Genomic DNA, 51,482 nt, shown 5'->3' on the forward strand with positions numbered 1-51,482 from the left:
TGGATGACCACGATCCTGTTCGCGTTGATCAGCACGACGCTGCTCGGACTGTGGGCGGCCCGCGCGCTGACGTCGCCGCTGTCGAGCTTCGCCAAGGCGGCGGAGAATTTCAGCCTCGACGGCGAGGGGCCGGCGCTGCCCGAGCGCGGCCCGGAGGAGATCCGGTCGCTGGCGCGCGCGCTGAACCGGATGCGCCAACGTATCACCGCGCTGATGAACGACCGGACCAAGATGCTGGCGGCGATCAGCCATGACCTGCGAACACCGCTGACGCGCATGCGGCTGCGCTGCGAATTCGTCGAGGACGAGTTGCAGCGTAGCCGCATGCTCGCCGACCTCGATCAGATGCATGCGATGCTGGGCTCGGTGCTCTCGTTCCTCCGCAATGGCCGCAAGCTGGAGCCGATGACCTTGGTGGACATTGCGAGCATCCTTCAGCTCGTCGCCGATCAGTTCGCGGATGTCGGGCACAATGTCAGCTATGTCGGTCCGGCCCACGCCATGGCCACCGTGCGGCCCGACGATCTGATGCGCTCGGTCACCAACCTGGTGGAGAATGCCGTCAAATACGGGACCGAGACCAGCATCCGCCTGACCGTCCAAGGCCATCGGCTCACCATCGACGTCGAGGACAACGGACCCGGCATCAGCGACGCGCGCAAGCCCGACATGCTGGAGCCGTTCGTGCGGGGAGACGATGCCCGCAACATGGACGAGGCCACCGGCTTCGGCCTCGGCCTGTCGATTGCAAAGGCGATCGTGCAGGCCCATGGCGGCGAGTTGTCGCTGCACGACCGCAAGCCGAGCGGACTGATTGCGCGCATCGAGCTGCCGCTGAGCGAAACCCATCTTCGCCCTGCGGCATGACGCACGAACGCGCCCGGATGAAGCCGGGCGCGCCGTGATTGCGATACAGAGTGGCCGAGAGGCTGATTACTCCGAGTACTTGAACTCGGGCATCGACTTCAGCTGGTCCTTGGTCGCGTTTATCATCGCGTGGTCGGGATACCAGCGGCTCTTTGACGAGCTCATGGAGGACGACGACGAGGTGCCGGTGGCGGCGCCGGTCGTCGTGGTGGAGGCCGGCGGGTTGGTCGACGACGTCGTGCCCGAAGCCGGGGCGTTTGAGGCGGTGTTCGACTGGACCGGCTGATCCGAGAACTTCACCTGGTCGAACGACACGGCGACGAGGTGCTCGCCCATGCCGAGGAAGCCGCCGACGCCGATCACGACGCCCTTGACGTTGCCGGTCTTGTCGACCAGCAGGTCGTCGATCGAGCCGACATTCTCGTTGTTGTTGTTGTAGACCTTCACGCCGACCAGCTTCGAGCTGCGCCAGTCGCCCTGATAGGACGCCGCAGTGGTGTCGCTCTTGATGGTGGTGCTGGTCGTGGTGGTGGTGCTCTCGGCAGCGAAAGCCGCAGTCGCGAGCAGCAGGGAACCGGCGAGGCCGGCCGCAACAGTCTTCATCACCATGTGGTGTCTCCTCTCAGTGAATGGTGACGAGAGAACTGCAACGGCCATTCGGCGTTCCGCCGGAACCACGATTTCGTCACGCTGCGCGACAAGCGGTCTCAGTGCAGCGCGGCAGTGTTACTTTGTGACGTTTGAGGTGGATGTGTTGACGGAGCACGCAATCTGCTAACCGCGAGGACGGTTGGCTCCCTCTCCCCGTTCTTACGGGGTGAGGGGCAGCTGCACGGGAAGATTTTGTAGAGACACCTGTCCCGAAGCGCTCCAGCCTCACCAAAGGCGTTGAGATATCACCTCGAGACCAAGCATCAACCTAAAACCCCGCAGGAGGCGAACGTCCAGACGAACACGGCAGTAGCCCCGCCGTTGCAAGCGACCTGTGATGTCAATTCATGCTTGCGGACGATTTCGGATTTATTGAAGAGGCAAATCGCGCCCAGTGAAGGACCGGCGCTTCTGCTCAACAAGCAATTCCCGTGCAGCTGCCCCTCACCCCAGCCCTCTCCCCGTGAAGAACGGGGAGAGGGAGCCGACCGTCCGAGTGGCAAAGACCTCGCGGTCACCTACGCCGCCAGCGCGCCGTCCTCGTCGACGGCCTCCGCGTAGAACGCGATCGTCTCATAGCGGTAGTCGCAGAGCCGGCAGTGCCACAGATAGGCAGTGCGGCGGCCGTCCTTCTCGACCCATGAGGGCAGCGCGATCGGCTCGCTGCATTGGGCGCAGGGATTGTTGCGCGGCAGGTCCAGGACGCGCACGGCCGGTGGCGTGCTGTCGGGCCCGCGGAAGTGAATCTCGGTTGCCTTGATGTCGGTTGCCTTGATGTCGGTTACTTTGATGTCCGTCGTCGTCACGGCCATGACGCGCTCCCTCTCTGTTCAGGCTTCTTGAATGAGTCAGGCTTGCTGTCGAACTAACGAGATCGATGATAGCTGCGCGCCGACTGATTTGCACGGGCCCGGATGCCGCGCGACATCCGACCTCACGGAGTTGAGATCGGAGGCGTTTAAGTCGATTGCCGCTGATGACGAGAACCGGCGCAGCAACATGCCTCGCAGTGGTGAAGGCAGCAGTTGTCGCCGGCATGGATCCGGGACCGCCCGGAGCATTCTGCCTGATTTTTGCCACATTATCGCCCGGCGTTCGTACCAATTACGGTGTGCAAAGTGTCAACGCGTGTTTGGGGGGCTGCTCGGCACGCGCACGGTTCCCGGGGGATCCTGACACATGAAACGTCTCGTGCTGACGGCCTGCCTGGCAGGCTTTGCGATGGCTGGCCACCTGCCGTCCGTCATGGCGGCCGAAGATGCGAACACCGCTTCGGACAGCGCCAAATCGGACGGTACCAAGGCGCGGTCCGGCAAGGTCAAGCTGGCCCACGTCCGCGCCGACAGCATCAAGGAGCTGGCCGCGCGCGGCGCCGTCACCAGGACCGCGCGCGAGGTCGAGGCGATCGAGGCCGTCAGCAGCGCCGATACCGGCCAGCCGATGGATGCCAATGCCGCCGCGCCGGCCGACGATGCCATGCCGGCCGACACCGCCGCTCCGGAGCCGCGCGAGGGCGACCGCAAGGCCGCCGATGCCAAGCCCAAGCACATGAGCACCGGCCACCCGCATATCGATGCGCTGGTCGCCGTGCACGCCGCCGCCAACAACATTCCGGAAGCGCTGATCCACCGCGTGATCGTGCGCGAGAGCAAGTATCAGCCGAACCTGGTCGGCCGCTGCGGCTGCATCGGCCTGATGCAGATCAAGCTCGGCACCGCCCGCGGCCTCGGCTACACCGGCGATGCGGCCGGCCTGCACGATCCCAACACCAATCTCACCTATGGCGTGCGCTACCTCGCCGGCGCCTACCGCGCCGCCCGCGGCGATCACGACCGCGCCGTGGCCTATTTCGCCAAGGGCTATTACGAGGAGGCCAAGCGGCAGCGCGTCGCGGATGCCCGTCCCGCCGGCCGGCCGGACCGCGTGAGCGCGCCGCTCGACATCACGCCGAAGATCGCAACCTCGCGCCACGTCCGCGCGCACTGAGGCCGGTTGGTTCCTAAGCCGTCCCCGATGTCTTTCCGTGACACTCCGTTGACACCGGGGCGTATCGGTCTATTTTAAGCGCGTTCCGAGGGGAGCTCCGAGGGGGAGCTGAGATACCGCAGCGTGAATGCGGTGACCCTTTGAACCTGATCCGGGTCATGCCGGCGAAGGGACAGGGATGCAGCAGACAACGACCCGCGGGGATCGTCCCGTATCCATCATCGGCGCCGGTATTGCGGGCGCCTGGCAGGCCTTGCTGTTCGCGCGCGCCGGCCATGACGTGACGCTGCACGAGCGCAGCGACGCGGCGCTGATGCTCTCCACCAGCCATTGGGCCGGCGGCATGCTGGCGCCGTATTGCGAGAGCGAGATTTCCGAGCCCGTCATCAGCCGCCTCGGCCTCGCTTCGCTCGACATCTGGCGGCGCGAGATGCCGGAGACGCCGTTCAACGGCTCGCTGGTGATCGCGCATGCCCGCGACCGCGCCGATTACGACCGGTTCGCCCGCCGCACCTCCGGCTATCAGCGGCTCGATGCGGCCGGTCTCGCCGAGCTCGAGCCGTCGCTCGAGGGCCGCTTCCGCGAAGGCTTGTTCTATCCGACCGAAGGCCATGTCGAGCCGCGCCGCGTGCTGCCGAAGCTGCATCAGCGCATCATCGAAGCCGGCGGCCGCGTGCTGTTCGACAGCGACGTGAAGGCCGGTGATCTCGACGGCCTCGTGATCGACTGCCGCGGCCTGGAGGCGCGCGACGCCGAACCCGAGCTGCGCGGCGTCAAAGGCGAGATGATCCTGATCGAGACATCAGAGGTGCAGCTCGCGCGCCCCGTGCGGCTGATGCATCCGCGTTTCCCGCTGTATCTGATCCCGCGCGAGGACAATCTGTTCATGCTCGGCGCCACCTCGCTCGAGGCCGAGGACACCGGCGTCTCCTTGCGCTCGGCGCTGGAGCTGCTGGGCGCCGCCTACTCCGTGCATCCGGCATTTGGCGAAGCACGCATCCTCGAATTCGGCTCGGGCCTGCGGCCGGCCTATCCCGACAACCTGCCGCGCATCACGGTCAAGGGCGAGCGCGAGATCCGCGTCAACGGCCTCTACCGCCACGGCTTCCTGATTGCGCCGGCCCTGGCGCAGGCGACGCTCAACTACGTCGCGCATGGCCAGATCGACAATGAGGTGATGCGATGCGCGTGACCGTCAACGGCGAAGCGCGCGACATCAGCGCCACCGACGTCGCCGCGCTGCTCTCCGAGCTCGATTATGAAGGCACCCATTTCGCGATCGCGCTGAACTACGACGTGGTGCCGAAAAGCCGCTGGGCCGAGACGGCGCTCAAGACCGGCGACGAGATCGAGATCATCACGCCCCGGCAGGGAGGGTGATGATGCCGATGGAGCACTCGCTCTCACGACCCGCACAGCCGTCGTCCCTGCGAAAGCAGGGACCCATAACCACCGGCCGCGGTGATGGCGCTCGATCTCTCCAACCGTGCCTCAAGCGACATCACGCGGTATGGGTCCCGGCGTTCGCCGGGACGACAGCTGTATTCGTGGCGACCACCGTCCGACATGACGGAGACAATCGATGCTGAAATTCTACGACAAGACCTTCGCCTCGCGCCTGCTGATCGGCTCCGCCCTCTATCCCTCGCCCGCCATCATGCAGGACGCGATCCGCGCCTCGGGCGCCGAGATCGTCACCGTATCGCTGCGGCGCGAGGCCGCCGGCGGCAAGACCGGCGATGCGTTCTGGAAGCTGATCAACGAGCTCAATGTCACGGTGCTGCCGAACACGGCCGGCTGCCGCAGCGTGCGCGAGGCCGTCACCACGGCCAAGCTCGCACGCGAATTGTTCGGCACATCCTGGATCAAGCTCGAAGTCATCGGCGACAACGACACCTTGCAGCCTGACGTCGTAGGTCTGGTCGAGGCCGCCACCATCTTGGTCAAGGATGGCTTCGAGGTCTTCCCCTATTGCACCGAGGATCTCACCGTCGCGACGCGCCTGGTCGATGCCGGCTGCAAGGTGGTGATGCCCTGGGCCGCGCCGATCGGCAGCGCCAAAGGCATCATCAACCGCGACGCGCTGAAGCTCTTGCGCGACCGCCTGCCCGACATCACCCTCGTCGTCGACGCCGGTCTCGGCGCGCCCTCGCATGCCGCCGAAGCGCTCGAGCTCGGCTACGACGCCGTGCTGCTCAACACCGCGATCGCGAAAGCTGCGGACCCGATCGCGATGGCGCGCGCTTTCAAGCTCGGCGTCGAGTCCGGCCGCACCGCCTACGAGGCCGGGCTGATGGACGCCCGCGATTTCGCCTCGCCCTCCACCCCTGTCGTTGGGACCCCGTTCTGGCATGCCGTATCCTGATCGCTTCTATCCCGTCGTCGACAGCCTCGCCTGGGTCGAGCGCCTGACAAAACTCGGCGTCGGCACCGTGCAACTGCGCGCGAAGAATCTCGACGACGGCCAGGCGCTGCAGATCGTCACCGACGCGCTTGAAATCACCAAGGGCACAGCGACGAAGCTGATCGTCAACGACTACTGGCGCGCCGCTGTCGTCGCGGGCGCCGAGCATGTCCATCTCGGCCAGGAGGACTTTGCGGAGGCCGACGTCAAGGCGATCAAGGACGCCGGCCTGACGCTCGGCCTCTCCACCCATGACGATGCCGAGTTGGAGAATGCGCTCGCCGCCGAGCCCGACTACATCGCGCTCGGCCCGATCTTCCCGACCACCCTGAAGGCGATGCGCTTCGCGCCGCAGGGCATCCCGAAGATCACCGTGTGGAAGCAACGCATCGGCGATATCCCGCTGGTCGCGATCGGCGGCATCAAGCTCGAACAGGCTGCGGAGATCTTCGCCGCCGGCGCCGACTCCATTGCCGTGGTCAGCGATGTCACCCAGAATGCCGACCCGGACGCGCGCGTCCGCGCCTGGCTCGATGCGGCCAAGGAGCCGGCCTGATGCGCCCGCATTTTGCGAATGCGTCTGAGAGTCGTTGCACGAGCTCGCAGCTCCGAGCGCGGTGCGCTCCCCTCCCCCCTGCGGGGAGGGGTCGGGGGTGGGGGTCCACACGCGCGGCTGTCGGTGAGAGGTCAAATCCACTTTACAGCACAAACAAGCGCTCACTCATCAGCATCGAATTCCGGGCACCCCCACCCCCGACCCCGCCCCGCAAGGGGGGAGGGGAGCGCACTGAGATCGCCGCAACATCTCGCTTCAACACGTACATTCGCAACACCGGCCGCTTCGACAAATCCCGCTTCGCCCCCTCGCCTCTGAACTCCGCGCTCGCGTTCGGCCCGGCCGACAACAATTGACCAGGAGGATCCCATGAACATCCGCTCCAATCCCGACACCACCCTGCCCGCCGTCACGACCGGCCCGCTGCCGTCCTCGCGCAAGATCTATGCTGTGCCTGACTCCGCGCCCGACCTGCGCGTGCCGTTGCGCGAGATCATCCTGTCGGAAGCGGCCTCCGAGCCGAACCTGCCGGTCTACGACACCTCCGGCCCGTACACCGATTCGTCCGTCACGATCGACGTCAATGCCGGCCTGTCGCGCGCCCGCACCGCCTGGGTGCACGAGCGCGGCGGCGTCGAGGAATACGAAGGCCGCGTCATCAAGCCGGAGGACAACGGCAATGTCGGCGCCGACAAGGCGGCGAAGGCGTTCACCGCGCATCACAAGCCGCTGCGCGGCCTCGACGGCCACAAGATCACCCAGTTCGAATTCGCCCGCGCCGGCATCGTCACCAAAGAGATGATCTACGTCGCCGAGCGTGAGAATCTCGGCCGCAAGACCCAGCTGGAGCGCGCCGAAGCCGCGCTCGCCGACGGCGAAAGTTTTGGCGCCGCCGTCCCCGCCTTCATCACCCCGGAGTTCGTCCGTGACGAGATCGCGCGCGGCCGCGCCATCATCCCCTGCAACATCAACCACGCCGAGTTGGAGCCGATGATCATCGGCCGCAACTTCCTCACCAAGATCAACGCCAATATCGGCAACTCGGCGGTGACCTCGTCGGTCGAGGAGGAAGTGGACAAGATGGTGTGGGCGATCCGCTGGGGCGCCGACACCGTGATGGACCTCTCGACCGGCCGCAACATCCACACCACCCGCGAATGGATCCTACGCAACTCGCCGGTGCCGATCGGCACCGTGCCGATCTACCAGGCGCTGGAGAAGTGCAACGGCGATCCGGTCGCACTGACCTGGGAGCTCTACAAGGACACCCTGATCGAGCAGTGCGAGCAGGGCGTCGACTACTTCACCATCCACGCCGGTGTGCGGCTGCAATACATCCACCTCACCGCGTCCCGCGTCACCGGCATCGTTTCGCGCGGCGGCTCGATCATGGCCAAGTGGTGCCTCGCGCATCACAAGGAGAGCTTCCTCTACACGCATTTCGATGAGATCTGCGACATCATGCGCAAGTATGACGTCTCGTTCTCGCTCGGCGACGGCCTGCGCCCCGGCTCGATCGCCGACGCCAACGACCGCGCACAGTTTGCCGAGTTGGAAACCCTGGGCGAGCTCACCAAGATCGCCTGGGACAAGGGCTGCCAGGTCATGATCGAGGGCCCCGGCCACGTGCCGATGCACAAGATCAAGATCAACATGGACAAGCAGCTCAAGGAGTGCGGCGAGGCGCCGTTCTACACGCTGGGACCGCTGACCACCGACATCGCGCCGGGCTACGACCACATCACCTCGGGGATTGGCGCAGCCATGATCGGCTGGTTCGGCTGCGCCATGCTCTGCTACGTGACGCCGAAAGAGCATCTGGGTCTTCCGGATCGCAACGACGTCAAGACCGGCGTCATCACCTACAAGATCGCCGCCCACGCCGCCGACCTCGCCAAGGGCCACCCGGCCGCGCAGCTGCGCGACGACGCCCTGTCGCGCGCCCGCTTCGAGTTCCGCTGGACCGACCAGTTCAACCTCGGCCTCGACCCGGACACCGCAAAGAGCTTCCACGACGAGACCCTGCCGAAGGAAGCCCACAAGGTCGCGCATTTCTGCTCGATGTGCGGCCCCAAATTCTGCTCGATGAAGATCACCCAGGACGTCCGCGACTACGCCGCCACGCTGAATGACCCGACCACGGTCGGCATGACCATCAGCGGCACCATCGAAGACGGCATGGCCCAGATGAGCGCCAAGTTCAAGGAAATGGGCGGGAGTGTGTATCTCAATGCGGAGAAGGTGAAGGAGAGCAATAGGGCGTTGTCCTGACGCGGCGCGCGTCTCCCTCGATCGTCATGGCCGGGCTTACCCCGGCCATCCATCAAAGCCGGGCGCAAGCCCGGCTTTGATTCCAATGTTCGACTCACATCAGCACGCATTTCGCTTCCAGCGACCACTCCGCTCAGTCACGACCCGACTTAGATGACCTACTCGTCTTCCGCTTCAATGCAACCGAACCTTTTGTCGCTTCCGTACGTCTCGATCTTCTTCTGGTAGCGACACTATAGCAGCAAGCGCCTTTGGCGTACTGAACTAAAGCGGCTATGTGTTGTAGTTCGTCGGAACCGCCGTCGTATGAAATGATCATCACGGGTCTCGGGAACACTAAACTAGGCTCTCTACGTTTTGCGAAAGCCTCAAAAACCTCTTTGCCGTAAAACACTGCATGAACGCCAGTATTCCGATCTTTACCCAGTATGACGTCACAGCCCGCCAAGAGCTCTCTCACTCCGCTTTGCGACAATTCACTCACATCAATACGAACTGCGCTATTGACTGCGATGAGCGTCTTTAACTCGTCAATACGTAACCGTTCTACGGTATCTTGCCGAACCACATCAGCTACCAAATTCTCTGGGCTGGACAATTCGCGATCATCCGGATCAAAGAGTTCTGTTGGATATCTCTCAACTTCGCTGCTCTCGATCGGGCGATCAATCGAAGAACGGTGAATAATCTCGTCCGAAACACCTTGTTCGATCCCCAATCCAATTGAACCGAAGACTTCTTCAAAAATTTTCTGCCGCTCAGCCGGCGCCCTCAAGTATGCACATTCGAGATATGTGGAAGCTATTCGCTCCCATATTGCGATCTCCCGATCAGGATTTGTGTCGCGCCTAAATCCATCAATCCAAGCCTCCATTGATAGCGGGTGAACCTCAAGGAGAGCAGCTCTTATTAGCCGCACACGGGACAACAATTCACTTGATAGACGAAGATGCCGAAAAGGAGATGGTTTCAGTTTTTTTGGATCAACCCTCTCCTTTCTCGCGATAGTCAGCAAGTTTGCCTCGGCCAAACGCCGATGTATCCTCTCGGAAAGATCTGGTCTAATTACCTGCAATAGCTTGTCCCCGACCGTTTCTATCGACAGACCCGTGGCAGCGATTGCAAGTTTATCTGCAAGCGGCGGACTAAAGGCTAGGATATCTGCCTTTGATACCCCCAACCAGACTGGTAGAATGACCTTATCGGCCTCCATCTCTTTAGCAACCAATCCGCGCAACTCATATTCTGGCCAACGTTTACCTAGAAATGCCTCCGAAAGAACGACTACACCGAATCGACTTTTGGCGAGACCTCTATCTATCGATCTTGAGAGACTATCTCCAACGCTCAATGTGAATTCATCATACCAGACAGCAACTCCCACTTCTTTGAGGAAGTCCGCAAGAGGCTTTACAAAAGCAGTTTTGTCCTCACTCGCATGACTAATGAACACGTCATAAGATTCAATATCCTTAATGGCCACAGCGCTCCCCCGCTAACAGCTATTCACGACTAACATTACGAATCCCCCTATTAACGCAATATAACTACGTCAACCTTAAATCGCCACTCAAACCTGGCTACTCTGTCACTGCGTCGGGGAGAATCTGCACTCTACCCATCACCTCAAAGGGTTCGCTACTCTCCTTCGGCACCCGCGTCGGCGATCTGCTCTTCATCTCCGGCATTCCCGGCTTCGACTCCCAGGGCAATTTGCCCGATGAGTTCGAGGCGCGGTTCGCCAATGTCGTGACCAACTTCACGCGCGTGCTGACCGAGGGCAGCGTGACCTTGCGCGATCTCGTTAAGGTCAACGTGCTGCTGACGCGCGCGGACGATGTGGCTGTCATGAACCGGCTCTACGCGGCGGCGTTCGGGCCGGCGCCGTATCCGGCGCGGACGACGTGCGTGGTGGTGGCGTTGCCGGATCCGAAGATGTTGATCGAGATCGAGGGGGTTGCGGCGGTGGGGAAGGCCTAACGCCGTAGCTGGCGTCGGCAAGGGCCTCCAGCTACTTGCGCGGTGCGCGTGACTGTGCCCTCTCCCCTTGTGGGAGAGGGCATGTAGGACAGTAAGGCAAGCTCGGTTGGGTGAGGGGTATGCTTCCGCGAGCGTTGCTCGTGGAGAAATACCCCTCACCCGACCGCGGGCGTTGAGAGGCCGTGCATGCCCTCTCCCGCAAGGGGCGAGGGCACTGTATCGCACGGCGCGGTGCTGGGCCGCGTTACGCACAATGGCTGTAGAACCAGTGACGCCCGTACCCGACCGCCCACCGACCTATGGCACGTTGATCTGCTTCCTGCTCGTGGCACCGATCACTTCGATTCCCTTTGTGCCGCGCACGTGGGTAATGTCGAGAACAACATGATACGGCGCCGTCTGCGGCAGGCCCGCGCCGCTTTGGCAACCGACCACCTCGATGCCCCAATATTCCGGTTGGCGGATGTAGATCAGCGGGTGCAATTCGACCTTCATCGTCACCCAGGGCTTGGTACCGGTGACGATCAGGAAGTAGGTGTTCGACACGATGCCCGGCACCACGGTCGCGCTGTCGAACGTGATGATCCTGCACGAGGTCGACTGAGGTAGAGCCTCAAATGCCTTGAGATGCGCCTCTTCCATGACAAGCTCCCTTGAAATGACACTCAAAAATTGACGGAATGAAACAGCCGCCGATCCTAAGCTCCAGACGACATGATTTACAACCATTGATTGCTCTATTATGTTGACGAGATCGATATCATCATTGTCGGAGGCCCCAATGACGACGCGTCGTGTCACGTGGATGCTGTGCACCCTGATAGGCTTTCCGGCGGTTACGCTTGCCGGTGAGGCGCCTCGATCGGCCGTCGACATGAGAGTGGCCCAGTCCACGTGCGAGCAGGTCATTTCCTGCGGCCTCAAAGACGGCAAGTGGAAGGAATATCCGACGCCTTGCGCGGCGAGAGATGACGGCGCAACCAATGTGAGGCCGAGGACAGGCCAGACCTGCGAGGCAGCAACGAAGTAGTCGCTTGAGTAGAACGAGGGGTAGCGAGTTTCAGTGCAGCGCAGCAGTGCTGACTGAGACTAACCCGCACGGCAGTCGCACAGATCATCTTTCGATTTAAAGATTGGAAGGTCTACTTGGAGGCGCATGGATGCGCCATCATCGCAGAGCGAAGCAGGGCCCTCGCAAGATGAAAGAGGGCATGTAGGACAGTGCGGCGGGCTCGGGTTGGGGGTATGCCTCCGCGAGTAGAGCTCGCGGAGGCATACCCCTCACCCAACCGTGCGCGTTGATAGGCCGTACATGCCCTCTCCCGCAGGGGGCGAGGGCGCTGTATCGGGCAGCGCCGTGCTCGGCGACAGCACCCATCAGGGAACGGTGGAGACGGCGGGCTGCCGCCGGCGGCCAGCAAATTGCACACCGAGGCCGATCAGCACCGAGCGCAGCTCAGATCACCAAGACCGACCCACCCCTGCTCATTCCCGTTGCAACCCTGCATCGTCCCGGTCCGCGCGGCTCTATTTCTCCTCTTGCGCCACATTTAATTTTTAAATATTATAAAATAACCCGAAACATTATATCCGAAAATCTCCCGATTAATGTTTTATCCTTGGCCGATCCATGCCCTGCCCGGCCTGCTCCGCGATGCCGCCGTGGCGTTGCGTGACGACGTCCGTGACGCGTTCCGGGCGCAGGTCTATCCGCTCGGCTACGTGCCCTCGCATGACGGCATGCGCGGGCTGATGACCCTGGGCGTGGTGACGGCGCATGTGTCGCACACGCTGGTGCCGGGCGCGGTGCTCTATATCGACCTGTTCTTCGTCGCCAGCGCCTATTACATCACCGGCCTGCTGCTGCGTGACATCGACAAGCACGGCCGCATCCGGTTCCGCGAATTCTACGCACGGCGCTTCGCACGGATCGTGCCACCGCTGCTCTTGATGCTCGCGGCTTATGTGTTGGTCACCTGGCTGCTGCGGCCACCGGTCCTGCCGGCGCTGGAGCGCGCCGCGATCGCGCTCGGCTACGTCGCCAACTATTGGTACGTGTTCGATCCCAAGACGATCGAAGACATCGGCCACACCTGGACCTTGTCGACCGAGGAGCAGTTCTATCTGCTGTGGCCGCTGACCTTCGCGCTACTGGTGAAGCGCTTCGGCGTAACGTGGCGGCTGGTCGGGGCCATCTGCGCCATCGCGGCCGCAATCTGGGCCTGGCGCGTGGCGCTGGTGCTCGATGGCGCGGAGTGGCGGCGGCTCTATACCGCGTTCGACACCCGCGCCGACGCGCTGATGGCGGGCTGCGCGATGGCGGTCGTGCTGCGGCTGGTGCCGCACGGCGCCTACCCCGCGCTCGACCGGCTCTGGCCGAATCTGGCGTGGCCGCTGCTGCTCTATTGGGGCACGGTCACCTTCCTATTCTGGCCGGCGGACGGGCCGAGCATGAACTATTATCTGTTCGGCAGCATGGTGTGCGGCGTGCTGCCCGGCATCCTCGTGCTGACCATGCTGGCGCGCAGCAGCGGCACTGTGCTCCACCGCGTCTTTGAATGGCCGGTCGCGATCCTGCTCGGCCGGATCTTCTACGGCATCTATCTCTGGCACCTGCCGATCCTGAACTTCCTCGACAGCTACGGCGTCTGGTGGCCGCTGCGGCTCGCGATCGGCCTGCCGCTGTCGATCATCGCCGCGACCTTGTCCTACGCCCTGCTGGAGCGGCACTTCCTGCGGCGGCGGTCACCGGCCGTGCAGCCGCAGGCGGCGCAGCCGAATGGCAATGCCGCGCAGATCCAGGTCGCGGCGCCGCGGTTCAGGCCCGAGCCGGCCGCCAAGCCGGACCTCGGCTTCGCTTCGCGCCAGGCAGCGCCACTCGACGCGGTCAACGGACCCGCGCGTCAGCGGTCCATGATCGGGCGCTGAGCGGGTTCCTCTGCCACACGTCGCGGCTGTCGCGTCGTCCGGCCTCCTTCGACGCGATCCCGATTGCGCCGCTCATCGCGCGGATTTGACGCATGATGCGGCCATGGTTGCCTTCAAAACGAACGACACCGCCGCGACAAGGCGCCCGCTGGCTGGGGCCTGTTTGTTGCCGGAGTTTTCCTGATGTCTCGTTTCACCACAATCGGTCTTGCGGGAGCCTGCGCCGTCGTGGCGCTCGTCGTCGCCGCCCCGGCGCAGGCCGGCTATTACATCCTGCGCTGGGAGAACACCGGCATCTGCCAGGTCTGGAGCGAGGCCCTCACCTTCAGGCCGCTGCAATGGCCCTCCCGCTACCAGGTCATCAGCCGTCCCGTGCCGACCTTCAACGATGCCGTCACCCTGCAGGTGAAGCTGCGCCGCCAGGGCCGCTGCACGCTATGACCGCCGAAGGGCACTGCGCCTCGCGCGATGGCCCGACACGTCCTCAACCACTGACATCGCTGTGAACGACAGCGCTCAGCGCCTTGCCTTGCGGGCGCTTTTGTCGCACCACTTCGGCCCGGCGGCTGCGCGTCCACCGCGCGTGCCGCCGCAGGTGATTTGGTTGGTTCGTTTCAGGAGATTGACGATGCGTCGCTTGACCTCTCTCGCCGCTGCCGCCGCGTTCGCCGCCGCCTCGGTCGCCGCCCCCGCTCTGGCCGCACCGGCGCCCAAAAGCGGCTACTACGTGATCCGCTGGGACAACACCGGCATCTGCCAGATCTGGAACACCGAGTTGCAGTCCAAGCCGGTGGAATGGCCGTCGACCTACAAGGTCGTCTCCAAGCCCGTGCCGACCTTCGTCGAAGCCACCAACATCCAGCTCAAGCTGCGCGACGAGCGCCGCTGCTTCCTGTAAGTCGCACCGGATGTGCCCGGCCTATGATCGAGGCCTCATGGTTCGAGACGCGCCGCGCGCGGCGCTCCTCACCATGAGGAGCAGGATGATCGATCTGAACGAGACCTCGTCCTGAGGAGCTCGCCGGAGGCGTGCGTCTCGAAGGACGGCAGCAATGCGTCGCCCTTGCCTGCGCTCCTCGCAATGCGCGGGTCAGGCCGCGCCGGCGACCGGGCTCGCCGGCATCGGCACGAAGCCGGGCAGCGCGGCGATCCGGGCCAGCCACGCGACGACATTGGGATAGGGCGCGAGCGACACGCCGCCTTCCGGCGCGTGCGCGGTGTAGCTGTACAGCGCGATGTCGGCGATGGTCGGCGTCTCGCCGGCGAGGAACGGCCGGGTCTCGAGCTCGCGCTCCATCACCGCGAACAGATTGTTGGCGATCTGATGCGCTTTGGCCATGTCGAGCGGGCCGCCGAACAGGGTCGCAATCCGCGCCGCCGCGGGGCCGAAGGCCAGCGGACCGGCCGCCGCCGACAACCAGCGCTGCACCTGCGCCTGGCCCGCGGGGTCGCGCGGCCACCATCTGCCGGAGCCGTCATAGCGACCGGCGAGATAGACCAGGATCGCATTGGAGTCGGGGATCACGGCGTCGCCGTCGACCAGCACCGGCACCTGGCCGAACGGATTGAGCGCGAGGAAATCCGGCCGCTTCTGCGCGCCGCCCTTGAGGTCGACGTCGATGAGCTCGCACGGCAGACCGAGCAGGCTCAGCATCAGCCGCGCGCGGTGCGCGTGGCCCGACAAGGCGAAATGATAGAGGCGTCGTTGCGACATCGGGTGCTCCCATTGCTGTGCCGCATGGTCTAGTTCGAGGCCACCCGATCAACAACGCCGCCCGGCATCAATGGCTTGTTGCAGACAATGCAACAATGCGACAAACGCGCATGGACCGCCTGCCCGATCAGCTCCAGCCCGGCCTGCGCCTCGTCTTCGTCGGCACCGCCGCCAGCGAGCGCTCGGCCGCGACCGGACACTACTACGCGCATCCCGGCAACCGCTTCTGGCGCACACTGCATGAGGTGGGCCTGACGCCGCGGCTGTATCTGCCGGAGCAGTTTCCGGCGCTGCTGTCGCTCGGCATCGGCTTCACCGACCTGTGCAAGCTGGGCGCGGGGATGGATCACGTCGCGTTGAAGGCGGGCGTCGACGTCGCGGGCTTCGTTGCCAAGATCCGGCAGCATCGCCCCGCGACGATCGCCTTCACCAGCAAGAAGGCCGCAAGCCTGTTCTACGGCCGGCCGACCAGCGCGATCGCGCTAGGGCGGCAGCCGCAGAAGGATGATTTTCCGATCGCGTTCGTGCTCGCCTCGCCGTCCGGCGCGGCCTCGGGTGCGTGGACCGTGCAGCCGTGGCGGGAGCTGGCGGAGCATGTCGCAGGGACGGTCTGATACATCGGATGTCGATGATGAGCGGTAGGGTGGGCAAAGCGGCCGCCCGCAGGGCGGTCGCGTGCCGACCATGCATTCCAGCACTCAGCAGCAAGGTGGTGGACACGGCGCGGGATGCCGCGCATCAAGCCACGCGCACGCGGGCGCGCCTTTGCCCACCCTACGGGCCTGACGCCCACAGCTGATTAGTAGAAAGCGTCATGATCATGGCGGCAGGCAATGATCTGAATATGATGCGAGCAATGCCAGTGACTGCGCCATCTCCCCCAAGGCGAAGCAAAGCTTCGCCAGGACGGGAGAGGGCATGTAGGACAGCGCGGCAAGCTCGCTTGGGTGAGGGGTATGGCTCGGCAAGCACAACTCGCGGAGAGATACCCCTCACCCAAGCGAGTACGTTGATAGGCCGGTGATGCCCTCTCCCGCCCTGGCGAAGCTTTGCTTCGCCTTGGGGGAGAGGGCACGATATCTGACAGCGCGATGCTCGGCGACAGGCGCTCACGCAACGTCAAACGAGGGGCCAGACGTAACTATCAATATCGGCCAGCCCGATGAGCCCCACCCGACGGGCAATCCCCGCATACATCCCATGCGCAAACTGCCCGTCGTGTTGGTTTGCCGCAGGCATCAGCGCTTGCCATGTCGGGCAAATCAGCACGATGCTCTCGCTCAACCCGCCTCATGCAGAGGGACGTACGCGTCGTCACGATACGTGGAGGTGGGCCGCGGTGGACGTGATCGCTGCGCCGGACGAGCGCAACGCGGTCACGTACGGCGAAGTCGTGATGTCCTGATACCCCGAAGCTGGTATCACGCGCGCGGGGATGCAGATTGCGTCCCGTGCGTCATGGTGGCCAACACGCCGGCGCACCAGGGAGACCACGTATAAGCCGTCAGACCATGCGCGCAGGGAAGGCCGGGATGTCCTAGCCGAGCCTGTGGTTCTGCCGCGTGCTTTCTTGTTGCACGCGGACCATGGGAGCGGCGAGCTCCCGGTCTTCCCTGCCCCTCTCGGTTGTCGATGGGGCGAAAACGAAGCATCCCTCGCGCACGATGTGCGGCGAGAACGCGGAGTCGTGAGCAGACAGTGGAGTGGCCGCGAACAAGATGCACGACGTTGGCCGGACGCCCGCGACAATCACAACTGTCATCGCCCGGCTTGACCGGGCGATCCGGTATTCCAGAGACAGTCGTGATTGAGCCGATAGGCCGCGGCGTACTGGATCGCCCGGTCAAGCCGGGCGATGACACCTGTTATGAGTTGAAGCGCCGTTGCTCGTTGTCAGGCGCCCCAACCATGCTGCAACTACCTGATCGTGATCGCCAGGCCCGACAGATCGACATTGGCCAGCAAGCCGATCTGCTCGCCCGACAACTCCAGCACCGCGCCCTTCTGGTTGGTCAGCACGATGCCGCGCACGCCGCGGCCCACCGCGAGGCCGGCGCCGGCGGCGCCGTAGACGCCCTCGACGTCGGACGGACGCCAGATGTTGCTGACCCGGCCGCGCAGCACCGTGCGCGAGCCGCCGAACACGAGACCCCAATCGAGCCCGCCGGTCGACAGCGGATAGGCGCGGCCGTGGAAGTTCAGCACGCCGCTGCCGCCGGAGCCGCCGATGATCCATCCGGCCTTGTAGATGGTCAGCGTGATGAAGCCGCCGTCCGCGCGCGCGGCGCCGGGCAGGACGGCGAAGGCTGCGGCCGTCAGCGCCACCGCGAGACCACGGACGAAGGATGCAATTTTCATGGATGAAGTCTCCAGCGAAGTGAACTTGAGGTAATTCGATGGCCACGTGTGACGATCGCGGCCCATCAAGCGAATCGATCCGGCCGAATTTAGCCCTTCGCGCGGCAGCGCGCATGCCGCGCCGCGACTGTGTTCGAAATGCCGCCCTCGCCGGACAGCGACGATCGCCCGCCGGCGTCCATCGTGGTCGCGCCGCCTCGCGCCGGCATGCGTGGCAAAAGGGCGGCAACGCCGGCGAAATGGGCCAAGACCTCAGCGAAAGCAAGGCCATTTCGGGGTATTCGCCCCTGTCCGGACGGCCGGAAGCGGATGTTAAGGCGCCGTTAACCTTGTCCGACCACGGTGATTTACGGGCTGGATGTTCAGTTGGTCTCGATGTTTTCGCGTCGTTTTCGGTTTCGGCGCGGGCGTTGATCGGGAGGAGTTATGTCACAAGAGTTGTCAGCCGATGCCGCAAGTCCTTCACTCGTACCCCTCGTCATGCCATCGCCGCCGTCCGCGGCGGAGGTTCTGCCGCTGTTGATCGGCACGCCCTTGTCCGAGATCGAGCGCGAGCTCATCGTTCAGACATTGGTCCGCTGCAACGGCAATCGCACCCACGCTGCACGGCTGCTCGGCATGCCCGTGCGCACCTTGCGGAACAAGATCCGCAGCTACACGGCCGACGGCATCGCGGTGCCGGCCTATTCGGCCTGAGAATGAGGGCGGCCACGCGGTATCCCATCGCGTGGAACTATCAGGATGCGGCGCCGATTGATGTTGATCAGTCGGCCTCGCAGCCTCCCTGCAATTGCTGCGATCATCACGGCTCTGTTAGGCTTTGCCGCGAATCAGGGATGTGGTGTGGAGTTGCGGTAGTGGCAAAGAATCCGGCCGGACGCGGCCTGCAGGGCCCCGTGGGTCCACGTGGCCCGCAGGGGCAGCCCGGACGGCGCGGGCCGGATGGTCAGCGTGGCAAGCCCGGTCCCGACGGCAAGGCAGGTCCGCAAGGCAAGCCCGGTCCGCAGGGGCCGCGCGGCGAGCAAGGCCCGCCCGGCAAGCCGGGCCCCGAGGGATCGCAGGGCCCGCGTGGCGAACAGGGACCGCCCGGCACGCTGCCGACCATCGATCAGCTGATGCCCTGGCTGGAGCAGATCTTCGCCGCCTATGACGACTACAAGCGCAACCGGGATCGCGAAGCGCATGAGCGCGACGCGCAGCTGATCGCGGTGCGCGACATCTTCGCCGCCACCGAGCATGACGAGGCGCTCGAAGAGGCGTTCGAGGACGACGATCCGCACGAGATCGAGGTCCCGAAGAAGAAAAAGAAGAAGCACAAGAAAAAGAAGAAGAAACACGGCAAGCATGCCGCCGCGGACCGTGGCGAAGATCACGGCGACGACGACGGGTTTTGAGCGTCTCCGTGCTGCGGAGCCGCGGCGGCTTCAGCCCTTGCCGAACCTGATCGCCGAGCGCTCGCGCGCCTTGGCCGCCTCGATCTCGCGGTCGCGTGGCGGCGCCTGGGTGTGCAGCGAGGTCAACAGCCGGCGCGCGGCGTCGGCGACCTCCGCGACCGCATGTGCGAAGGCGGCCTCGTTGGCCTGTGAGGGCGTGTTGAAGCCGGAGAGCTTGCGCACGAATTGCAGCGCGGAGGCCTGAATCTCGGCCTCGGTCGCCGGTGGCTCGAAGTTGAACAGCGTCTTGATGTTGCGGCACATGACGGGATCAATCCGGTGCTGAACCAGGTCTGGGATCGTGCTATCATGCCCCCGATGCGGCCGCAAAGAGCCGCGCTCTTGCAGGGGGATCCGATGCTTCGACCGTTTGCCGCCATCTTCGCCGCCGTCGTTATTCTTTGCTCAGCTCTTGGCACACCCACTGCTGCCGCCGACTACCCCGCCCCCAAGCAGGGCGACGTGATCGTCAAGGATTTCAAGTTTCACACCGGCGAGACGCTGCCCGAGCTGAAGCTGCACTACACCACCGTGGGCGAGCCGACCGGACAACCCGTTCTCGTCCTGCACGGCACCGGCGGCTCCGGCGCGAGCATGCTGGTGCCGACCTTCGCCGGCGAATTGTTCGGCAAGGACCAGCCGCTCGACGCGACCAAGTACTACATCATCATCCCCGACAGCATCGGGCACGGCAAATCCTCAAAACCGTCCGATGGGCTGAAGGCCAAGTTTCCGGCCTATGACTATGCCGACATGGTCGATGCGCAGCACCGGCTGCTGACCGAGGGCCTCGGCATCAAGCATGTGCGCTTGATCATCGGCAATTCGATGGGCGGCATGCACAGCTGGGTGTGGGCGACGCGCTATCCGGAGTTCATGGACATCGCGGTGCCGATGGCCTCGCAGCCGACCGAGATGGCCGCTCGCAACTGGATGCTTCGCCGGATCATGCTGGAGACGATCCGCAACGACCCCGACTACAATGGCGGCAACTACACCTCCCAGCCGCGGATGATGAAGTACGCCGTCACCGCCTATGGCACGGCGACCGCGGGCGGCACCCTCGCCTATCAGATCGCAGCCCCGACGGCCGCCAAGGCCGACAAGATGGTCGAGGAGCGGCTGGGCCAATCGGTCCCCACCGATGCGAACGACTTCATCTATCAGTGGGAGTCTTCGCACGACTACAATCCCTCCGCCGACCTCGAGAAGATCAAGGCCACGGTGATGCTGATCAACTCGGCCGACGACGAGCGCAATCCGCCGGAGACGGGCATCACCGCCGATGCGATGAAGCGCGTCGCGAACGGCAAGGTGCTGCTGATCCCCGCCTCCGCCGAGACGCGCGGTCACCTGACCACGGGCAATGCGAAGTTCTATCTTGAGCCGCTGCGCGAGCTGCTCGCCACGGCGCCGCAGCGGGGGATGTAGTCCGGGATGGAGCTTCGCATGCGCGCAATGATCCTGGCCGCTCTGGCGCTCGGTTCGCTGGCCTGCGCGCGCATCGCGCTGGCGGTCGACAACGGCCAGTTCGACAACGTTCCGCCTGACGTGCGTGCCTGGTTCAAGAGCGTGATCGCCCCCAACGGCGTGCCCTGCTGCGATATCTCAGACGGCCACCGCACCACCTACGACGTCCGCGACGGCATTTATTGGGTGCCGATCGAGGGACGCTGGATGGCGGTGCCGGAGCGCGCCATCATCCGCGACCGCGGCAACCCGATCGGCGAGGCCGTGGTCTGGTATGTCCATCATCGCGGCGACATCGTCATCAGCTGTTTCGTTCCCGCCGATGCCGTGTGACCCGAGCCCCACGAACTCGGCGCTCGGGACCGGCGCATCGCGCGACGATAGGGCACGCGCGGTCATGCGCTGGGTGATGGCGGCGTTCTACATGGCGGCTGGGATCGCGCATCTCGCGATCCCCGAACCGTTCCTGCGCATCACGCCCGCGATCGTTCCGTTTGCTCCGGAGGTCATCATGCTCACCGGGCTGTGCGAGATCGCCGGCGCGGTGGCGCTGGTCACGAGGCCGATGCGGCGTTGGGCCGGGATCGGGCTCGCGGCGTACGCCGTTTGCGTCTGGCCCGCGAATTTCAAGCATGCGCTCGACGGCATCGACCTGCCTGTTCTCGGCAGCAGCTGGCTCTACCATGGCCCGCGGCTGGCGTTTCAGCCGGTGCTGGTGTGGTGGGCGCTGTACAGCGCAACGCTGATCGATTGGCCATGGCGTCGCAAGGCCGAGCAGCAATAGGAGCACCGCCGTGAGCAACCCAGCCAATGCCGATCTCGCCGCGATCTATCCGAAGCCACAGGAGCGCGTGATCGCCAAGGTGCGTCCTGCGCTGGACGCTCACAGCCGGAGGTTCATTTCGCTCTCGCCGTTCTGCGTGATGGCGACGTCGGGCACGGACGGCAGCGTCGACGCCTCGCCGCGCGGTGGCCATCCGGGGTTCGTCCACATCGACGGCGACCATCGGCTGCTGCTGCCCGACCGGCCAGGCAACAACAGGCTCGACAGCCTGAGGAACGTCTCGGAGGGGTCGGGCCAGGTGCAACTGATCTTCTTCGTGCCGGGACTCAACGAGACGCTGCGGGTCGGCGGCACGGCCTCGGTGTCCGCCGATCCCGACCTGCTCGCCAAGCTCGAGGAGTTCGGCAAGCCGCCGCGAAGCGTCGTCAGCATCGACGTGCAGGAGGTGTACTTCCATTGCGGCAAGGCGATCATGCGCTCCAAGCTGTGGGCGCAGGACGCGCAGGTGCCGCGCTCGGCGATGCCGAGCATCAGCGAGATCATTCACGATCAGACCAGCCTCGGCGCGCCGGAGCCTCAGGAGATCACCGACGCGCGGTGGCGCGAGCAGCTTTGAGAATGCCATCCATTCGCAAACTCGCGTCAGCTTCGAGTCATCTTTCCTAGTCCATCAGTGGCGCGCCCGCAGTCGCGAGCCCACATGTTGATGCAGCTCAGCAGCCGCCCAAGCAGGCCGGCTAGTTCATGACGTGTCGTTTGAAAGCTGGAAACGAGCTCAGTCGATGCCCGCCCCCCGTGCTGCCCATCTTGCGCGACCTTGCCGTCTGGCAGGCGCGCTGCTCCTGATCGCCTCTTACGCGACGCCCTCGGCGGCGTCGGCCGAGGATGTGAAGCTTACGCCGGCGCAGGCGCAGAACCTCGGCATCCGCGTCACGCATCCGATATCGAGCCGGAGCGACAAGACGTTGCCCTACCCCGCGCAGATCGTGATACCGACCCCGCAATTGTGGGTCGTCAGCGCTCCGGTCGCCGGCATGGTCACCAACCTGGCGGTCGCGCGCGGCGATCGCGTCAGTGTCGGACAGCCGCTGCTGACGCTCGAGAGCCCGAGCTTCGTATCGCTGCAGCGCGAATATCTGCATGCTCTCGCGCAGGAGGTTCTCGCCGTCCAGCAGTTGAAGCGCAACGCCGACCTGTTCGAGGGCAAGGCAGTCCCGCAGCGTGTGCTGGAGTCCAGCCAGACTGAAGCCCGCCAGGCGAGCATCGTGGTCGCCGAGCGACGGCAGATGCTCCACCTCAGCGGCTTGTCGGATGATGCCATCGCGCGCCTGACCAATGAGGCCGCCATCAGCGCGACGCTGACCGTCAACGCGCCGCAGGTCGCGTCCGTCGTCGACATCGTGGTCTCGCCGGGCCAGCGGATGGAGCAGGCTGCACCGTTGGTGAAGCTCGCGCGCCTGTCGCCGCTCTGGGCCGAGATCGCCATACCTGCCACCAACATCGGCGCCATCAAGACCGGCGCACGCGTCGACATCGACGGCTACGCGACGCCGGGTCGCGTCATCCTGGTCTCCGAAACCACCGATGCCGCAACGCAGACCATCCTCGTCCGCGCCGAGATTCCGAACAACGGCGAACTGCACTCCGGCCAGACCGCCGCCGCGCGAATCGGCTTCATCTCCGCCGGCGAAAGCGCCTGGGAGATTCCCTACAGCGGCCTCGTCCGGCGCGGTGAGCAGACCTCGATCTTCGTGGCCACCGAAGGCGGCTTCCGCCAAGTTGCGGTGACACTGCTCGCCGAAGATCAGGATCACGTCGTCGTCGCCGGCCCGATCACCGATAAGGATGAGGTCGCCATCGGTGGCATCTCGGCCTTGCGCGGCATTCTCTCACGGCTCGGACAATGATGCTGCAGCGGCTGGTCGCCTTCGCGCTGTCGCAGCGGCTGTTCGTCATGCTGAGCGTGCTGCTGGTGCTCGGCGCGGCCGCCGTGTTCCTGCCGACCCTGCCCATCGATGCGTTTCCGGACGTCTCGCCCGTTCAGGTCAAGGTCATCATGAAGGCACCGGGCCTCACGCCCGAGGAGGTCGAGCAGCGCATCACCGTGCCGATCGAGCTCGAGCTGCTCGGCCTGCCCAACAAGAAGATCCTGCGCTCCACCACCAAATACGCGCTGGCCGACATCACCGTCGATTTCGAGGACGGCACCGACATCTATTGGGCGCGCAACCAGGTGTCCGAGCGGCTGTCGAACATCTCCCGCGACTTTCCCGAGGGCGTGAGCGGCGGCCTTGCGCCGATCACGTCTCCGCTCGGCGAGATGTTCATGTTCACGATCGAGAGCCCCGAGCTGTCGCTCGCCGAGCGGCGCAGCCTGCTCGACTGGGTGATCCGCCCGGCGCTGCGCACCGTGCCCGGTGTCGCCGACGTCAACGCGCTCGGCGGCTACGTCCGCGCCTTCGAGATCGTGCCGCGCAACGACGCGCTGGCGGCCCGCGGCATCTCCTCCGAGCTATTCCGCAAGGCGATCGAGGCCAACAGCCGCAATGACGGTGCCGGTCGCGTCAACCAGGGCGAGGATAGCGCGCTGGTGCGGATCGAGGGCAGCATTCGCGGCATCGACGACATCAAAGCCATCGTCATCGACACCCGCGACGGCGTTCCCATCCGGGTCAGCGACGTCGCGCGAGTCAAGATCGGCGCGCTCACGCGCTATGGCGCGGTGACCACCGACGGCAAGGGCGAGACGGTCGAGGGCCTCGTGCTCGGGCTGCGTGGCGCCAATGCCGGACAACTGGTGCGCGACGTGCGCGCGCGGCTGGAGGAGTTGAAGCCGTCGCTGCCCGCCAGCGTCAGCATCAACGTGTTCTATGACCGCAGCAGGCTGGTCAACCGCGCCGTCGGAACGGTGGTGCGGGCGCTCGGCGAGGCCACGGTGCTCGTCGTCGTGCTGCTGCTGCTGTTCCTCGGCAATTGGCGCGCCTCGCTGGTCATTGCGCTCAGCCTTCCCTTGGCGATCGTGATCGCACTGCTGGTCATGCGCGCGGTCGGCATGTCGGCCAACCTGATGAGTCTCGGCGGGCTGGCGATCGCCATCGGCATGCTGATCGATGCGCTCGTGGTCGTGGTCGAGAACATCGTCGGCAATCTCGGGAAGCACGATCCGGGGAGAACGACGCCCCTGATCCACATCGTCTACCGCTCGGTCTGCGAGGTGCTACAGCCGGTCGCCTCCGGCGTGCTGATCATCATCATCGTGTTCGTACCGCTGCTCACTTTGCAGGGCCTGGAGGGCAAGCTCTTCATCCCGGTGGCGCTCGCCATCATCTTCGCGCTGGCGGCCTCGCTGCTGCTCGCGCTGACGGTGATCCCGGTGGCAACCTCGTTCGCGCTCAAATCGGCTTCTCATGAAGATCCGCTGCTGATCCGCGCCGCCCAGCGTATCTATGGACCGGCGCTCGCATGGGCGCTCGACAATGAGCGCAAAGTCATCATCGCGGCCCTGCTCAGCCTCGTGGCGGCCGGCTTCGGCTACAGCCAGCTCGGCAAGACCTTCATGCCGACGATGGATGAAGGCGACGTCATCGTCAGCGTGGAAACTCTCCCGTCGGTCAATCTCGATGAATCCTTGGCTATCAACGCCCGGCTGCAGACGGCCTTGATGAAGGTCCCCGATATCGCAGGGATCATCGCGCGCACCGGCTCGGACGAGCTCGGTCTCGATCCGATGGGCCTCAATCAGACCGACACGTTCCTCGTGCTCAAGCCTGCCGACCAGCGCGAGAACGATAGCCGCGAAGCCTTGCTCCTGAAGCTCCGCGACGTGCTGGCGGACTTTCCCGGCATCTCGCTGAGCTTTACGCAACCGATCGACATGCGCGTGCAGGAGATGATCAGCGGCGTGCGCGGCGACGTCGCCGTGAAGATCTTCGGCCCCGATATCGCGAAGCTCAACGAGATCGCGGCCAAGCTGTCGGCGATCGTGTCGAGCGTCGATGGCGCGGAGGACGTCTACACCACGCTGAACGAAGGCGCGCAGTACTACACCGTGACCGTCAATCGCCTGGAAGCCGGCCGTCTCGGCCTTTCGGTGGATTCGATCGCCAACTCATTGCGCACCCAGATCGAGGGGCGAACCATCGGCACCGCGCTCGAAAGCGGACGACGGACGCCGATCCTGGTCCGCGGCAGCGAGACCACGCGCGAGGCGCCGACGCTGCTTTCGATGCTGCCGCTGACTTTGGCGGCCGGACAACACGTGGCGCTGTCGCAGGTCGCGCGAATTCAGCGGGTCGACGGCCCGGTCAAGATCGACCGCGAGGACGGCAACCGCATGAGCGTGGTGCGCAGCAATGTGCGTGGCCGCGACATGGTCGGCTTCGTTCAGGCCGCACAGCAGAAGGTGGCGGCCGAGCTGCCGCTCCCGGCCGGCTATCGGCTGACCTGGGGCGGGCAATTCGAGAACCAGCAACGGGCTGCGGCGCGGCTCTCCGTCGTGGTGCCCGTAGCGATCGGCCTGATCTTCGTGCTGCTGTTCACGACGTTCGGCTCGGTGCGTCAGGCCCTGCTGGTGCTGGTGAACATTCCCTTCGCGCTGATCGGCGGCGTGTTCGCGCTGGTCTCGACCGGAGAATACCTCTCCGTCCCCGCCTCCGTCGGCTTCATCGCCCTGCTCGGAATCGCCGTCCTGAACGGCGTGGTGCTTGTATCCTACTTCAACCAGCTCCGCGCGCACGGCGTGTCGGAGCAGCGCATCGTCGTCGAAGGCGCCAGGCGCCGGCTGCGTCCGGTGCTGATGACCGCCAGCATCACCGCGCTGGGCTTGATCCCGCTGCTGTTTGCCACCGGGCCGGGATCGGAGGTCCAGCGTCCGCTGGCGATCGTCGTGATCGGCGGCTTGTTGTCGTCGACCTTGCTGACCTTGATCCTGCTGCCGATCCTGTATCGCCGCTATGGCGCGGCGAAGAAGGAGGCGATGTGACGAGCCAAGCCTTGTGCCTGACGCTGATTGCGCCGCGCGAGCTGCGCGACGAGCTGTTCGACTTCATCAGTGAGCAGACGGATCTGGTTTCCGGATTCACGGCCTCCGATGCAGCCGGTCACGGCGCCCGCGTCCGGCTGCGCACGACGGCGGAGCGGGTCAAGGGCCATGCCGATGAGATCGTGGTGAGGATCGTGCTGCAGGAAACGGATAGCGAGCGGCTGCTGGAGCGGCTCAGGAGTGCGTTCGCGGGCACCAAGCTGGTCTATTGGGCGATGCCCGTGACGTCCTTCGGGGTCATCGACTGAACTTGTGCGATTCAGCCGATTGTCTCGCCTGGTCGATTCAAGGCCTGAAGATCCGCCTCGAATCGACCTGTTGCAGAGAGGAGTGCCGCAAGGCGGCGGGCATCAATGCTCGCTCTCGAGTCCGCCGACGTGCTTCTGGGTATAGAGTTCGAGTCCGATACGGCCGATCAGGTCGAGCTGCGTCTCGAGGAAGTCGATGTGATGCTCCTCGTCCTTCATCAGCTGCTCGAACAGATCGCGCGACACGTAGTCCTTCACGCCGTGGCAATAAGTGGCAGCTTCCTGATAGAGCGTCCGCGCGCCGATCTCCGCCGCGAGATCGCACTCGATGATCTCCCTAACGTTCTGGCCGATGCGCAACGGATCCAGCACCTGCATGTTCGGGAAGCCGTCGAGGAACAGGATCCGATCGGTGAACTTGTCGGCGTGCTCCATCTCCTCGATGGATTCCTTGCGCCAGACCTTGGCCATCTCCAGAAGGCCCCAGTTGTTGAGCAGGCGATAATGCAGCCAATACTGGTTGATGGCAGTCAGCTCGCTGCGCAATCCCTTGTTGAGATATTCGATGACCTTGGGGTCGCCCTGCATGGATAAGCTCCGAAAAAGTTAGAGGCCGCAGGCGCTCCATAACAGGTTCGAAGTTCGGAGACGACCCCCGTTCATGTGCATTTTTAGGGCGAACGGGACGAGATTGAGGGCAAACGCACGTCAGCAGGCAGCCAGCGCGAACCGGCTCTGAATGTCATCCTCGGCCACCTGCGCGGGTGCGCGGCCATGCGCATGGGCGTGCTGGCAACCCGACTGGCAGGCCCGCGCGCAAGGTCCCAGCGCCTCGTCGATGATGGTCTTGATCGTGCGCGCGCAACGGCCGCACTCCGCACTGCAACCAAGGCAGCCATAGACCTGCTTGGGGCTCCGCGGCAGTTCGTCCGCAGATGTCACCACCTTGCGGATGTCGTGATCGCTGATGACGTTGCAGGAACAAACAATCATGAGAAACCGGCCACTCGTCTTTGGTCAGCTATCGATAGTCATCCGCACCTCCCCGCGCAAAGGGAAACCGGCGCTTTTGAAGCTATTCCAATCTCGTAGTTGACCTAGAACGGATCTAAGAATGCGACCTTGTCGCAGATCAAACTGACAGCAAACAGGGGCCTCAATCGCCCCCGCCTCCGTCGCCGCCACCCCCGTCGCTACCGCTATCCGATCCGCCGCCGTCGATGGGATTTCCCATGACGTCCGTCGCGGTATTGCTGAACCAGCCGGAAGAGGTTCCGGATTCCCATGGCCACGACCCGCCCGTATCAGCCCCCGTGGTATCCACGCCGCTCCGTCGCCGTTTCCAATCCACCACGACCAGCAGCGCGTAGCAGGCGCCGGCGGCCAGGCAGACGGCAATCGCGATGATCAGGGCGCTGGGCATTCATGCTTCCGATCGTTGCGTTTTGTGCATTGCAGCATTGAACGCATCCTCCGGATGGGTCGTCCAATGGGGCGAGCCCGTTCATTGATCATTCAAGCGGGATGTGGGAACGTATGGCATGGCCCGATGCGCCATCTGCCGACCTGGAGTGAGAGAGGTTAAGGTCATGAAGAAGACTGTTGCGGTCCTGGCCGCCGTCGCGACTCTGTCGAGCGCCGCGCTGGCCCCTGCCCCGGCGGAAGCACGCAACGGTCGCGTTGCTGCAGGCGTCGCGGCTGGCTTGATCGGCGGCGCGCTCATTGGTGGCGCCATCGCCGCCGGCAGCAATCCCTATTACTACGGGCCCGGCTACTCCTATGGCCCCGGCTATTCCTACGGTCCGGGCTACTCGTATTACGGCGGCCCGGCTTACGTGTCCGACCCCGGCTATGCCTGCTACTGGCAGCGCCAGCGCTTCTGGGACGGCTATGGCTGGCGGATCCGCCGCGTGCGCGTGTGCGAGTGAGCGTTCACCTTCATTAATTCCATGACGTTGCACTGGAATTTCGAATGATCCTGGCTGGCATGGCCAGAAAAAACCGTTTTTCCGTCGCATCAGCTCAGAGAGAGTTTACGGAGGGTTGACGGATTATCGTGTTTTCTCACGATGCTGACCGCCCTTCGAGCGTGAATCACCAACCCGGCGCCTCCAGGGGCGCTCCTCCAGGAGATCTCGGAAGATGAAGAAGATCCTGACCGCCGTGCTCGCGGTTGCGACAATCGCCGGTTCGCTGAGCGTGACCGCACCGGCTGCGAAGGCTGGCGACGTCGGTGCCGGCGTGGCCGCAGGCCTGATCGGCGGCGCCCTGCTCGGTGGCGCGATCGCCTCCAGCCGTCCGGCCTATGGCGGGCCGGTCTATGTCGAAGCCCCCCCGCCGGGCCCGCCGCCGTGCGTGTGGCGCCGTGAGCGCTATTGGGACGGCTACGGCTGGGTGTCTCGCCCGGTTCGCGTCTGCTACTGATCAAGATCACGCATTCGATGCGGCACGAGCCCGGCCCCACGGCCGGGCTTTTTGCTGCCTGCATTCGGCTCCCGGACGCCGTCAGCGCGCGGCGTTGATCGCCTGCAGCACCGTTTCGCTTGGCCAGCAATCCACCTTGAGCCCGGCCTTCTTCTGGAACGTGCCGAGCGCCGCGCGGGTCTGCATCCCCGCCTTGCCGTCCAGCTTGTCTGCATAGAGTCCGAGGCGCGTGAGCCCCTTCTGCATCGCCTCGACGTCCTTGCTCCGCAACTGCTGGGACGCCGACCACGGCGTAGCGAAGCCGGCTGGGCTGGTCATGCGGTCGGCGAGATGGCCGACGAACAACACGTAGAGGTCGGAGAAATTGTATTCCTTGATGACGAAGTAGTTCGCCGTCGTCAGGAAGGCCGGGCCGTAGATGCCCTCGGGCTGCAGCAGGGACGCCGGCTGCTGCTGCTCGGCGGCGCTCAGCCGTTGGCCACGCACCGGCACGAAGCCCGCCCGCAGCCACTCCGCGATCGGCTTCTTCACCTCCGGCACGCCCATCGTGCAATCGACATTGGCCGGCGGCTTGACCTCGTAGGCCCAGCGCACGCCGCTCTGCCAGCCCTTGTTGGCGAGTTGCTTGGCCGCCGAGCCCAGCGCATCCGGCACCGAGTGCCAGAGATCGACCTTGCCGTCGCCATCGAGATCGACGCCATGCTTGTAGTACTCGGACGGCAGGAACTGGGTGAGGCCCACCGCCCCGCCCCACGACGCCCTGAGATCGCGGCGCGACACCACGCCGTCGCTGAGCATCTTCAGCGCCATGATGAACTCGGTGCGGTACTGGTCCTTGCGCCGGCCGACATAGGCCTGGGTCGCCAGCACGCGCAGCGCATCATAGGGCAGCGCGTAGCGGCCGAAATCGGTCTCGCGGCCCCAGATGGCAAGGACGATCGGACCGGGCACGCCGAAGCGGCGCTCGATCTCGGCCAGCGCCGGACGATATTGCTGGATCAGCTTCTGGCCGTGCGTCGCCAGCCTGGCGATCGAGGCTTCCTTGATGTAGTCGGCCGGCACCTGTACGAACTCGGCCTGCGCCGGAGCGCCGGTCGCGGGGCGGCCCGGCAGCAACAGGTCCGGGAGCTTGGTGTCGGGTTCGAGGCCGCGCGTCTCGGCGTCGAACGTCGCGCGCGAGACGCCCTGCTCCTTGGCTTCGGGCCAGAGCGAGGCAATGAATTGAGCGAAGGCGGCGTCGGCGGCAAGAGCGTGACTGCCACCGAGCGAACAAAGCGCAACACCGACGATGACGGAGGTGCGCAAGCGGAACAGCAGCTGTCGGACCATCCGGCAGGGCTATCACAGCCCACAGGTCTTGTGAACGTCGCCAGTCCACTGGAACTCAGCGCCTCAATGTCCCGCCGCCTGCTTCGCGTCCTCGATCGCGGCATTCGACAGCTTGTCTACGACGGCGATGCCGATCGCGGAGAGGATGAACACCGTGTGGATGATGGTCTGCCACATCACGCCGGTCTCGGTGTAGGTCGACTTGCCCGACGACAACGCGCCGGCTTCGATGAACGTCCGAAGCAGATGGATCGAGGAGATGCCGATGATGGCCATCGCGAGCTTGATCTTCAGCACGCTGGCATTGACGTGGCTGAGCCACTCCGGCTCGTCGGGATGGCCCTGCAGGTTGAGCCGCGACACGAACGTCTCGTAGCCGCCGACGATCACCATCACGAGCAGGTTCGAGATCATGACGACGTCGATCAAGCCGAGGACGGCCAGCATGATCTGCTGCTCGGAGAAGTCGAAGGCATGCGCGAACAGGTGCCAGAGCTCCTTCAGGAACAGCACGACGTAGACGCCCTGCGCGATGATCAGCCCGACATAGAGCGGCAGCTGCAGCCAGCGCGAGCCGAAGATCAGCATTGGGATGGGGCGCAGCGCACCGCCCTTGGAGGACAGGGTCGCGTCGGAGGAAGACATGATGAGGAATCTCGCGGCTGGGATGGATTGCGGAACGTCTATCTACGCAATCATGCCGCACATGGAAGCGACAACTGGCCGCAGGCTGGGCGCGACGCTTTGTCCCGGAGCAGAGACAGCGTCGCGCCGCGCGGTGGAGATCAGCGCGTCAGCTTCTTGTACTTGACCCGGTGCGGAATCACGCTGTCCTGGCCGAGCCGGCGCATCTTGTCCTTCTCGTAGTCCTGGAAGTTGCCCTCGAACCATTCGACATGGCTGTCGCCCTCGAAGGCCAGCATGTGGGTCGCGATGCGGTCCAGGAACCAGCGATCATGGCTGATGATGACGGCGCAGCCGGCGAAATCCTCCAGCGCCTCTTCGAGCGCGCGCAGCGTGTCAACGTCGAGATCGTTGGTCGGCTCGTCGAGCAGCAGGACGTTGGAGCCGGACTTCAGCATCTTGGCGAGATGCACGCGGTTGCGCTCACCGCCGGAGAGCGCGCCGACCTTCTTCTGCTGGTCCGCGCCCTTGAAGTTGAACGCCGAGCAGTAGCCGCGCGAGTTCACTTCCTTTTTGCCGAGCAGGATCAGCTCGTTGCCGCCGGAGATTTCCTCCCACACCGTCTTGTTGCCATCGAGCGCATCACGCGACTGGTCGACATAACCGAGATGCACGGTCTCGCCGACGGTGATCGTGCCGGCATCCGGCTTCTCCTGCCCCGTGATCATCCGGAACAGCGTCGTCTTGCCGGCGCCGTTCGGGCCGATCACGCCGACGATGCCGCCCGGCGGCAACTTGAAAGTGAGGTTGTCGATCAGCAGGCGGTCGCCGAAGCTCTTCGACAGGCCCTCGAAATCGACGACGTTGTTGCCGAGGCGCTCGGCCACCGGGATGATGATCTGCGCCGTCTGGGTCTGCTTCTCGCTGGCCTTCTTGAGCAGCTCCTCGTAGCGCTGGTAGCGCGCCTTGGACTTCGCCTGGCGCGCCTTGGGCGAAGCCGCGATCCACTCCTGCTCGCGCGCCAGCGTGCGCTGATGCGCGGCGTCCTCGCGGCCCTCCTGCTCCAGCCGCTTCTGCTTCTGCTGCAGCCAGGACGAGTAGTTCCCCTCGTAGGGGATGCCGCGGCCGCGATCGAGCTCCAGGATCCAGCTGGTGACGTTGTCGAGGAAGTAGCGGTCGTGGGTGACGATCAGGATCGCGCCGGGATAGTTGCGCAGATGGCCTTCCAGCCAGGACACCGATTCGGCGTCGAGATGGTTGGTCGGCTCGTCGAGCAGCAGCAGCTCGGGCTGGTCGAGCAGCAGCCGGCACAGCGCGACGCGGCGGCGTTCACCGCCCGAGAGCTTGCTCACATCGGAGTCGTCGGGCGGACAGCGCAGCGCGTCCATCGCCTGGTCGACCTTGCTGTCGAGATCCCACAGGCCCTGCGCCTCGATCTCGTCCTGCAGCTTGGTCATCTCGTCGGCGGTTTCCTCGGAGTAGTTCATCGCCAGCTCGTTGTAGCGATCCAGGATCGCCTTCTGCTTGGCGACACCGAGCATGACGTTCTCACGCACCGTGAGCTTGGGATCGAGCTGCGGCTCCTGCTCGAGATAGCCGACGCGGGCGCCTTCGGCGACCCACGCCTCGCCGGTGTAGTCCTTGTCGATGCCTGCCATGATCTTGAGCAGGGTCGACTTACCCGAGCCGTTGACACCGAGCACGCCGATCTTGGCGTCGGGATAGAACGACAGGTGGATGTTATCGAGCACCTTGCGGGTCGGATAGGTCTTGGACAGACCCTGCATGAAGTAGACGAACTGGCGCGCCATCGCGTGTCCCTCGAAACCTGCCGGAATTTTAAGGAAAATGGTTGCCGCTGATGTAACCGCGCGGTCCCCAAAGGGCAACCGGCGAGGCGGTCTTTGGCCGGGACAATCACCGGGAGAATGATGGTCGGATCGTGCCCCCCGCCCGGCCCCAGACGAGTCCAGGATCACGCCACGGACGATTACGGGTCTTCACCATGTGTGCGGTCGATCACGACAATTGCAACCATCTTTTAATTAATTCGGCGGGACACTCAGTCTCGGCCCGCGAGAACCGCGCGCCCAAGCGGCGATAAGCCGAGACGACAACAGCGAGAGCCCGTCATGGCCACCTTCACGTCAGCCTCCCTGTCCGCCGCGGCGGCAGAACGCCCGCGCCGATCCGGCCTCCTCGATGACGCCAGGGGCTTCTGGCGCGAATTCGTCGCGCGTGCCTTCAACCCCTACCGGCCGGAATTGCATTACATGCGCGGCCCGGGCCCGGCTTGGCGCGCCAAATATGGCGATGGCGCCGCGTTCCGCATCAAGGCCGACCTCGACTGAGCGTCCGGCGCGCTCCCGCCTCCGAGGCGCGCCTTGCGCCTTCGCCGCTTTGCGCGCAAGCATGGCTCCATTCCTGACGGCGTTGATCGACGACGCCCTCTTCCGACGAATGGACTCTGCCGATGACGCGGCTGCGCTGTGCAATCCTCGACGACTATTACGATACGGCGCTGTCGCTGGCCGATTGGCCGCGACTGGCCGACAAGGTGGATGTAACCGCCTTCACCCATCCCTTCGCCACTGAAGACGCGACGGCCGCCGCCCTCGCCGACATCGACGTCGTCTGCGCCATGCGCGAGCGGACGCCGTTCCCGCGCACCTTGATCGAACGCCTGCCGAAGCTGAAACTCCTGATCACCTCGGGCATGCGCAATGCCGCGATCGACATGGAGGCCGCCAAGGCGCGCGGCATCGTCGTCTGTGGCACCCAATATGGCCGCGATCCCACGGCGCCTCTCACCATGGGCCTGATCCTGGAACTCACCCGCAAGATCGGCCAGGAGAATGCGCGCATGCATGCCGGTCTGCCTTGGCAGGCGCTCGGCGGCGTCGAGATCGAGGGCAAGACGCTCGGCATCATCGGCCTCGGCAAGCTCGGCACCAAGATCGCGGGTCTGGCCAAGGCCTTCGGCATGAATGTGATCGCCTGGAGCCCGAACCTGACGCCGGAGCGGTGCCAGGAGGCCGGAGTCGGCTATGCCGCCAAGGACGAGCTGTTTGCGACCGCGGACGTCATCACCATCCATGTCGTGCTCAGCGATCGCTCGCGCGGGCTGGTCGGCGCCGCCGACATCGCGCGGATGAAGCCGTCGGCCTATCTCGTCAACACCTCGCGCGCGCCGATCGTGGATGAGGCGGCACTGTTGCAGGCCCTGCGCGAGAAGCGCATCGCCGGAGCCGGCCTGGACGTCTTTCCGGTTGAGCCGCTGCCGGTCGCGCATCCTCTGCGCGGGCTCGACAATGTCGTGCTGACGCCGCATCTCGGCTACGTCACCGAGGAGAGCTTTCGCGCGCATTACGGCCAGATGGTCGAGTGCATCAGCGCCTGGCTCGGCGGCGCCGAGCCGCCGCGACGGATCGCCTGACAACGCCTCGAAAACAAAACACCCTCCGCAAGGAGGGTGTTCTGCGATCACATCGATCCAGGCCGCGTCAGCGGATGGTTACCGGCGGCGGCAGCGGCTGCATCGTGGCCGGCTGGGCGGGCGGCACGTTGGCCTGGGCCTGAACCGGGGCCGGCGCAGGAGTGCCGTTGGCCGCCGCAGCCATGTTCTTGGCCGATCCTGCCGGCGCGCCGCCGGGCATGACGACGACGCGGGTGCCGACCTTCACGCGCTCGAACAGGTCCGAGACGTCATCGTTCAGCATGCCGATGCAGCCGGACGAGACGAACTTGCCGATCGTCGAGGGCTGGTTGGTGCCGTGGATGCGGTACACGGTCGAACCGAGATACATCGCGCGCGCCCCCAGCGGATTGCCCGGGCCACCGGCCATGAAGCGGGGCAGATACGGCTGGCGCTCGATCATCTCGCTCGGCGGATACCAATCCGGCCACTCGGTCTTCTTGGTGATCTTCTGGACGCCGGTCCAGGTGAAGCCTTCGCGGCCGACGCGGACGCCGTAACGCATCGCGCGGCCGTTACCGAGCACCAGATAGAGATAGGTGTTCGGCGTATCGACGACGATCGTTCCCGGCGGCTCCTTGGTGACGAAGTCGACTTCCTGACGGCGCAGGTTGGCCGGCAGCGGCGCCGGCGCGGCATCCGGCTGCTCTTCCGGCGGCAGTGCGGCAACCGTCATCGGCCGGTCACCGGCCGGCGGCTGCACGGCTCCCGTAACGGCCGGAGCGCCAGCCACGGCGCCCGGCGGGCGCGGAGCGCCGGCGTCGCCACCCGGCGCGCCATTGCCATAGGCACCACCATAGGCCTGCTGACTGGAGGCCGGACGATCGCCATAGATCACCGCCGGCGGACCGGCCGGACGGCCATAGCGCGGATCATCCGGAGACATCACCGGACCATTCGAGGCCGCGCCATAGGTCGGCGCAGTCGCCGGACGTCCGTACCGTGGATCGTCGGGCGACATCACCGGGCCCGTCGGGGCGGCGCCATAGACCGGGCCATTCGCCGGACGGCGATAACGCGGATCATCCGGCGACAGCACCGGGCCGGGCGGCGGCAGAGCCGCCGAGTTGCCCGGGGTGTCCTCGTCGTCGAGCGCGTCGAAATCGGGACCCTGGCCCCGCGCGTCGGTCGGGTAAGGTGTCGGCGCAGGCGAATACGCACCGGGCGCCGTCTGATAGACTTGCTGTGCCTCAGCAAACGAAGCTGCCGCCGCGCTCGCTGCCGCGACCGCGCAAACCGTCAGGATTTGTCTGATCATCATTGCCCTTGCAGTATCCCCAAGCCGCCGATTGGGACCTTTGCCCCGCCAGATGGCCGAAGATAGCGGCGCATTCAAGACAATTCCGGCCAGCGCGGTCCCATTTCGGCAATTTGTGATCATGTCCCCGTCGTTGCACGGAAGTCTCACGCCGCTGAAAAAGTGCAATGCGGCCTTGGCAAGCCGCATCAACGCCGCGATTTGCCGAGCGGGCGGGAACACTTTCGGTATTCTGACTTCAGCCTGATTCGCGATGCTCGGCAGAAGCCGGCCCCGTCGCGAACGCGGCCATTCCCTGTGATCACCGCGTTCCCTACTGGCTCGAATGTCTCGGCAGTCCCGCTGCCGTGGCGGAGAGTTTCCGTCAATGCTTCCCGGCTTTCGTTTCCTCGTCGCCGCGATCGTCTGCTCCATTTCTCTCACCGTCTTCGGCATGGGCGCTGCTGCCCTGCTGCGCGCCGCCCATGAGCAGTTCGCCAGCAATTCGTCCTGGCGCTCGACGCAGGCGTCCGGCTTCACGACATTCCTGCCGCCGGCCGAGCCGGCGCCCGTTCTGGCCGTGCTGCGGGTCGAGCCGAGCCCGCCAGTGACGCCGCCGGCCGTCGCTGTCGAGACACCGGTGGCGACCGCGGCAACGCCGGTCGAACAGTCGAGCGCGCCGCAGACCGCGACATCGCTGCCTGAGAAGGTCGATGTCGCCGCTGTCACGGAAGCCGCCGCATTGCCGACACCCTCGCTGCCGGCAGAAACCGTCGACACCAGCAAAGCCTCCATTGCGCTGAGGCCGGCCGCCGCACTCGAGGTCGCCACCGAGAACGCCAAGCCGGATCCGGCGGTCGCGGAGGTCACTGTCGCCGCCGTCGAGAAGGCGACCGACAAACCGCGGATGGACATTGCGTCGGAGCCTGCGGCGCAATCGGCGCCCGCGGTCGCGAGCGATGCCGCGCCGGCGCCGATTCCATCGTCGCCGCGCGCTCCTCAAGTGCTGGCCAGCGCCGATCCGATGATGGCTGTGGTGACGCCGTCAGCCGCCATCCCCGCGCCGGCCGCGACCGTGCTCGATCCGATCGCCGCCAAGCTTGCGGCGCTCGCCGAGCAGCCGGTGCACCAGGAACGTCCCGCAGCGGCCGAGCATCGCGCCTCGGTGAAGATTGCGAGCGTCCAGCTGCGCCGGAGCATCTTGAAGAAGCGTCAGGCGCGCGAGAAGCAGCTTGCGACACGGCGCGCCAAACAGCGGCGCATCGCGCAGCGGGTCAGGGCGGCGCGGCAGGCGGCGGCCCAACAGCAGCAGCAACAGCAGGCGTTCCCCGATCCGTTCGGGCAGCCCTTCTCGCAGCCGCAAGCCATCAGCCAGCAGGCGGCCGCTCCGCGCACGCGATAGAGGCGTCGATCAGGCCGGCCCCGTCGCAACCGCCGGGCCGTTCTCGACACCCCATTCCGACCACGAGCCGTCATAGAGCGCGGTGTCACGGATGCCGAGGCGGTACAGCGCCAGCGTGAGCACCGCGGCCGAGACACCGGAGCCGCAGGAGGTGACGATCGGCTTGGCGAGATCGACGCCGGCCGCACCGAACGCCTTGCGCAGATCGTCGAGCGGCTTCATGACCCCGGTCGGGGCGTCGAACAGCTCCGAATAAGGCAGATTGCGGCTGCCGGGGATGTGACCGGAGCGCAGGCCGGCCCGGGGCTCGGCGACCTCGCCGGCGAAGCGCGGCGCCTGGCGGGCGTCGATCACCTGCTCGGCATGACCTGCGAGATTGGCCACCATCTGCTCGATCCTGCGCACGCGGGCGGAATCAAACGTGGCCTGATAGCTGCCGAGCGCCGGCGTCACCTGCCCGCCATCGACCGGCCGCCCCTCGGCGATCCACTTCTTCAACCCGCCGTCGAGCACGCGCACATCCTTGTGGCCGAACGACAGGAACATCCACCACGCCCGCGGCGCCGCGACCCAGCCGCCGGCATCATAGACCACCACCGTATCGCCATTGCTGACACCGAGCCGGCTCGCGTCACGGCCGAACTGCTCCGCGCCCGGATACATGTGCGGCAGAGGATTGGAATGATCGGAGACTTCGTCGACATCGAAGAACACGGCGCCGGGAATATGCGCCTTCAGATAGTCGTCCTTCGGCAAGGGCAGCACGCCGGGCATCTTGAAGGTCGCGTCGAGCACCTTGACCTTGGGGTCGCCGAGATGCGCCGCGAGCCAGTCGGTGGTGACGAGCGGGTCGTTGGGAGGGGTCATGGCTTGGCTCCAGCGTCACTTTCAAATCGTCATCGCCGGACGTGATCCGGCGATCCATCTTCTTGAAGCGATGGACACGCGGGTCAAGCCCGCGTGTGACGGGCAGGTTTCAATCCTTTTTCTTCGGCGCCCACGCCTCGACCGGACCGCCGGCCTCGCGCCACGCGGCAAAGCCACCGCCGATATGGGCGACGGGCTTCAGTCCCATGTCCTTCGCCGTCTTGGCCGCGAGCGCCGAGCGCAGGCCGCCGGCGCAGTGGAAGATGAACGTCTTGTCCTGCTGGAAGATCGGCTTGGCATAGGGGCTCTGCGGGTCGATCCAGAACTCCAGCATGCCGCGCGTGCATGAGAACGCCCCTGGGATCCTGCCTTCGCGCTCGATCTCGCGGGGATCGCGGATGTCGACGATCACGACATCGTCACGCTTGGCAGCCTCGACAGCCTCGGCTGCGGAGAGCGTCTCGATCTCGGCATTGGCCTCGTCGAGCAGCGCCTTGATGCCGCGGGTGATGGTCTGGGGCATTCTCGAACCTCCCTGCTCCGTCGTTGCGGAGCGCCGTCTTCTTCGCCGTCATTCCGGGGCGCGCGCAGAGCGAACCCGGAATCCAGAGCTTATCAGACAACCTCGAGATTCCGGGTTCGGTCGCTGTCGCGACCGCCCCGGAATGACGGTCATCGCACCAGCTCCTTCATCGCATTCTCCAGCCCTTCGATCGTGATCGGATACATGCGCTCGGAGAAGATGCGGCGGATGAGGGTGGTCGACTCCGAATAGTCCCAGTGCTTCTGCGCCACCGGATTGAGCCACACCGTATGCGGATAGGTGCGGATGACGCGATCCAGCCACACCGAGCCCGGCTCCTCGTTGACGTGCTCGACCGAGCCGCCGGGCACCATGATCTCGTAAGGCGACATCGAGGCGTCGCCGACGAACACGACCTTGTAGTCGTGCGGATATTTGTGCAGCACATCCCAGGTCGGCGTACGGTCGGTGAACCGCCGCTTGTTCTGCTTCCACACGCCCTCATAGAGGCAGTTGTGGAAATAGAAATATTCCATGTGCTTGAATTCGCTCTTCGCCGCCGAGAACAATTCCTCGACCTGGGCGACGTGCGAATCCATCGAGCCGCCGATGTCGAAGAACACCAGCACCTTCACCGCATTCCGCCGCTCGGGCCGCATGTGCACATCGAGATAGCCGTGATTGGCGGTCTCGCGGATCGTGGTGTCCAGATCGAGCTCGTCCGGAGCGCCGGTGCGGGCGAATTTCCGCAAGCGCCGCAGGGCCACCTTGATGTTGCGGATCCCGAGTTCGACATTGCCGTCGAGATCCTTGAACTCGCGACGGTCCCACACCTTCACGGCGCGGTTGTTGCGGTTCTTGTCCTGGCCGATGCGGACGCCTTCCGGATTGTAGCCGTAGGCCCCGAATGGCGACGTGCCGGCCGTGCCGATCCACTTGTTGCCGCCCTGGTGGCGGCCCTTCTGCTCTTCCAGCCGCTTCTTCAAGGTCTCCATGAGCTTGTCCCAGCCCATGGCCTCGATTTCCTTCTTCTCGTCCTCGGTGAGGTACTTCTCGGCCAGCTTCTTCAGCCACTCTTCGGGAATCTCAGCCTTCTCCATCGCATCCAGGAGATTTTCCAATCCCTTGAACACGCTGCCGAACACGCGATCAAACTTGTCGAGATTGCGCTCGTCCTTCACCAGTGCCGTGCGCGACAGGTAGTAGAAGTTCTCGACCGAATGCTCGGCGAGATCGGCGTCGATCGCCTCCATCAGCGTGAGATATTCACGTAAGGAGACCGGGACCTGCGCGTCGCGCAGTGCTGTGAAGAATTGCAGGAACATGCCCATTAGATCGCGCGGCCCGGCGGGCACGTCAAGGGCCGCTCCTGAGCGCCCGGCCTGGACCGGACGGCTTTTTGCTCTACAATCGCAGGAACCACAGATGGAATGGGGGTTTTCATGGGTATCATTGCAGCGCTGATCATCGGCGCCATCGCGGGCTGGCTCGCCGGGCTGATCGTGCGCGGCGCCGGTTTCGGCCTGATCGGCAACATGGTGGTCGGCATCATCGGCGCCCTGGTCGCGAGCTACGTGCTGCCGGCGCTGCACATTGCGCTCGCCAGCGGCACCTTGGGAGCGATCCTGGACGCCACGATCGGCGCGGTCATCGTGCTCGTGATCCTCTCGCTGATCCGGCGCGCTTGATTATTTCTGCTTCCGATGGCAGCCATCATTTCAAATGCCGCTGCCGCGGCGTAGCCACTCAACACAAGTTCGACCAACACAAGTTCGATCCGTAAGCGAGGCGCGATGAAATTTACCGGTACCCAGGACTACGTCGCCACCGACGACCTCAAAGTGGCCGTCAATGCGGCGATCGTGCTCGAGCGTCCGCTGCTGGTGAAGGGCGAGCCCGGGACCGGCAAGACCGTGCTGGCCGAGGAGGTCGCCAAGGCCGTCAACGCGCCGCTGCTCACCTGGCATATCAAGTCGACCACCAAGGCCCAGCAGGGCCTCTACGAATACGACGCCGTCTCCCGCCTGCGCGACAGCCAGCTCGGCGACAGCCGTGTGTCGGACATCAAGAACTACATCAAGCGCGGCAAGCTGTGGGAAGCGTTCACCGCCGAGCAGCGTCCCGTGCTGCTGATCGACGAGATCGACAAGGCGGACATCGAATTTCCCAACGACCTGCTGCTCGAACTCGACCGGATGGAATTCCACGTCTACGAGACCAACGAGACCATCAAGGCCAAGCTGCGCCCGATCGTCATCATCACCTCCAACAACGAGAAGGAGCTGCCCGACGCGTTCCTGCGCCGCTGCTTCTTCCACTACATCAAGTTCCCCGACGCGGACACGATGGGCCGGATCGTCGACGTGCACTTCCCGAACATCAAGAAGCGCCTGGTCGAGGAAGCGCTGCGGATCTTCTTCGAGGTGCGCGACGTGCCCGGCCTGAAGAAGAAGCCGTCGACCTCCGAGCTGCTCGACTGGCTCAAGCTGCTGCTCAACGAGGACATCGGCCCCGAGCAGCTGCGCGAGCGCGACCCGCGCAAGCTGATCCCGCCGCTGCACGGCGCGCTGCTCAAGAACGAGCAGGATGTGCATCTGTTCGAGCGGCTCGCCTTCCTCAGCCGCCGCGAGGTCTGAGGCTTCGGTCGATCGCACCGCAGAGCTGACGGGGCGAAGCATCCGCTTCCCCCGTTCAAGGTCCGACCATGCGCCCGAGCGCACGGACGATGCCGTCGACCGCGATCGGCTTCTCGCAGCGGAGAATGTTCGAGAACCGGTCGGGAATGATCGACTCGTCATAGCCGGTCGTGAACACGAAGGGGACGCCGCGTTCCACCAGCAGATCCGCCACCGGGAACGCCATCTCGCCGCGCAGATTGACGTCGAGCACGGCGCCTTCGATCCGCTGCTCTCGCTTGATCAGGTCGAGCGCGTCAGGAACCGTTCCGACCGGACCCAGGACGGTGCCGCCCGCGTCTCCGAAGGCGCAGCGCAGTTCGTCAGCCAGCATGTATTCGTCCTCGACGATGAGGATGTGTCGGTCGCGAAGCGAGCGTTCAGGCATGCTCCTCGAGCTCCAATGTCGTGAGCGAAACGGGGATCGATATCGTGCAACGGACGCCATCGGGCGCGAATGCGTAGGACGTCCTGGCGCTGAGCTGATAGGGCAAGGCCTGCTCGATCAGTTCGCGCCCCTGGCCGGTGCCGCCGGGCACGGCGCCTGGGGGCGGCATGTCGACGCCGCTTTCGCGCCAGTCGATGTGCAGCCAGGGTCTTTCGTCCGCGCCGTGACGCTCGAGCGACCAGGCCACCGCCAGACGGCCCGACGGCTGCGCCAGCGCACCATATTTGACCGCGTTGGTGGCAAGCTCATGCAGCGCCATCGCGAGCGTCTGCACGGTCGACGAGCGCAGCCGCACGCCTGAGGGGCCAGCGAGCTCGATGCGCTCAGAACCACCGGCCACCGCGGACAGCTCGCTGCGGATCAGGTCGTCGAAGGTGACGCGGTCGTGCTCATTGAGCCGCGATAGCAGCCCCTGAACGCGAGACAGAGTGTCCAGCCGATCGCGGTAGCGCGCGCGGAAATCGGCGAGGTCCGTGCTGGCGCGCGCGGTCTTGTCGGCCATCGCGCGGACGACGGCCAACAGGTTGCGGGTGCGATGCTGCAGCTCGGCCACCAGCACCTTCTGCCGTTCCTCCCATTCGCGCCGCCCGGTCACGTCGAGCATCGCCCCGGTCATGCGGATCGCATGCCCGGCCTGGTCATAGAAGAAGCGCCCGCGACCATAGAGATAGCGGATCGAGCCGTTCGGGTGCACGACGCGGAACTCGCGGACATATTCGTCGCGCGCCTCCATCGCCCGGCGCAACGCCGTCTCCGTCTCCGCGCGATCCTCGGGATGAAGCCGCACCGTCCAGGCCTCGTAGCTCGGCGTCACTTCGCCGACACCATAGCCTTCCATGCGGAAGTGCTCGTCCGACCAGTAGACTTCGCCGGTCACCACGTTCCAATCCCACAGGCCGAGCCGCCCGACCTCGACCGCGCTGCGCAGGCGCTCCTCGCTCTTGCGCAGTTCGTATTCGGCCTGCTTCTGCTCGGTAATATCGCGCGCGGCGCCGAACCACTCGACGATCTCGCCGTCACTGCCGAGCATGGGAATGGCACGCGAATGCGCCCAGCCCAGCGTGCCGTTGATGCGAATGACACGGTGCTCCAACTCGAAGACGCTCTTGGCCTCGATCGCCCTGGTGATGGCCGCCATGACCTGCGGCTGATCGTCCGGATGGATGTACTTGGCCAGCCAGCGCTGGTTCGGCGCCATCGTATCGGCGATGAAATCCTTGCCTTGGAGATAGCGCATCTCCGTCCAGTCGGGGCTCATGCGATAGACGATATCGGAGCTCGCGGTGACGAAGGCGCGAAAGCGCTCTTCACTGGCGCGCAGACGCTCGGTCGCTTCAGCACGCAGGCGCGCCATCTTGAGATGGGCTTCGACCCGCGCCAGCAGCTCACGCGCGCTGAAGGGCTTGATCAGATAGTCATCGGCGCCCGCCTGCATGCCCTCGACACGGCTCTCCTCACCGGCACGCGCCGACAGCAGGATGACGGGAATGGTGCTGACCTGCGCATCGGCACGCACGCGTGCGAGCAGCTGAACGCCGTCGAGCCGCGGCATCATCACGTCCGATAGGACAAGATCAGGCTTCGCCCTGGCGATGGCCGCGAGGGCCGCCTCGCCATCGCCGACCGCCTCGACATCGTAATGTGTCGCGAGCAATCGGCGGACATAGTCGCGCATGTCGGCGTTGTCGTCGGCCAGAAGGATGCGGGCGCGCGAGACGGTCCGCTGGCCGGAGGGGGCCGCGCCGTCCATGTCGGAAACGGGCGGCGCGACGAACGGAGGCGCGTCCGGCAGCCAGTGCAGGGCCTCCTCGATGAAGGCGCGCGCACCGAGCACGATCGGCTCCTGCGTTGCGGGCACATCGACCTGCCCGGGCGGAAGATGACTCCGCCCCTGCGTCACATGAACCGTGAAGATGCTGCCTCGTCCGAGTGCGCTGGTGACGCCGACCGATCCGCCGTGCAGCTTCGCGAGCTCCTGCACCAGCGCAAGCCCGATTCCCGAGCCTTCATGGGTTCGGCCATCCGCGCCCGCCACGCGATGGAAGCGCTCGAACAGCTTCGGCAATTCATGCTGCGGAATGCCCGTTCCGGTGTCGCGAACGGTGAGCTCGATCGTGTCGTCGACGGCGCGCAGCTTGACCTCGATCTCGCCTGTGAAGGTGAACTTGAACGCGTTGGAGAGCAGATTGAGGACGATCTTCTCCCACATCTCGCGATCGACATAAGCGGGCTCTTGGAGAGGCGGGCAATCGACGATCAGCTTCAGGCCCGCAGCCTCGATCGCAGAGCGGAATACGCTGGCGATCTCCTCCGTCAATCTCGCCAGATCGGTCGGCACGAAGGCGGCCTGCATCCGACCCGCCTCGATTCGCGAGAACTCCAACAGCGAATTGACCAGCTTGAGCAGCCGCAGGGCGTTGCGCTGTGCGATCTCCAGGCTGCCGCGGTCCGCGGGCGATGGTCCCTGCGGGCGCGACAGCACGTCTTCCAGCGGCCCTAGCATGAGCGTGAGCGGCGTTCGGAATTCGTGGCTGACATTGGCGAAGAACGCCGTCTTCGCCCGGTCGAGTTCGGCCAACGTCTCGGCGCGCCGCCGCTCGTCTTCATAGGCGAGCGTCTCGGCAAACGAGCTGCCGAGCTGGGTTGCCATCAGTTCGAAGAAGCCCTGGTGCTCGCCGTCCAGCGCACGGCGTGGGTTCGCGCCGCAGATCAGCATCGCCGTAGGCCGTTCGCGTCCCGTCGTGACCGGCAGCACCAGCGCCATCCGTGGCGGGTCCGGCCAGGCGCCTCTCGGCACATCGGGAAAGCTCGCGCTGTCGAGCGCGACGCGGATCGGCGCCACCGTGTGCGCCGCCGCCCGGATCGGCCAAAACGTGGCCCCACCATCATCGAGAGCGATATGCACTGGCGCGATGGCGCTGCCCGGCTGCACGCCGGCGGCGCCAAGCAGGTGCGCCGACCGCCCGTCCTCGCTGAGCTGGTAGATCAGCGCGAACGGCACGTCGTGTGGATTCTCGGCGAGAACATCGGCCACGCCGCGGCAGGCATGCTGCAAGCCTTCGGCGCGACCACGCGCGGCGAGATCGCGCAAGGTCCGCATGCGGCGCTCGCCGACGACCTTGGCGGTGGTCTCGATGACCGGCGTGAACACGCCACCGACGCCGCCGGTCTCGTCGCGAATCGGCGAATAGGAGAACGAGAAGTAGGTTTCTTCAAGATAGCCGTGACGATCCATGAACAGCGGCAGATCGCGGGATCGCGTCGCCTCGCCGCGCGCAATCACCTGCTCGAGCATCGGGCCGATGATGTCCCAGATCTCCGGCCACACGTCGCGTCCGGGCGCCCCCAATGCTGCCGGATGTTTTTGCGATCCCAGCAGCGAACGGTACTCGTCGTTGTAGAGCATGACGAGTTCGGGCCCCCACCAGATCAGGATGGGGAATGCACAGTCGAGGCAGGTGCTGACCGACGTGCGCAGCGATTGCGGCCAGCACTCCGGCGCGCCCAGCGGCGATCGCGACCAATCATGGGCGCGCATCAGCGCTCCCATCTGTCCGCCGCCCTGCAGGAAATCGGCTCCGCGGACGAGGACCTGAAACGTCCCACGGCTGGCGCCCGAGTGCTCGTTCACGCGTTGCCCCTTTTTCGCCGCACGATACCGTGAAACGCGCGAACTCGCCAAGTTCGGGGGCCGCTTTGCCCGAACGCGGAACCGGCCCGCAGGCTGTGGGTTCCATCTTTCGCGGCGCCATCCACAGCCGTTCTTGAACACGGGACAAGCTGCCGGGAATGCTCGACGTGCGCGTCCTGACTTGATATCCGCCACCCTCTGCGAGACGCGGGTTTGAGTCGGGGCACATGACGGTTGCGATCGAGATGGGGCAGACCGCGGCGGGATCGCCTGCGGCTCTCGACCTCGAAGAACTGCTTGCGACCCGCCTGCTGGTGCAGGGCAATTCCGGCTCCGGGAAATCGCATCTGCTGCGCCGGCTGCTCGAGCAGAGCGCGCCCTGGGTGCAGCAGACGATCATCGATCCCGAAGGCGACTTCGTCACCCTCGCCGAGCGATTCGGCCATCTCGTCATCGAGGCCGAGGACCACACCGAGCGCGCCCTCCAAGTCGCGGGCGAGCGGGCGCGCATCCACCGCGTCTCGACGGTGCTCAACCTCGAAGGTCTTGACGCCGAGAACCAGATGCGGCGCGCGGCGGCGTTCCTCAACGGCCTGTTCGAGATCTCGCGCGACCATTGGTACCCGATGCTCGTCGTCGTCGACGAGGCCCAGCTGTTTGCGCCGGCCGTGGCCGGCGAAGTCTCCGACGAGGCGCGCAAGGCCTCGCTGGGCGCGATGACCAATTTGATGTGCCGCGGCCGCAAGCGCGGGCTTGCGGGGGTGATTGCGACGCAGCGGCTGGCGAAGCTCGCCAAGAACGTCGCGGCCGAGGCCTCGAACTTTCTCATGGGCCGCACCTTCCTCGACATCGACATGGCCCGCGCCGCCGACCTGCTCGGCATGGAGCGGCGGCAGGCGGAGGCGTTCCGCGATCTCGAGCGCGGCCAGTTCATGGCGCTCGGCCCCGCGCTGTCGCGCCGGCCGCTGGGCCTGCGCATCGGTCCGACCGACACCAAGCCGCGCAATGCGACGCCGCGGCTGATGCCGCTGCCGGAGGCGTCGCTCGAGGACGCCCGCTCCGTCATCCTCGCAGCCCCGCCGCCGGAGACGAATGCGCGGCCGCAGCGCAAGCCGCAGCCGGAGCTGCTCGACCAGCTGATGGCGGCGAAGTCCGCCGCGCTGGAGTTTCGTCCCGAGCCGCCGCCGCCTGAAGTCAGCGAGGAGGAGCTGGCCGAGCGCAAAGCCCGCGTCGAGCGCGTGCTGCGCGCTGTCTTGGCCGAGCCCGACGCCGGCTTCCGCGCCGTCGGCGTGCTCTACCAGGAATTCGTCGTCCGCTGCCGGATCGAGGGGCTCGGCACCGCGGTACCCGACCTCAACGAATTCCGCCGCATGCTCACCCGCGCCCGCGCCGGGCTCGGCGGTGACGAGACCTCCGACGATGCGGGCTGGCAGGACGTCACCTTGCGCGCCTCGCTGCTCCCTGAGGACATGCAGGGCGTGTTCATGATGCTCGCCCGCGCCGCCAAGGACGGCCGCCCATGTCCGAGCGATGCCGCGATCGCCCGCGCCTACGGCTCGCATTCGCTGCGCCGGGCGCAGCGGCTGCTGACCTATATCGAGGACCAGGGCCTGATCGTCTGCCAGCTCGACGGCGCCGGCCGCCGCATCGTCACCCTGGTCGAGCTCGCATGGGCCACCGCTCCCGGTGATCCCAACGCGGACGACGCCGATCAAGCTCTCGTCCCCACTTCGTCTTGAGGATGCGCCCGGATCACTCCGGACGCATCCCTGTGTTGTCCGCGATCAGGTCGCGGCGATCTTGCCCATCGCCGGATCGCTGATGCTGGGCCGGCCATTCTCGACATGGCCCGCGAGCTGCCAATTGAAGTTCGCATCGCTGTCCGTCGTGACGGTCAGGTCGTACCAGCCGTGAGTCTGCTCCAGCCGCACCTGCGTCTCCAGCCGCTGGCCGCGCTGCAGGCGATGCCGCTCGCTGCGCCCCGTGTAGTTGTCGGCGAGCGTCACCACGCAGCTCGCGCCCTTGTTGGTCAGCGCGATCGCGAGGCTGCGCGTATCGTCGTCGTCGCCCCAATTGCAGAGATGAACGGTGTCGACGTCGACCAGCGCCGCCGTCGAGACGACGCCGCCCTTGAAGTGGCGATGGAAGCCGTTCGGGCCGTACACCGACAGGTCATACTGGCCGGCGCTGGCCGCGAGGTCCCACACGCCGTTGAGCGACTTGCCGGCCTCGACCGTGTAGCTCCACGGTCCCGTTGCGGTGTTGCCGGAACGGACGTGGAAGCAGACACCCGCCTGCCCCGGATTGACGAAGCGGATGCCGAACGTCTTGTGAGCCGCATCCGCATCGCCGTCGACGCGCAGATCATAGGGCAGCGCGCGCGCCGGACGGATGCCCGGCTCCTGCTGCGGCAGCACCTGCTTGGCCGGCGGCACCGGGTGATAGTCGTCGAAGCGCGCCCCCGAGGTGATGTCGGAGACCGGCGGCTTGAAACCGGCCGTGCTCGGCAGCGGCGCGAGACCTTCGTTCGGCGAGGTGAAGTTGAAGGCGGAGGTGAGATCGCCGCAGACGGCGCGACGCCAGGCCGGGATGTTGGTCTCGAACAGATCCTTGGAAAGATCCTTGGCATGACGATGGAAGCGGCGCTCGATGAAGCGGATCACCGAGGTGTGGTCGAAGACCTCCGAGCACACATAGCCGCCACGCGACCACGGCGACACCACCATCATCGGAACGCGTACGCCGAGACCGTAGGGGCCGGCGAGATGATTGGCGTCGCCGGCGAACAGGTCGGTGCTGACATCGACGGTGGACTGGCCCCAGGCCTGCGACATCGCGGGATACGGGCCGACGACGTGATCGAAGAAGCCGCCGCCCTCATCGTAGTTGATGAGCAGCGCGGTCTTGCTCCACAGCTCCGGATTCGAGGTCAGGATGTCCAACACCTTGGAGATGTACCAGGCGCCCGGACCCGGCAACCAGTTCGGATGCTCGCTGAAGGCCTCGGGCGCCGCGATCCACGATACCTGCGGCAGGGTACCGTTGCGGACGTCGTTGCGCAGGCCGTCGAACAGATTCTCGAACGTGCCGCCATTGGCGATGTTGCTGCCGCGCAACGCCTTCTCATACAGCGGGCTGCCCGGCTGCGAGTTCTGGTACTGGTGGAAGTACAGCAGCGAGTTGTCGCCGTAATTGCCGATCCAGGGATTCTGCGTCCAGCCCCAGGAGCCCGCGGCCGTCAGCCCGGTGCCGATGTCCTGATACACCTTCCAGGAGATGCCGGCCTTCTCCAGGCGCTCCGGGAACGTGGTCCAGTCATAGCCGGCCTCGGCATTGGTGATGACCGGGCCGCCGTTCTTGCCGTCATTGCCGTCCCAGCCTGTCCACAGATAATAGCGGTTCGGGTCGGTCGGCCCCATCACCGAGCAGAAATACTGGTCGCAGATCGTGAAGGCGTCGGCGAGCGCATAGTGCCAGGGCAGATCCTGCCGGTTCATGCAGGTCATCGTCGTGGTGCCCTTGTTGGCGATCCACTTGTCGTAGTTGCCGTTGTTCCAGGACCTCTGGCCGTCGTTCCAGCCATGCGCGACGTCCTCGACATAGACCTGGCCGGCATTGTCGACGCGGAACGGCATCACGGAGCCCGCGCCGTTCGGCTGCTGCCAGACCGGATTGCCGTTCGGAAGCTTCACGGCGCGCGGATCGTTGAAGCCGCGCACGCCCCGCATCGCACCGAAGTAGTGATCGAAGGCGCGGTTCTCCTGCATCAGCACCACGATGTGCTTGACGTCCTCGATGCTGCCATGACGGTTGAACGCCGGAATGGCGTGCGCGCGCTCGATGCTCTGGCCGAGGGCTGCGGTTGCGGCCGAGGCTCCGAGCAGCCGCAGGAACTCGCGACGGTTGTGCGCGATCGTGTTCGACATCTCGTTCAATCCCCTGGTGATGACGGTGTCGAGCGGCTTAGGTGGCGGCGTTAACAGCCGCGTGACCGGGCGGTTAAGGAAGTGTTGCAGGGTTTTGACAGCGGCCGCGGAAGCAGCGCCCGCGCTGCCGCCATGGGTCTTGCGCCAGAGCCGAAAAGCTGAATGATCCGTTCGGTTTGAGCGACGGGCAGGCGAAGCCCGGTCTCGCGGGCGACACGTTGCGTTGTTGAGGATGGTTTGCAAATGCCGACATTGACGACGCAAGCGGCGGGCCTGCCGGAGGCGCCGGGATGGTTCTGGCTGTACGTCGTGTCCAATGCGGTGATCGCGTGCGCCTTCTTCACGGTCTCCGCGGTCATCGCCCTGTACCTCCTGCGACGCTGGAAGGAGGTCATGTTCCGCGGCGCCCTCGCCGCGCTCGGGGTGTTCGTGGCGCTGTTCGGCCTCACGCGCCTGCTCGCGATCCTCGATCTCTGGGTGTCGGACGCGAGGATCGAGAGCCTCGTCTATGCCCTTCTGGCTCTGGTGTCCGTCGTGGTGATCGTGGCCATGGTCAAGATGCTGCGCCAGATCCTGGTGCTGCCGACCCGCATCGTGCTGCAGAAGGCCTACGAACGACTGGAGGAGGAGATCCGGCAGCGTCGCGCCGCCGAGGCGATGGTGCGGCGCTTCCAGGAGATCGAGGCCAACGAGGCGCAAGTCCGCCAGGCGCAGAAGATGGAAGCGATCGGCCAACTCACCGGCGGCGTCGCGCACGACTTCAACAACATCCTCACCGTGATCACCGGGACGATCGAGATCCTCGCCGACGCGGTCAAGGACAGGCCGCAACTGGCCGGCATCGCCAGCATGATCAGCGCCGCAGCCGAGCGCGGCGCCGACCTCACCCGGCATCTTCTGGCGTTCTCGCGCCGGCAGCCGCTGCAGCCGCGCGCGACCGACATCAACGCGCTGATGGTCGATGCCGCCCGCCTGCTGCGTCCGACGCTCGGCGAGCAGATCGAGATCGAATCGATGCTCGCGCATGACAGCGCCCCGGCGCTGATCGACCCGAGCCAGCTCTCGACCGCGATCCTCAACCTCGCGCTCAACGCGCGCGACGCCATGCCGGATGGCGGCAAGCTCACGCTGGAGACCAAGAACGTCACGCTGGACGAGGACTACGCGCGGCTGAATCGCGACGCCAAGCCTGGCAGCTACGTCCTGATCGCGGTCAGCGACACCGGTGAGGGCATTCCGGCCTCGCTGCTCGACAAGGTGTTCGAGCCGTTCTTCACCACCAAGGAGGTCGGCAAGGGATCGGGCCTCGGACTCAGCATGGTCTACGGCTTCGTCAAGCAGTCCAACGGCCACGTCAAGATCTACAGCGAGGAAGGCCACGGCACGGCGGTGAAGCTGTATCTGCCGCGCGCCACCAGCGCGCCGGAGCTGCCGGCCGCCGAGACCGGCCGCCCCGCCGTGGCCCGCGGCGACGAGACCATCCTGATCGTCGAGGACGACGCGCTGGTGCGCGACTACGTCGTCGCCCAGGTCCGCCGTCTCGGCTATCGCACGTTGTCGGCGAGCAACGCCGCCGAGGGGCTTGCGATCGTCGACAGCGCCGAGCGCATCGATCTGTTGTTCACGGACGTCATCATCCCCGGCGGCATGAACGGCCGCCAACTCGCGATCGAGGCGGAGAAGCGGCGGCCCGGGCTGAAGGTGCTGTACACGTCGGGCTACACGGAGAACGCGATCGTGCATCATGGGCGGCTCGATGCCGACGTGCTGCTGCTCGCCAAGCCCTATGTCAGCGCCGATCTCGCGCGCATGATCCGGACGGCGCTGGAGGCGTGAGGCGGCTTGCGTGGTTTGCCACCTCGCGCGCGTCATCCTCAGTGTCGTCCCGGCCTCGAGCCGGGACCCATAGCCACCGCCGGTCGTGGCTGGGAGAGCGCTATCCACTTGCGTGCCTCAAACATCTCCCTGGGGTTATGGGTCCCGGCTCGAGGCCGGGACGACAGCGGAGAGTTTGGCCGGCGCCTTGCCTCACATGGCTGACCTTGAGACAAGCCATCGTCTTCCCGCGGCACCGGATGCCCGAGTGATGCATCGCTCACATCCCTCTCGAAAGACGAGAGGGCGCGGAGAAGGCCGGGAGCCTGCCGCCCCCATGGCCCGCCTGCAGAAGAAAAGCAGGCGGCAGTCACCACAGGTTCGGCCAGAACATCCCGGCCTTCCCCGCGCGATT

51 protein-coding genes and 1 riboswitch (1 of these 52 cut by a window edge) are annotated in these 51,482 nt (G+C 65.3%); of the genes, 30 read left to right on the forward strand and 21 right to left on the reverse strand.

Features of this window, described 5'->3' with window-relative positions:
* A protein-coding gene (locus NLR35_RS26180) for an ATP-binding protein (protein WP_257169465.1) crosses the window boundary here: on the forward strand, positions 1-867 show its 3' portion. It extends 510 nt beyond the left edge of the window; only the last 867 of its 1,377 coding nucleotides appear in the window; its start codon lies beyond the left edge, outside the window; the stop codon is at positions 865-867.
* A 66-nt stretch (positions 868-933) separates the two neighbouring features.
* Here NLR35_RS26180 and NLR35_RS26185 read toward each other — a convergent pair whose 3' ends face one another.
* Together NLR35_RS26185 and NLR35_RS26190 are read right to left on the reverse strand one after the other, a co-directional pair.
* Positions 934-1,476 (reverse strand): PRC-barrel domain-containing protein, encoded by a 543-nt coding sequence (locus NLR35_RS26185; protein ID WP_257169416.1) that lies wholly within the window; start codon positions 1,474-1,476, stop codon positions 934-936.
* A gap of 560 nt (positions 1,477-2,036) precedes the next feature.
* Complete coding sequence (locus NLR35_RS26190) at positions 2,037-2,330, reverse strand: hypothetical protein (RefSeq protein ID WP_257169417.1); 294 nt, start codon at positions 2,328-2,330, stop codon at positions 2,037-2,039.
* Positions 2,331-2,697: 367 nt separating this feature from the next.
* Between NLR35_RS26190 and NLR35_RS26195 the strand changes: the two genes are divergently transcribed.
* The 6 genes from NLR35_RS26195 (at position 2,698) to thiC (ending at position 8,735) form a co-directional block, all read left to right on the forward strand.
* Positions 2,698-3,504: a lytic transglycosylase domain-containing protein gene (locus NLR35_RS26195; protein ID WP_257169418.1), complete on the forward strand. Its 807-nt coding sequence runs from the start codon at positions 2,698-2,700 to the stop codon at positions 3,502-3,504.
* A 78-nt stretch (positions 3,505-3,582) separates the two neighbouring features.
* Positions 3,583-3,695, forward strand: a riboswitch (TPP riboswitch).
* Positions 3,683-4,696, forward strand: a complete 1,014-nt coding sequence (locus tag NLR35_RS26200) for an FAD-dependent oxidoreductase (RefSeq protein ID WP_257169419.1) — start codon at positions 3,683-3,685, stop codon at positions 4,694-4,696. It overlaps the preceding riboswitch by 13 nt.
* Positions 4,687-4,884 carry a sulfur carrier protein ThiS gene (gene thiS / locus NLR35_RS26205; protein WP_257169420.1) on the forward strand — a complete coding sequence of 66 codons (198 nt, stop codon included), beginning with the start codon at positions 4,687-4,689 and terminating at the stop codon, positions 4,882-4,884. Before NLR35_RS26200 ends, thiS begins: the two co-directional genes overlap by 10 nt.
* A 202-nt stretch (positions 4,885-5,086) precedes the next feature.
* Entirely contained in the window at positions 5,087-5,869 is a 783-nt protein-coding gene (locus NLR35_RS26210; protein ID WP_257169421.1) for a thiazole synthase, read from the forward strand.
* On the forward strand, positions 5,856-6,464 hold the full coding sequence (locus NLR35_RS26215; protein WP_257169422.1) for a thiamine phosphate synthase: 609 nt from the start codon (positions 5,856-5,858) through the stop codon (positions 6,462-6,464). Before NLR35_RS26210 ends, NLR35_RS26215 begins: the two co-directional genes overlap by 14 nt.
* A gap of 369 nt (positions 6,465-6,833) precedes the next feature.
* Complete coding sequence (gene thiC, locus NLR35_RS26220; protein ID WP_257169423.1) at positions 6,834-8,735, forward strand: phosphomethylpyrimidine synthase ThiC; 1,902 nt, start codon at positions 6,834-6,836, stop codon at positions 8,733-8,735.
* Positions 8,736-8,868: 133 nt separating this feature from the next.
* On the opposite strand, the gene NLR35_RS26225 is transcribed toward thiC, so the two are convergent.
* Positions 8,869-10,218 (reverse strand): toll/interleukin-1 receptor domain-containing protein, encoded by a 1,350-nt coding sequence (locus tag NLR35_RS26225; protein WP_257169424.1) that lies wholly within the window; start codon positions 10,216-10,218, stop codon positions 8,869-8,871.
* 122 nt (positions 10,219-10,340) lie between these two features.
* On the opposite strand from NLR35_RS26225, the gene NLR35_RS26230 reads away from it, so the two are divergent.
* Positions 10,341-10,715 carry a RidA family protein gene (locus NLR35_RS26230; protein WP_257169466.1) on the forward strand — a complete coding sequence of 125 codons (375 nt, stop codon included), beginning with the start codon at positions 10,341-10,343 and terminating at the stop codon, positions 10,713-10,715.
* A 297-nt stretch (positions 10,716-11,012) separates the two neighbouring features.
* Here the strand turns inward: NLR35_RS26230 and NLR35_RS26235 are convergent, their stop codons facing one another.
* Positions 11,013-11,591 (reverse strand): hypothetical protein, encoded by a 579-nt coding sequence (locus NLR35_RS26235; protein WP_257169425.1) that lies wholly within the window; start codon positions 11,589-11,591, stop codon positions 11,013-11,015.
* Between the two features lie 732 nt (positions 11,592-12,323).
* Here NLR35_RS26235 and NLR35_RS26240 point away from each other — a divergent pair.
* From NLR35_RS26240 to NLR35_RS26250, 3 genes are all read left to right on the forward strand, one after another.
* Positions 12,324-13,643, forward strand: a complete 1,320-nt coding sequence (locus NLR35_RS26240; protein WP_257169426.1) for an acyltransferase — start codon at positions 12,324-12,326, stop codon at positions 13,641-13,643.
* Positions 13,644-13,826: 183 nt separating this feature from the next.
* Complete coding sequence (locus tag NLR35_RS26245; RefSeq protein ID WP_257169427.1) at positions 13,827-14,084, forward strand: hypothetical protein; 258 nt, start codon at positions 13,827-13,829, stop codon at positions 14,082-14,084.
* Positions 14,085-14,271: 187 nt separating this feature from the next.
* Entirely contained in the window at positions 14,272-14,541 is a 270-nt protein-coding gene (locus NLR35_RS26250; protein WP_257169428.1) for a hypothetical protein, read from the forward strand.
* 192 nt (positions 14,542-14,733) lie between these two features.
* Here NLR35_RS26250 and NLR35_RS26255 read toward each other — a convergent pair whose 3' ends face one another.
* A complete protein-coding gene (locus tag NLR35_RS26255; protein ID WP_257169429.1) occupies positions 14,734-15,357 on the reverse strand; it encodes a glutathione S-transferase family protein in 624 nt (207 codons plus the stop codon).
* Between the two features lie 110 nt (positions 15,358-15,467).
* Between NLR35_RS26255 and NLR35_RS26260 the strand changes: the two genes are divergently transcribed.
* On the forward strand, positions 15,468-15,971 hold the full coding sequence (locus tag NLR35_RS26260; protein WP_257169430.1) for a mismatch-specific DNA-glycosylase: 504 nt from the start codon (positions 15,468-15,470) through the stop codon (positions 15,969-15,971).
* Positions 15,972-16,476: 505 nt separating this feature from the next.
* Here NLR35_RS26260 and NLR35_RS26265 read toward each other — a convergent pair.
* Positions 16,477-16,641: a hypothetical protein gene (locus NLR35_RS26265; protein ID WP_257169431.1), complete on the reverse strand. Its 165-nt coding sequence runs from the start codon at positions 16,639-16,641 to the stop codon at positions 16,477-16,479.
* A 633-nt stretch (positions 16,642-17,274) separates the two neighbouring features.
* Complete coding sequence (locus NLR35_RS26270; RefSeq protein WP_257169432.1) at positions 17,275-17,715, reverse strand: hypothetical protein; 441 nt, start codon at positions 17,713-17,715, stop codon at positions 17,275-17,277.
* Between the two features lie 426 nt (positions 17,716-18,141).
* Between NLR35_RS26270 and NLR35_RS26275 the strand changes: the two genes are divergently transcribed.
* Both NLR35_RS26275 and NLR35_RS26280 read left to right on the forward strand, forming a co-directional pair.
* Positions 18,142-18,411: a helix-turn-helix domain-containing protein gene (locus NLR35_RS26275; protein WP_257169433.1), complete on the forward strand. Its 270-nt coding sequence runs from the start codon at positions 18,142-18,144 to the stop codon at positions 18,409-18,411.
* A 161-nt stretch (positions 18,412-18,572) separates the two neighbouring features.
* Entirely contained in the window at positions 18,573-19,109 is a 537-nt protein-coding gene (locus tag NLR35_RS26280) for a collagen-like protein (RefSeq protein ID WP_257169434.1), read from the forward strand.
* Positions 19,110-19,139: 30 nt separating this feature from the next.
* Here the strand turns inward: NLR35_RS26280 and NLR35_RS26285 are convergent, their stop codons facing one another.
* Positions 19,140-19,412, reverse strand: coding sequence for a DUF2277 domain-containing protein (locus NLR35_RS26285; RefSeq protein WP_257169435.1), 273 nt, complete (start codon positions 19,410-19,412; stop codon positions 19,140-19,142).
* A 93-nt stretch (positions 19,413-19,505) separates the two neighbouring features.
* Between NLR35_RS26285 and NLR35_RS26290 the strand changes: the two genes are divergently transcribed.
* From NLR35_RS26290 to NLR35_RS26320, 7 genes are all read left to right on the forward strand, one after another.
* On the forward strand, positions 19,506-20,579 hold the full coding sequence (locus tag NLR35_RS26290) for an alpha/beta fold hydrolase (protein WP_257169436.1): 1,074 nt from the start codon (positions 19,506-19,508) through the stop codon (positions 20,577-20,579).
* 18 nt (positions 20,580-20,597) lie between these two features.
* Positions 20,598-20,951 carry a hypothetical protein gene (locus tag NLR35_RS26295; protein ID WP_374940861.1) on the forward strand — a complete coding sequence of 118 codons (354 nt, stop codon included), beginning with the start codon at positions 20,598-20,600 and terminating at the stop codon, positions 20,949-20,951.
* A 64-nt stretch (positions 20,952-21,015) separates the two neighbouring features.
* Positions 21,016-21,402 (forward strand): DoxX family protein, encoded by a 387-nt coding sequence (locus NLR35_RS26300; RefSeq protein ID WP_257169437.1) that lies wholly within the window; start codon positions 21,016-21,018, stop codon positions 21,400-21,402.
* 10 nt (positions 21,403-21,412) lie between these two features.
* Positions 21,413-22,018: a pyridoxamine 5'-phosphate oxidase family protein gene (locus tag NLR35_RS26305; protein WP_257169438.1), complete on the forward strand. Its 606-nt coding sequence runs from the start codon at positions 21,413-21,415 to the stop codon at positions 22,016-22,018.
* Between the two features lie 166 nt (positions 22,019-22,184).
* Positions 22,185-23,309, forward strand: coding sequence for an efflux RND transporter periplasmic adaptor subunit (locus NLR35_RS26310; protein ID WP_257169439.1), 1,125 nt, complete (start codon positions 22,185-22,187; stop codon positions 23,307-23,309).
* Complete coding sequence (locus tag NLR35_RS26315; RefSeq protein WP_257169440.1) at positions 23,306-26,383, forward strand: efflux RND transporter permease subunit; 3,078 nt, start codon at positions 23,306-23,308, stop codon at positions 26,381-26,383. The genes NLR35_RS26310 and NLR35_RS26315 overlap by 4 nt, the downstream gene beginning before the upstream one ends.
* Positions 26,380-26,691: a DUF3240 family protein gene (locus NLR35_RS26320; RefSeq protein WP_257169441.1), complete on the forward strand. Its 312-nt coding sequence runs from the start codon at positions 26,380-26,382 to the stop codon at positions 26,689-26,691. The genes NLR35_RS26315 and NLR35_RS26320 overlap by 4 nt, the downstream gene beginning before the upstream one ends.
* A gap of 102 nt (positions 26,692-26,793) precedes the next feature.
* On the opposite strand, the gene bfr is transcribed toward NLR35_RS26320, so the two are convergent.
* The 3 genes from bfr to NLR35_RS26335 form a co-directional block, all read right to left on the reverse strand.
* The gene (bfr, locus tag NLR35_RS26325) at positions 26,794-27,279 is read right to left on the reverse strand and encodes a bacterioferritin (protein WP_257169442.1); all 486 of its coding nucleotides are present in this window, start codon (positions 27,277-27,279) and stop codon (positions 26,794-26,796) included.
* Positions 27,280-27,399: 120 nt separating this feature from the next.
* Positions 27,400-27,684 (reverse strand): bacterioferritin-associated ferredoxin, encoded by a 285-nt coding sequence (locus tag NLR35_RS26330; protein WP_257169443.1) that lies wholly within the window; start codon positions 27,682-27,684, stop codon positions 27,400-27,402.
* 163 nt (positions 27,685-27,847) lie between these two features.
* Positions 27,848-28,114: a hypothetical protein gene (locus NLR35_RS26335; protein WP_257169444.1), complete on the reverse strand. Its 267-nt coding sequence runs from the start codon at positions 28,112-28,114 to the stop codon at positions 27,848-27,850.
* 166 nt (positions 28,115-28,280) lie between these two features.
* Here NLR35_RS26335 and NLR35_RS26340 point away from each other — a divergent pair, with 166 nt between their 5' ends.
* Positions 28,281-28,619: a hypothetical protein gene (locus tag NLR35_RS26340; protein ID WP_257169445.1), complete on the forward strand. Its 339-nt coding sequence runs from the start codon at positions 28,281-28,283 to the stop codon at positions 28,617-28,619.
* A gap of 214 nt (positions 28,620-28,833) precedes the next feature.
* A complete protein-coding gene (locus NLR35_RS26345) occupies positions 28,834-29,115 on the forward strand; it encodes a hypothetical protein (RefSeq protein WP_257169446.1) in 282 nt (93 codons plus the stop codon).
* An 81-nt stretch (positions 29,116-29,196) separates the two neighbouring features.
* Here the strand turns inward: NLR35_RS26345 and NLR35_RS26350 are convergent, their stop codons facing one another.
* The 3 genes from NLR35_RS26350 to ettA form a co-directional block, all read right to left on the reverse strand.
* Positions 29,197-30,444, reverse strand: coding sequence for a lytic murein transglycosylase (locus tag NLR35_RS26350; RefSeq protein ID WP_257169447.1), 1,248 nt, complete (start codon positions 30,442-30,444; stop codon positions 29,197-29,199).
* Positions 30,445-30,507: 63 nt separating this feature from the next.
* The gene (locus NLR35_RS26355; protein WP_257169448.1) at positions 30,508-31,089 is read right to left on the reverse strand and encodes a TIGR00645 family protein; all 582 of its coding nucleotides are present in this window, start codon (positions 31,087-31,089) and stop codon (positions 30,508-30,510) included.
* A 140-nt stretch (positions 31,090-31,229) separates the two neighbouring features.
* The gene (gene ettA, locus NLR35_RS26360) at positions 31,230-32,879 is read right to left on the reverse strand and encodes an energy-dependent translational throttle protein EttA (RefSeq protein WP_257169449.1); all 1,650 of its coding nucleotides are present in this window, start codon (positions 32,877-32,879) and stop codon (positions 31,230-31,232) included.
* 321 nt (positions 32,880-33,200) lie between these two features.
* Between ettA and NLR35_RS26365 the strand changes: the two genes are divergently transcribed.
* Together NLR35_RS26365 and NLR35_RS26370 are read left to right on the forward strand one after the other, a co-directional pair.
* Positions 33,201-33,419, forward strand: coding sequence for a hypothetical protein (locus NLR35_RS26365; RefSeq protein WP_257169450.1), 219 nt, complete (start codon positions 33,201-33,203; stop codon positions 33,417-33,419).
* 122 nt (positions 33,420-33,541) lie between these two features.
* Positions 33,542-34,504: a D-2-hydroxyacid dehydrogenase family protein gene (locus tag NLR35_RS26370; RefSeq protein WP_257169451.1), complete on the forward strand. Its 963-nt coding sequence runs from the start codon at positions 33,542-33,544 to the stop codon at positions 34,502-34,504.
* A 67-nt stretch (positions 34,505-34,571) separates the two neighbouring features.
* Here NLR35_RS26370 and NLR35_RS26375 read toward each other — a convergent pair whose 3' ends face one another.
* Positions 34,572-35,804 carry a L,D-transpeptidase family protein gene (locus NLR35_RS26375; protein ID WP_257169452.1) on the reverse strand — a complete coding sequence of 411 codons (1,233 nt, stop codon included), beginning with the start codon at positions 35,802-35,804 and terminating at the stop codon, positions 34,572-34,574.
* 364 nt (positions 35,805-36,168) lie between these two features.
* Here NLR35_RS26375 and NLR35_RS26380 point away from each other — a divergent pair, with 364 nt between their 5' ends.
* Positions 36,169-37,182, forward strand: a complete 1,014-nt coding sequence (locus tag NLR35_RS26380) for a hypothetical protein (RefSeq protein ID WP_257169453.1) — start codon at positions 36,169-36,171, stop codon at positions 37,180-37,182.
* A 9-nt stretch (positions 37,183-37,191) separates the two neighbouring features.
* Here NLR35_RS26380 and sseA read toward each other — a convergent pair whose 3' ends face one another.
* From sseA to NLR35_RS26395, 3 genes are all read right to left on the reverse strand, one after another.
* On the reverse strand, positions 37,192-38,049 hold the full coding sequence (sseA, locus tag NLR35_RS26385; protein ID WP_257169454.1) for a 3-mercaptopyruvate sulfurtransferase: 858 nt from the start codon (positions 38,047-38,049) through the stop codon (positions 37,192-37,194).
* A 109-nt stretch (positions 38,050-38,158) separates the two neighbouring features.
* Complete coding sequence (locus NLR35_RS26390) at positions 38,159-38,572, reverse strand: rhodanese-like domain-containing protein (protein ID WP_257169455.1); 414 nt, start codon at positions 38,570-38,572, stop codon at positions 38,159-38,161.
* 149 nt (positions 38,573-38,721) lie between these two features.
* Positions 38,722-39,897: a VWA domain-containing protein gene (locus NLR35_RS26395; protein WP_257169456.1), complete on the reverse strand. Its 1,176-nt coding sequence runs from the start codon at positions 39,895-39,897 to the stop codon at positions 38,722-38,724.
* 117 nt (positions 39,898-40,014) lie between these two features.
* Here NLR35_RS26395 and NLR35_RS26400 point away from each other — a divergent pair, with 117 nt between their 5' ends.
* Together NLR35_RS26400 and NLR35_RS26405 are read left to right on the forward strand one after the other, a co-directional pair.
* Positions 40,015-40,260 carry a GlsB/YeaQ/YmgE family stress response membrane protein gene (locus NLR35_RS26400; RefSeq protein WP_257169457.1) on the forward strand — a complete coding sequence of 82 codons (246 nt, stop codon included), beginning with the start codon at positions 40,015-40,017 and terminating at the stop codon, positions 40,258-40,260.
* Positions 40,261-40,365: 105 nt separating this feature from the next.
* A complete protein-coding gene (locus NLR35_RS26405; protein WP_008964954.1) occupies positions 40,366-41,208 on the forward strand; it encodes a MoxR family ATPase in 843 nt (280 codons plus the stop codon).
* Between the two features lie 55 nt (positions 41,209-41,263).
* On the opposite strand, the gene NLR35_RS26410 is transcribed toward NLR35_RS26405, so the two are convergent.
* Positions 41,264-41,635 carry a response regulator gene (locus NLR35_RS26410; RefSeq protein ID WP_257169458.1) on the reverse strand — a complete coding sequence of 124 codons (372 nt, stop codon included), beginning with the start codon at positions 41,633-41,635 and terminating at the stop codon, positions 41,264-41,266.
* Positions 41,628-45,326, reverse strand: a complete 3,699-nt coding sequence (locus NLR35_RS26415; RefSeq protein ID WP_257169459.1) for a PAS domain-containing protein — start codon at positions 45,324-45,326, stop codon at positions 41,628-41,630. The genes NLR35_RS26410 and NLR35_RS26415 overlap by 8 nt, the downstream gene beginning before the upstream one ends.
* 227 nt (positions 45,327-45,553) lie before the next feature.
* Here NLR35_RS26415 and NLR35_RS26420 point away from each other — a divergent pair, with 227 nt between their 5' ends.
* The gene (locus NLR35_RS26420; protein WP_257169460.1) at positions 45,554-47,065 is read left to right on the forward strand and encodes an ATP-binding protein; all 1,512 of its coding nucleotides are present in this window, start codon (positions 45,554-45,556) and stop codon (positions 47,063-47,065) included.
* Positions 47,066-47,110: 45 nt separating this feature from the next.
* Here the strand turns inward: NLR35_RS26420 and NLR35_RS26425 are convergent, their stop codons facing one another.
* A complete protein-coding gene (locus NLR35_RS26425; protein WP_257169461.1) occupies positions 47,111-49,252 on the reverse strand; it encodes a phosphocholine-specific phospholipase C in 2,142 nt (713 codons plus the stop codon).
* Positions 49,253-49,615: 363 nt separating this feature from the next.
* Between NLR35_RS26425 and NLR35_RS26430 the strand changes: the two genes are divergently transcribed.
* Positions 49,616-51,088, forward strand: a complete 1,473-nt coding sequence (locus NLR35_RS26430) for an ATP-binding protein (protein ID WP_257169468.1) — start codon at positions 49,616-49,618, stop codon at positions 51,086-51,088.
* Positions 51,089-51,482 lie beyond the last annotated feature (394 nt).

The sequence above is a fragment of the Bradyrhizobium sp. SRS-191 genome (genome assembly GCF_024586915.1).
In the GTDB taxonomy this organism is placed as follows: domain Bacteria; phylum Pseudomonadota; class Alphaproteobacteria; order Rhizobiales; family Xanthobacteraceae; genus Bradyrhizobium.

Coding starts and splice junctions, on each gene's coding strand:
- NLR35_RS26355 (WP_257169448.1), bottom strand. CDS start 31,089: ATGTCTTCCTCCGACGCGACCCTGTCCTCCAAGGGCGGTGCGCTGCGC.
- NLR35_RS26380 (WP_257169453.1), top strand. CDS start 36,169: ATGCTTCCCGGCTTTCGTTTCCTCGTCGCCGCGATCGTCTGCTCCATT.
- NLR35_RS26270 (WP_257169432.1), bottom strand. CDS start 17,715: ATGAAAATTGCATCCTTCGTCCGTGGTCTCGCGGTGGCGCTGACGGCC.
- NLR35_RS26345 (WP_257169446.1), top strand. CDS start 28,834: ATGAAGAAGATCCTGACCGCCGTGCTCGCGGTTGCGACAATCGCCGGT.
- thiS (WP_257169420.1), top strand. CDS start 4,687: ATGCGCGTGACCGTCAACGGCGAAGCGCGCGACATCAGCGCCACCGAC.
- NLR35_RS26235 (WP_257169425.1), bottom strand. CDS start 11,591: ATGTCGACGGCCGATCGAGGCGCCTCACCGGCAAGCGTAACCGCCGGA.
- NLR35_RS26185 (WP_257169416.1), bottom strand. CDS start 1,476: ATGGTGATGAAGACTGTTGCGGCCGGCCTCGCCGGTTCCCTGCTGCTC.
- NLR35_RS26330 (WP_257169443.1), bottom strand. CDS start 27,684: ATGATTGTTTGTTCCTGCAACGTCATCAGCGATCACGACATCCGCAAG.
- NLR35_RS26370 (WP_257169451.1), top strand. CDS start 33,542: ATGACGCGGCTGCGCTGTGCAATCCTCGACGACTATTACGATACGGCG.
- NLR35_RS26245 (WP_257169427.1), top strand. CDS start 13,827: ATGTCTCGTTTCACCACAATCGGTCTTGCGGGAGCCTGCGCCGTCGTG.
- NLR35_RS26410 (WP_257169458.1), bottom strand. CDS start 41,635: ATGCCTGAACGCTCGCTTCGCGACCGACACATCCTCATCGTCGAGGAC.
- NLR35_RS26365 (WP_257169450.1), top strand. CDS start 33,201: ATGGCCACCTTCACGTCAGCCTCCCTGTCCGCCGCGGCGGCAGAACGC.
- NLR35_RS26400 (WP_257169457.1), top strand. CDS start 40,015: ATGGGTATCATTGCAGCGCTGATCATCGGCGCCATCGCGGGCTGGCTC.
- NLR35_RS26260 (WP_257169430.1), top strand. CDS start 15,468: ATGGACCGCCTGCCCGATCAGCTCCAGCCCGGCCTGCGCCTCGTCTTC.
- NLR35_RS26295 (WP_374940861.1), top strand. CDS start 20,598: ATGCGCGCAATGATCCTGGCCGCTCTGGCGCTCGGTTCGCTGGCCTGC.
- NLR35_RS26405 (WP_008964954.1), top strand. CDS start 40,366: ATGAAATTTACCGGTACCCAGGACTACGTCGCCACCGACGACCTCAAA.
- NLR35_RS26240 (WP_257169426.1), top strand. CDS start 12,324: ATGTTTTATCCTTGGCCGATCCATGCCCTGCCCGGCCTGCTCCGCGAT.
- NLR35_RS26195 (WP_257169418.1), top strand. CDS start 2,698: ATGAAACGTCTCGTGCTGACGGCCTGCCTGGCAGGCTTTGCGATGGCT.
- NLR35_RS26390 (WP_257169455.1), bottom strand. CDS start 38,572: ATGCCCCAGACCATCACCCGCGGCATCAAGGCGCTGCTCGACGAGGCC.
- NLR35_RS26290 (WP_257169436.1), top strand. CDS start 19,506: ATGCTTCGACCGTTTGCCGCCATCTTCGCCGCCGTCGTTATTCTTTGC.
- NLR35_RS26255 (WP_257169429.1), bottom strand. CDS start 15,357: ATGTCGCAACGACGCCTCTATCATTTCGCCTTGTCGGGCCACGCGCAC.
- NLR35_RS26340 (WP_257169445.1), top strand. CDS start 28,281: ATGAAGAAGACTGTTGCGGTCCTGGCCGCCGTCGCGACTCTGTCGAGC.
- NLR35_RS26300 (WP_257169437.1), top strand. CDS start 21,016: ATGCGCTGGGTGATGGCGGCGTTCTACATGGCGGCTGGGATCGCGCAT.
- NLR35_RS26275 (WP_257169433.1), top strand. CDS start 18,142: ATGTCACAAGAGTTGTCAGCCGATGCCGCAAGTCCTTCACTCGTACCC.
- sseA (WP_257169454.1), bottom strand. CDS start 38,049: ATGACCCCTCCCAACGACCCGCTCGTCACCACCGACTGGCTCGCGGCG.
- NLR35_RS26285 (WP_257169435.1), bottom strand. CDS start 19,412: ATGTGCCGCAACATCAAGACGCTGTTCAACTTCGAGCCACCGGCGACC.
- NLR35_RS26250 (WP_257169428.1), top strand. CDS start 14,272: ATGCGTCGCTTGACCTCTCTCGCCGCTGCCGCCGCGTTCGCCGCCGCC.
- NLR35_RS26315 (WP_257169440.1), top strand. CDS start 23,306: ATGATGCTGCAGCGGCTGGTCGCCTTCGCGCTGTCGCAGCGGCTGTTC.
- NLR35_RS26425 (WP_257169461.1), bottom strand. CDS start 49,252: ATGTCGAACACGATCGCGCACAACCGTCGCGAGTTCCTGCGGCTGCTC.
- NLR35_RS26335 (WP_257169444.1), bottom strand. CDS start 28,114: ATGCCCAGCGCCCTGATCATCGCGATTGCCGTCTGCCTGGCCGCCGGC.
- NLR35_RS26215 (WP_257169422.1), top strand. CDS start 5,856: ATGCCGTATCCTGATCGCTTCTATCCCGTCGTCGACAGCCTCGCCTGG.
- NLR35_RS26200 (WP_257169419.1), top strand. CDS start 3,683: ATGCAGCAGACAACGACCCGCGGGGATCGTCCCGTATCCATCATCGGC.
- NLR35_RS26395 (WP_257169456.1), bottom strand. CDS start 39,897: ATGTTCCTGCAATTCTTCACAGCACTGCGCGACGCGCAGGTCCCGGTC.
- NLR35_RS26350 (WP_257169447.1), bottom strand. CDS start 30,444: ATGGTCCGACAGCTGCTGTTCCGCTTGCGCACCTCCGTCATCGTCGGT.
- NLR35_RS26420 (WP_257169460.1), top strand. CDS start 45,554: ATGACGGTTGCGATCGAGATGGGGCAGACCGCGGCGGGATCGCCTGCG.
- thiC (WP_257169423.1), top strand. CDS start 6,834: ATGAACATCCGCTCCAATCCCGACACCACCCTGCCCGCCGTCACGACC.
- NLR35_RS26310 (WP_257169439.1), top strand. CDS start 22,185: ATGCCCGCCCCCCGTGCTGCCCATCTTGCGCGACCTTGCCGTCTGGCA.
- ettA (WP_257169449.1), bottom strand. CDS start 32,879: ATGGCGCGCCAGTTCGTCTACTTCATGCAGGGTCTGTCCAAGACCTAT.
- bfr (WP_257169442.1), bottom strand. CDS start 27,279: ATGCAGGGCGACCCCAAGGTCATCGAATATCTCAACAAGGGATTGCGC.
- NLR35_RS26375 (WP_257169452.1), bottom strand. CDS start 35,804: ATGATGATCAGACAAATCCTGACGGTTTGCGCGGTCGCGGCAGCGAGC.
- NLR35_RS26210 (WP_257169421.1), top strand. CDS start 5,087: ATGCTGAAATTCTACGACAAGACCTTCGCCTCGCGCCTGCTGATCGGC.
- NLR35_RS26190 (WP_257169417.1), bottom strand. CDS start 2,330: ATGGCCGTGACGACGACGGACATCAAAGTAACCGACATCAAGGCAACC.